The organism is Harryflintia acetispora (assembly GCA_004340125.1).
GTDB lineage: Bacteria > Bacillota > Clostridia > Oscillospirales > Ruminococcaceae > Harryflintia > Harryflintia acetispora.
In genome coordinates this window covers 1-57671 of record SLUK01000001.1, presented here as the reverse complement: position 1 = coordinate 57671, position 57671 = coordinate 1, and the positions used below count along the sequence as shown (strand labels likewise).

Sequence of the window (57671 nt, the reverse complement as noted above, 5' to 3'; positions counted from 1 at the left end):
GCTGTGGGCCAATTCTTCTAACGCACTTTTCATCATTCTACTCCTTTCGGCACACGCCCCTTGAAAGAAGAAACCGCGTATGGTAAAATATTTACGCAGTCTTCCTTTCGGGGGCTGTGTGCGGGGGAAGCGGTGCTGTCTTTGGTAGGGGAACGCCGCTTCCTTCATTTTTTGAGGTCGTCCTTTAACTTTTTAATCCCGCGCCTTGCCGCTTCTGCTTTTTTCACTTGTTCCTGCTCACAGTAAGCCTCTAACACTTCGTAGCTTTCGTTGTCTAAACGAATAAAAAGTGCTTTGTCTTTGGGGTTATCAGTGGGACGGCCCATTTTGGGACATGCCAAATATTCACCTCCTTTTGATATACAAAACTACAGCACAATTGTATATCAAAAGTCAATGTTTTTTCGACAAAATTTTCCTTAAACTTTGCAAGTAGCGGCTTGCCGATTTGGGGAACCCCCTCTTGGGGGTTCCCCGGCCGAGCTTCCACTGGAAGCTCGGCCTCCCCTCCCCGCGCTTAGAAGTCTTGCAGGACGCGGGCTGGACGCTTCCGGCCCCATACGTGGTCTCTTTCGCGAATCGGGGGCGGCACCCTGCCGCCGCGAATCGGGAGCGGTAGATTGCCGCCGCTCGCTGGCGCTGAGGATTTCGCTCCCTGTGGGGAGCGCCCAGCAGGCTCTGCCCGCTGGACACCTGCCAAGGGGGCGCCGCCCCCTTGGAACCCTGTTTTTGCACACACCAAAAAAGCGCTGTGGAAATTTCCACAGCGCTTTTTATTCCTTAGACCAGGTGCTTGATGTGCTCCTCCCGCTCGCCGGGGAGCAGATCCACCGGCGGGATCTCGATGAGGGTGTAGCAGCCCGGCTGCTGGCGCACGGCCGCCCGGGCGCTGGAAACCATCACCTGCGCGGTGAGGGCCGGGTTGTTGATGGACATCCGAAACTCGAAGCGCTGGTTGGGGGTCACGCCGGACACGCCCTTGCGCTCGAGCAGCACGCCGTGGCCGGAATCCCGGATGTCGTCCACACTGCGCACGAATTTGACGTGGGTCTCATCCTTCTTGAAGTAGTCGTCCTCCTTGATCCGGCGCTTGATGTGCTCGGGGTCATAGCCGTCCTCGAGCTCGACGTAGCACATGCGCCGGTGCATGCCGCTGCCCACCGGCACGGTGACCGACAGCGCATCCCGTACCCCCTCGATCGCCTTGATGGCGACGGTGTGGCCCATGCTCATGCCGGGGCCGAAGTTGGTATAGGTCAGCCCCTTGGGCGCGCAGGCGAGCAGGATGGCGCGGATCACCGAGTCGGTGCCCGGGTCCCAGCCGGCCGACATGACGGCCACCCTGCCGTGCTCCTTGGCGGCGGCCTCGAGCGACTGGTGCAGCGCCGGGATTTTCGAGTGGATGTCGAAGCTGTCCACGGTGGAAATCCCCAAGGAGAGGTAGTCTTTCGCGATGGCCTCGACCGAACGGGTGGGCACGCAGAGGATGGCCACATCCGGCTTCTCTTTGAGCTTCCGGATGTCGTCCACCACCTCGAGCCCCTCGAGCGCGGGCGGGGGGTTGAGCGCCGAGCGGCGCACGATGCCGCAGAGCTCGAAGTCCTTCGCCTGGCTGACGGCCTCCAAAACGGCCTTTCCGATGTTGCCGTATCCGACAATGGCTGCCTTGATCATAAAATCTCCCTCTTTCTATAAGGCTTTGGCGGTGTAAGGGAACCTTCTGATCAAATTATAGCATCCTGCCGGGCTGTTAGCAACCGCTGACCGTGACTTAGGCGCTGCGATGCCGGGCGGTATCCGAAACGATATGCCCGTCGCGCAGGCGGATGACCCGTCCGGTGCGTCCGGCCAGGCCCGGGTCGTGGGTGATCAGCACGATGGTGCGCCCTTCCTCGTGCAGGGCGCGCAGGATGTCGATCACCTGCTCGCCCGACTGGGTATCGAGGTTGCCGGTCGGCTCGTCGGCTAAAATCAGCGCCGGGGCCGCGGCGACCGCCCGGGCGATGGCCACCCGCTGCTGCTGCCCGCCGCTCATCTGGCCGGGACGGTGGTGCATGCGGTGGGAAAGCCCCACCCTTTGGAGCGCCTCGCGGGCCAGGCGCTCGCGGGCCGCGCGGGGCAGGCGGCGGTAGATCAGCGGCAGCTCGACGTTTTCCAGAGCGCTCAGCGAGTCGATCAGGTTGAAGCCCTGGAAGATAAAGCCGATCTGCCGGTTTCGGATGTCCGAGAGCCGCTCATCCGTCGAGTGGGCGATATCCACCCCGCCGAGCAGGTAGCTCCCGCTCGAGGGCAGGTCCAGGCAGCCCATAATGTTCATTAAGGTGCTCTTGCCCGAGCCGGACTGCCCCACGATCGAGACGAATTCCCCCTCGCCAATCGACAGATCCACATCGTGCAGCGCCTCCACCTCGGCCTCGCCGCTGTCGTAGGTTTTGCACAGCCGGCGCAGCTCGATCAGGTTTTCCATGGTAAACCATCACTCCGTTTCCCTTATTTGTTCTAGTTTTCCGCTCCTGCGGGGAAATATCCACCGCTTTGGCAAAGCCGCTGAACGTGCGGGTTTTTCACCTTTTCCACCTTCCTTTCCACACAAATCATGCGGTTTTCCCGATTCATTGTGGAAAACCCGGTGGAAAGGGTTAAAAACCTGATATTTTATTCGAATAATACTATTCGTAAATCTTGGCCCCGACTTGTGGACGGGTGCCGCAGGAATTTTTGGGGAAAATAGTTTGGGTTATCGTTGCGCGGCATGCGGGGCATCTGATATAATAGATTTTAGACCCTGACTGGACTCACACGAAGGAGGAAGCGAGGATGGATGTGCGGGTGGGGGACACCCTGGTCATGAAGAAAAACCACCCTTGCGGGGAGAACCGCTTCGAGGTTCTGCGCAGCGGGATGGATTTCAAGCTGCGCTGCGTGGGGTGCGGCCGGCAGGTGATGGTCGCGCGCAGCAAATGCGAAAAAAACATCAAGAAGATCATCCATCAGGACGAGGGGTAGCGCCGCCCCCGTTTTTTGATTTCATTAAGTTTACAGAGTAACGGAGGAAACAGCATGTTTGATCAGTTGGAAGGCGTGGTCGAGCGGTATGAAGAAGTGGGCCGCCAGCTCATGGACCCCTATGTGGTCAGCGACAACCTGCGCTACCGCGACCTGATGAAGGAGCACAAGCGCCTGACCCCGATTGTGGAGAAGTATCTGGAATACAAAAAAGCGAAAGCCGACGCCGAGGAGGCGCGCGCCCTGCTCGAGGAGGGCGGGCTGGACAAGGACTTTCGCGAGATGGTGGAGGCGGAGTACGCCGAAAACCGCGAAAAGACCGAACGCTTTGCCGAGGAGCTCAAAATCCTGCTGCTGCCCAGCGACCCGAACGACGACAAGAGCGTCATCATCGAGATCCGCGGCGGCGCGGGCGGCGAGGAAAGCGCCCTGTTCGCCAATTCCCTCATGCGCATGTACACCATGTACGCCGAGAGCCAGGGCTGGAAGTGGGAGATTTTGTCCGCAAACCCGACCGAGCTGGGCGGCTTCAAGGAGGTCAGTTTCTCGATCGAGGGGGAGGGCGCCTATTCCCGGCTGAAGTTTGAGAGCGGGGTGCACCGGGTGCAGCGCGTCCCCGAAACCGAGAGCGCCGGGCGGATCCACACCTCCACCGTGACGGTGGCGGTGCTGCCCGAGGTGGAGGACGTCGAGGTGGACATCAATCCCGGGGATTTGCAGATCGACACCTACCGCGCCTCGGGCGCGGGCGGGCAGCACGTCAACAAGACCGAGAGCGCGATCCGCATCACCCATCTGCCCACCGGGCTGGTGGTGGAATGCCAGGACGAGCGCAGCCAGCACAAGAACAAGGACAAGGCGATGAAAATCCTGCGCTCCCGCCTCTACGAGCAGGAGCAGCAAAAGCAAAACGACGCCATCGCCTCGCAGCGCAAGCTGCAAGTCGGCACCGGGGACCGCAGCGAGCGGATCCGCACCTACAACTACCCGCAGGGGCGGGTGACCGACCACCGCATCGGGCTGACGCTCTACAAGCTCGAGCAGGTGCTAAACGGCGATCTGCCCGAGCTGATCGACGCGCTGATCACCTTCGACCAGGCCGAAAAGCTCAAGGAGCAGACCGAGGCGCAGTAGACCTTTTTTGGAAAAGAGGATTTTGCTTGGATACCCGTATGTTTGACTGGAAGGCGGACAGGATAGAATCCGGGGAGCTCTGCGCCGTCTGCGAGATATTGCGCCGCGGCGGGATCGTGGCCCTTCCCACCGAGACGGTCTACGGCCTGGCGGCCAACGCCCTGGATGAGCGCGCCGTCGCCAAAATATTTGCGGCCAAGGGCCGCCCGCAGGACAATCCCCTGATTGTGCACATCAGTGATCTTGCGATGCTCGGGGAGCTGGTCACCGCCTTTCCGGAAGGGGCCCGGCGGCTGGCCGGGCGCTTTTGGCCGGGCCCGCTGACCATGGTGCTCCCGAAAAGCGATAAAATCCCCGCCGCCACCAGCGCGGGGCTGGATACCGTCGGGATCCGCATGCCGTCGGGGGAGATCATCCGCCGGGTGATCGAGGAGAGCGGGCTGCCGCTGGCGGCCCCGTCGGCCAACCGCTCGGGGCGGCCCAGCACCACCAGCGCGCGGCACTGTATCGAGGACCTCTGGGGCCGGGTGGACGCCATCGTGGACGGGGGCGAGTGCGAGGTCGGGGTGGAGTCCACCGTGGTCTCGCTGGCGGGGGAGACGCCCCGCCTGCTGCGCCCGGGGGCGGTCACCTACGAGCAGCTTTGCGCGGTGCTCGGCGAGGTGGAGATGGACCAGGCGGTGCGCGGGCAGGCCGACCCCGAAAGCCGGGTGAGCGCGCCGGGGATGAAGTACCGCCACTACGCGCCCAAGGCGAAGGTGCGCCTGCTGCTCGGCGGCGGGAAAGAATTTTCAGACTATGTCAACGCCCGCGCGGGCGAGGGGACTTACGCCCTCTGCTTTGCGGGGGAGGAGGGCGCGCTCTCGGTCCCGGCTATCGTGCTGGGGAAGGAGAGCGAGCCGCTGACCATCGCGCACCGCCTCTTTTCGGCGCTGCGCGAACTCGATGAGAAAGGAGCTGGAACGGTGTTTGCCCACTGTCCCGCGCCGCAGGGCGTGGGGCTGGCCGTCTACAACCGGATGGTGCGGGCTGCGGCGTTCGATGTGATCAAGCTATGAGCTATGTATTGGGGCTGACCGGCCAGACGGGCGCCGGCAAGACCACCGTCTGCGACGCGCTGCGCGCGCGGGGCGTGCCGGTGATCGACTGCGATCTGCTCGCGCGCGAGGTGATCGACAATTCGAAAAGCTGCCTGGGGGATTTGGTGCTGGAATTCGGGTGCGATGTGATCGACCACAACGGCGAGCTCAACCGCCGCAAGCTGGGCTCGGTGGTCTTTTCCGACAAGCGGCGGCTGCGCCGGCTCAATGAGATCACCTATCCGCACATCATGCGCCAGATCGAGGAGACGGTCGGAAGCTACCGCGAGGCGGCGGTGCCGCTCCTGGTGCTCGACGCGCCAACCCTCTACGAGGCGGGGGCGGATAAGCTTTGCGACGCCGTGATCGCGGTGCTCGCCCCCGAGGAGGCGCGCCTGCGCCGGATCATGGCGCGGGACGCGCTGCCCGAGCCGGATGCGAGGAACCGGATCAAGAGCCAGCACAGCGACAGCTTCTATAAAAAGCGGGCCGACTTCGTGGTCGAGAACAGCGGGACGCAGGCCGAGCTGCTCGGCTATGTCGACGAGATTCTCGCCCAGGTCTGCCCGGCGCAGGATGGAATCCATGAAACGGCAAACGTCTAAATACTTTTTTTATACCGTGATCGTGGTGGTGGTGATCGCCGCCTGCGGGCTGCTGCTCAGCTTCGGGCTGCAGAAATATTACAACGCGCGCTATCCGATGGAGTACCAGGGCGTGATCGAGTCGTACAGCAAGGAGTATTCGCTGCCGCCCTCCTTCGTCTTTGCGGTGGTCCATACCGAGAGCCGCTTCGATCCGCAGGCGGTCAGCGAGGACGATGCGCGCGGGCTCATGCAGATTACGAAGGATACCTTCGACTGGGTGCTCTACCGCATGGGCGAGGAGGAGATGGACTACGACGAGGTCATCTTCGACCCGGCGCTCAACGTGCGCTGCGGGACCTTTTTGCTGCGCTACCTCTACGACGAGTTCGGCTCGTATGACCTGGCGCTGTGCGCCTATCACGCGGGGCGGGGGAGCGTCAACGGGTGGCTCGCGGACGAGGAGTTTTCGGACGACGGGCAGACCCTCAAGGAAATCCCCTTCAGCGATACCCGCTGGTATGTCGAGCGGGTGAACGAGACCCGTAAGATTTATCAGGATTTATACGATTTGGAATAATATTATTAATTTATACTTTTGATAGAATGGGAGGTTCTATTATGCCGGAAAAAACCAAGGGTGAGCTTTTGCAGGAAAAGCTCTGCTATGAGGTCAAGAACGCGGGCGAGGAGATGAGCGAGCAGGAGCTCGCCAAGGCGGACGGCTTCTGCGAAGCCTATAAGGCGTTTCTGGACTACGCCAAGATGGAGCGCGAGGCGGTGGAGTTTGCCGTCTCGGTGCTGGAGGAGCGCGGATACCGCGCCTTCGAGCCGGGGAAGGAATACAAAACCGGGGATAAGGTTTACTACAACAACCGCGGCAAGGCGCTGATCGCCGCCGTGATCGGGAAGCGCCCGCTTTCGGACGGGGTCAAGATTCTGGCCTCCCACGTCGATTCCCCGCGGGTGGATTTAAAGCCCCGCCCGCTCTATGAGGACGGGAAGCTCGGGTACTTCAAGACCCACTACTACGGCGGGATCAAGAAATACCAGTGGGGCGCGATCCCCCTCTCGCTGCACGGGGCCGTCGTAAAGCGGGACGGCACCCTGCTGCCGGTGCGCATCGGCGAGGAGGAGGACGACCCGATCTTCTGCATCACCGACCTGCTGCCCCACCTTTCCCAGGAGCAGAACAAGCGCCCCCTCTCCCAGGGGCTCAAGGGGGAGGAGCTCAACATCCTGATCGGCTCGCGCCCCTTTAAGGATGACAAGGTGAGCGAGAAGGTCAAGCTCAACCTTTTAAACCTTCTGTTTCAAAAATACGGGCTGGTGGAGGAGGACTTCCTCTCGGCCGAGCTGTGCTGCGTGCCGGCCTTCCCGGCGCGCGACCTGGGGCTGGACCGCAGCATGATCGGCGCCTACGGCCACGATGACCGGGTCTGCGCCTACACCTCGCTGATGGCGCTGCTCGACTTGGAAGAGATCCCCGATTACACCGCGCTGGTGGTGTTCGCGGACAAGGAGGAGATCGGCAGCGACGGGAACACGGGGCTTAATTCCTCCTTCCTGCGCTATTTCATCGCCGACCTGGCGGCCCCGCACGGGGTGGAGGCACGCACCGTTCTGCACCATTCGATGTGCCTGTCGGCCGACGTGAACGCCTCGTTCGACCCGACCTTCCCGGATGTGAGCGACAAGCGCAACGCCTGTTTCCTGAACGGCGGCGTGGTGGTCACCAAGTATACCGGCAGCGGCGGCAAGGGCGGTACCAACGATGCCTCGGCCGAGTTCATGGGCAAGGTGCGCGGCATCTTCGACGACGCCAAAATCCATTGGCAGGTCGGTGAGATGGGCCGGGTGGACCTCGGCGGCGGCGGCACGGTGGCAAAATTCGTGTCGGCCCTGGATGTGGATACGGTAGACATCGGGATCCCGGTGCTCTCCATGCACTCCCCCTTCGAGGTGGTCTCCAAGACCGATATCTACGACGCCTACCTCGGCTTTGGCGCCTTCCTGCGCGCCGAATAGGCCGCAGCCTTGACAGCATGAGAGGAGGAGCGGCATGATCGAGACCGAACGGCTGCTGCTGCGGCCCCACACCCTGGACGACTATGGGGCCCTGTGCGAGATTTTGCAGGACCCGCAGGCGATGTACGCCTATGAGCACGCCCTGCCGGACTGGGAGGCGCGCGAGTGGCTGGAGCGCCAGATCGCGCGCCAGGAAAAATTCGGTTACAGCCCCTGGGCGGTGATTTTGAAGGAGAGCGGCAGGCTGATCGGCCAGTGCGGCCTCTCCTGGCAGGAGACCGACCGGGAGGATGAGCTGGAGATCGGGTATCTTTTAAACCGCGCCTACTGGCACAAGGGGTATGCCGCCGAGGCGGCCATCGCCTGCCGGGACTACGCCTTCGATGTGCTTGGGCAGGAACGGGTATGCTCGATCATCCGGGACAATAACCTCTCCTCCCAGGTGGTGGCCCGGCGGATGGGGATGAAACCGGAGCGCACCTTCGTCAAGCACTATTACGGGATGGAGATGCCGCATATCATTTTTACCGTGCACAGAAACGAGCGATAAAAGAAACCGGCGCCCGCGCGGGGAATTCCCCGCGTGGGCGCCCTTTGGGAGTTGACGAAGTTGGAGCTGCAGGAGCTGCTGGATCAAATCACACGGGAATACCGGGCGGTGCTGGGGAGGAAGCTCCGCGGGCTCTACCTGCACGGGTCGGCCGCGCTGGGAGGATTTCACCCCGGGCGCAGCGACCTGGATTTCCTGGCGGTGGTGGACCGGCCGCCACATATCTGCGAGAAGCTGCGGCTTCTGGGGTTCCTCTGTGCCCTCTCGCCGCAGGGACCGAAAAAGGGGATCGAGATGAGCGTCGTGCTGGCATCCGTCTGCCAAAGGCCGGTACTGGATATGCCCTTTGAGCTGCACTATTCCCCGATGTGGCGGGAGCTGAGCGAAAGCGATCCGTTGCGGCTCTGCATAACGGTCGGGCGGACCGACCTCGACCTGCCCGCCCATTTCAGGGTGGCGCGCGAGCGGGGCAAGGCCCTCTTCGGCCCGCCGCCGGACGAAATATTCGCCCCGGTGCCGGACGGGCTCTACCGGGAGAGCGTTTATTTGGACCTGCGCGCTTCGCGCGAAGAGCTCGGCGGCGACGCGGCCAGCGTGCTGCTCAACCTCTGCCGTACCCTCGCCTTCGAGCGGGAGGGATTGCTTCTCTCCAAGGCGGGCGGCGGCGAGTGGGCTCTGAACAATCTCGGGCTGCGCGACCCTGCTCCGCTTCGCCGGGCGCTCGACTGCTGCATTGGCGGCCTGCCGATGGAGGCGGATTTCGCCTGCGAGCAGCTTTGCGGTGAGCTGATGGGATTATTGGGGATCGAATAAGTGCCGCTTCAGGGCAGGGTGCCCCGCCTTCTCCTTTTGCCGCGGACGGCAATGCCGCTGCGGGGCTGTCCGCCCCGCGCCCCGAGTCCTCTTTTCCACGTGGAAAAGAAGAGGACGGAAAAGACGCAAAAGGAGGGGGATTCCCCCTCCTTTTGATGACCTCCCCGCGCGACCGCGCGCGGACTATACACGTTTTGTGCCCGCCGCATATGCGAAGCCCCGCTCCGTTTTTGGGAGCGGGGCTTTTGGCCCGCGCAGGCGACTGATGGCAACAACGATTGCACCCCCTTCGGGGGCCCTTTCCCGTGAGAACGCCGGCGGCGGTTTGTGCCTCTTTCGCGGGCTGAGCATGGCCGGCCTGCACTCTGGTCGTTCGCGTATAGGGTGTGGCGCCCCGCCACCGCGGGCTGAGCATGGCCGGCCTACACCCCAGTCGTTTCGCGAATTGGCCGCAGCGCCTCGCCACCGCGGGCTGAGCATGGCCGGCCTGCACCCTGGTCGTTCGCGTATAGGGCGTGGCGCCCCGCCACCGCGGGCTGAGCATGGCCGGCCTGCACCCTAGTCGTTCGCGTATAGGCCGCAGCGCCCCGCTGCCGCGAATCGGCTGCAGCGCCCCGCTGCCGTTAGCTGCAGAAGAGGTGGTTGCCGATGCGCAGGATGACCGGGCGGGTACGCATCCACTTGTTCGAGGTCTTGTCGGGGTTGAAGTAGTAGATCGCGCCGCCCGAGGGGTCCCAGCCGTTGAGGGCGTCCTTGGCCGCACGGTAGGCGGATTCGGAGATCGGCTCGTTGATCTGCCCGTCGGTGATGGCGGTGAAGGCGCCGGGCTGATAAACCACGCCCGCCACCGAATCGGGGAAGGAGGGATGCTCCACCCGGTTTAAGACCACCGCGCCCACCGCGACCTGGCCGGTGTAGGGCTCGCCGCGCGCCTCGGCCGAGATGATCCGCGCGAGGAGCTGGTAGTCGGCGTCGTTGGTGACCCCGCCGGAGGAGCCGCCCGAGGCGGAGCCGGAGGGCAGGCCGAGCGCCGCGAGGGTGGCGCTGCCCGCGATTCCGTCGACCGACAGGCCGTTCTGCCGCTGGAAGTAGCGTACCGCCTCCTCGGTCTTCGGGCCGTAGGTGCCGTTGACCTCGTCAAAGAAATAACCCCAGTCCTTGAGGCGCTGCTGAATTTTGCGCACCTCGTCCCCGGTCGAGCCGCGCTGGGAGTAGACCTGCGCGGCCTCCTGGGAGAAATCGTTTTCTGCGGCGCGCACGCGGCCCTGATTGATCGCCTGGGAAACCAGGCCCAGCATCACGATATTGAGTAGGATGATGATCGCAACCTTTAGGGTTTTGATTCTGCTCGATTCCATTTAGAAAAACCTCCATTACGAAAGAGCTAACAGAAGTTTTCCCAAAACCGCCACTTTTATGAATCAAAATCCGCCTGCCTTTGCTAGGCCTCCCAAAACGGGGAAAACGCGCGAAAAATATTTGTTTGGAACCGATCCGGCCCTATAAAAATATAATGGTAGTACGAAAGGCAAAAAAGGGGGCCCTGACAGTGGAACTGCTATGGATCATTTTTATCACGGCATTCGCCGCGGTGTTCGCGTATTATTGCGGGGGATACATCGACCGGCGGGCTTCGGCGCGGCAGCATGTCGAGGAGGAACGCGAGCGCACGCAATACATCTGCGACCTGGCGGGGTACAGCCTGGGCTTCGCCGAATTTTTGTGCGAGCGCGCCTGGCTGCCAGCCGCACAGCTCACCGCCGCGGCCAAGGACCTGGCGCGGTACACGGTGGAGTATAACGGGGAGGACTTCTCCCCCGAGGAATACGGCGCGCTCTTTGAAGAGATCGAGCGCGCGGGCGCGCGCGGCTGAGAAAAGCGGTCCGCACTCCGGGAGTTGGAGTGCGGGCCGCTTTTGCATCCCCGGGGCCTTCATGCTATAATAATTGCGTTATTATAAAGGACAGAAATTTCCGTTGGAGGCGCCCTCATGCTGATCGATTTCCATATCCATATGTTCCCCGACGCACTGGCCGAGAAGGCGATCGCCCGCCTGGCCGCGGCCAGCGGACTGGCCCCCGAGACCGACGGGACCAAGGACTTTACGCTCCAAAAGCTGCGCGAGTGGGAGGTGGACCGGGCGGTGGTCCTGAACATCGCCACCAATTCCCGGCAGCAGACGAATGTCAACAATTTTGCCATCTCCTGTAACCACGACCCGCTGATTCCCTTCGGCAGCGTCCACTTTGAGAGCGAGTGCGCCCTCGAGGAGCTGGAGAGGATCAAAGAGGCCGGACTGCGCGGTGTCAAGCTGCACCCGGACTACCAGGGCTTTGAGATCGACGAGCGGCGGCTCTACCCCATCTACGAGCGGATTGCCGAGCTCGGGCTGGTCTGCGTCTTCCACACCGGCTTCGACGCCATCTCGCCCGACCACATCCACGCCACCCCGCAAAAGATCGCCCGGGTGCTGCGCGACCTGCCGCAGCTCACCATGGTCTGCGCGCACATGGGCTCGATGGAGCGCTGGGACGAGGTGGAGCAGTACCTCTGCGGGAAGCGGGTCTACTTTGATACCGCCTTCACCGCCGGCTACCTTTCGCCCGCGCAGGCCGAGCGGATCATCTCCCGCCACGGGGCCCAGAATATCCTGTTCGGCAGCGACTGCCCCTGGCAGGCGAGCAGCGCCACCTACCGCTTTATTGATTCGCTGCACATAAGCAGCGCACAGAAGGATATGATATTTTATCAGAACGCCCAGCGCCTGCTGGGGCTGTAAAGCGGGGGAGGCCTTTGGAACTAGAACTCATTCGTCAGCTTCAGTCCATCGCAACGCCGGCGCTGGATCTTCTGTTCCAGCTGCTGACCATGCTCGGCGAGCCGGTCCCCAGCGTCCTGATCTTCCTGGGCCTCTATTGGACGGTGGACCGCGAGGCGGGGGAATTTCTCGGCTACTGCCTGTGCAGCTCCCTGCTGCTGGGCAACGCCGTCAAGGATATCGTGCAGGCCCCCCGCCCGATCGGGGAGGAGGGGGTGCGCTCGCTGCGGGTGCATACCGCCACCGGGCACTCCTTCCCAAGCGGGCATACCCAGTCGGCCGCTACCCTCTATACCGGCCTTGGGATGTATCTGAAAAGGCGGGGGCCGCAAATTGCTTTCGCCCTGCTGATCCTGCTGGTGGGACTCTCAAGGGTCTATCTCGGGGTGCACTATCCCAAGGACGTGCTGGCGGGGCTGGCGTTGGGCGTGCTGGTCCCCTTCCTGGCGCGCTGGCTTCTGGCGCGCGTGCCCCGGCAGCGGCTGTATCTCTTCACCGCGCTGGCTTTCCTGCCCATCCTGCTGATTTCGCCCGGGCACGACTTCTACGTCGCCACCGGTTGCATGCTGGGTTTTCTCATCGCCATGCCGCTGGTGCACCGCCGGTTGCCGTTTCGCACGGATGTGCCGAGGCACGCGAAGCTGCTGCGCCTCCTGCTCGGGTCCCTGATGGTGGGCGGTTGCCACCTGCTCCTAAAAATCCTGCTCCCATCGGGGGAGGGGATGACCGTTTTGCGCTATGCGGCCACCATCTTTTTTGCGCTGGCGGGCTGCCCCTGGCTCTTTTTGCAGTTCCCGCACGTTTTTGGCGGCGGGACAAAAACACAAAAATGACCGCAAGCAATCCTATCTTGCGGTCATCTTTTTGACTATTTTTCGCAGTCTGCGCGAATATTCTGCTGGATGTGCCATCATTATACCAGTTTCTGGGCGGCTTTTCAAGGGAAGCCGCCCTTTTTCCCGCCATCCCCCTGGAAGGAAGGCCGCAAGATAGGATTGCTTGCGGACAATTTAATAGGGGGATTTTTAAATGAAACAGGGTGTGATCGCGGCGTGTTTGCTGATTCTGTTGTCGCTGGGCGCGTGGGCGGCGGGGAGTACGGTCTCCCTCGCGCCGAGCGCGGGGGAGGCCGCCGCCTACGGAATCAACATCCCCTTCACGGCGAGCGCGCACACCGGGCGGTACCGGTTTGAAATCTACGATGGCGGGAGCGCGTCGGGCGCGCCGCTCGCCTCCTATGGGGAGGCGCGGCTCACCCCCGGAGCGCGGGTGAATCTATATCTCCCCTTTTCCTATGACCCGGTGGCGCCGCACACCTATACCTTGCGGGTGCAGGCGCTGCCCGAACCCGGGCGGGAGGGGCTGGACCGGCCCGGCGAGCAGGCCAAACCCTTCACCACCGGGACCATCCCGACCTGCGGCAGCGGCGCGCAGCACGCGGTCTCGGCGGGCGGCTTCCTCGCCGGGGACGGGACGGCGGCGAGCCCGTTTATCGTGGCGACTCCCGAACAACTGGATCATGTGCGGCTGCACCTGTCAGAGCATTTTTTGCAGGTGCGGGACATCGACCTGCAAGGGCAAGGCTTCACGCCCATCGGCGTGTTCTCCGGCGTTTACGACGGGGGAGGATACGTGGTGCGCAACCTGACGGTGAATACCGCACAGGAGTTTGCGGCGCTCTTCGGGCAGCTCTCCGGCGCGGCAATTCAAAACCTGGGGATCGAAAACTACGCCATCTATTCTTCCTATCTCTATGGGCGGGGCGCGCCGCTCGCCGGCAGCAGTGCCTCGGGCGGGCTTTCCACCATTTCCCGCTGCTATGCCGACACCGGAACCGTGACCGCCAATGACGACGCGGGCGGACTGGTCGCCTATACGAATATGGCAATCACCGACTGTTATGCGGTGGGCGGCACCCTGCGCTCCACCCGGAACGGCGGGCACCGCACCGGAGGGATCGCCACCAGCTCCAATTACGGGAGCTCGATGACCCGCTGCTTTGCCGTTCCCTCCAGTATGTCCTATCACGCGCCCAACCAATCGGACGGCACCGGAGGCCTGGTGGGGATGACGGCCAGTTCTTTTGAAAGCTGCTACTGGATGACCGGGCGCGGCGCAAATTACGCCGTCGGCCAGTCCTCGGCAAACCCGGCGGGCACCACGGCGTTCTCCAGCCTCTCGAGCTTCAACTCCTTTGACACCATGCAGGGCTTCGACCCGGCGGTCTGGCGGGTGGGGGAAGAGCACCTGGTACTGCGGGTTTTCGACCACTGAATTATTTTTTTAAAAACGGCAAAACTCTTGACAAACCGCCGGGCGATCCTTATAATGGTTCTGTGACGTCTGAAAGAGGGCGTTTTCTGCCGTTTTTTGATTTCTGACGAAGTCGTAAAAACGGCGGCGTATGCCTCTGAGCGGGGAAAAGAGGTGTCCTGATTGATCCTGGATTTAACGCATCTGTTCGAGGACGAGGGCGGGGAGGTCCCCTTCAGTCACCTTCTCGACCTTTCGCAGGTAGAGTTTTTTGGCCGGCACATCCTGCAAAAACCGGTGGAGGTCGAAGGGCGGGCGGTCAACACGGCGGGCGTCGTGTCGCTGCAGTACGAGGCGCGGTATCGGATCGACACGGTCTGCGACCGGTGCCTGGAGCCCGTTTCCCGGGAAATGGCCTTTCGGCGCGAGCAGGTGGTGGTCAAGGGGCTCTCCGGCGAGGAAAACGACGAATATCTCGTCGTCCCGGACGGGCTCGTCAACCTGGACGAGCTGGTGTATGCTGACGTCGTTCTTGAGCTACCAAGCAAGAACGTATGCAGCGAGGATTGCAGGGGGCTGTGCGAGTGCTGTGGCGCCAATCTCAACCACGGAGCCTGCGGCTGTAAGAAGCCGTCGGTCGACCCGAGGCTGAGCGCGCTGCAGGATCTGCTCGAGCAATGATACGGTCCCATCCCCAACCGGTAACACATACACAATTAATATAAGGAGGTGCTGACATGGCAGTACCAAAGAGAAAGGTATCGAGAGCCCGCAGAGACAAAAGACGTTCGAACGTTTGGAAACTCCCCATGCCCGCTTTTTCCAAGTGCACCCAGTGCGGCGAGCTGAAAGCTCCCCACAAGGTTTGCTTGAACTGCGGCTACTATAAAGGAAGAGAAGTCATTTCCAAAGAGGCGTAAGCGAACAGCTTTCGATGATCGATGGAATAGAGGGGGAACATGAAGCTTCCGCCTCTATTTTTTTTGCAACACCGGGGAAAGGTAATGTAAGAAGGGCAGAGAGGAGGGCGCGTATGGCGGTCACGGTGACCGGGGTGGACGAAGGCTCCATCGCCGAGCGGCACAGGATAGAAGCGGGGGATAAAATCGTTTCGATCAACGGCCATCTCATAGGCGACGTGCTCGACTACCGCTTTTATATGACCGACTCCCTGCTGCAGATCGGCCTTGCCTGCCAAAACGGGCGGGAGAGGAAGGTGCGGGTGCGTAAGGAGGAATATGAGGACCTGGGGCTCCAGTTCGAAACCTACCTCATGGACCGCAAGCACACCTGCAAAAACAAGTGCATCTTCTGCTTTGTCGACCAGACGCCGAAGGGGATGCGCGAAACGCTCTACTTCAAGGACGACGACGAGCGCCTCTCCTTCCTCTTCGGCAACTATGTGACGCTCACCAACATGTCCCTCGAGGAGATCGAGCGGATTATCCGCATGCGCATCAGTCCGATCAACGTTTCGGTCCACACCATGAACCCGTCGCTGCGCGTGAAGATGATGAAAAACCCCAATGCCGGGAACGTGCTGAGCTATCTGCCAAAGCTCGCGGCGGGCGGGATCAAGCTCAACACCCAGCTGGTGCTCTGTCCCGGGATCAACGACGGGGACGAGCTGCGCCGCTCGATCGAGGAGCTGGGCGCGCTTTTCCCGCAGCTCGAATCCATCGCGGTGGTCCCGGTCGGGCTGACGCGCTACCGCGAGGGGCTGCCCGAGCTGCGCCCCTACACCAGGGAGGGCGCGCGCGAGGTGATCGCCACCGTTCATGAATATGGCGAGCGGTGGCTGCGCGAGCGGGGCGAGCGGCTGGTCTATCCGGCGGACGAGTTCTTCCTCGCGGCGGGGTACGAGCTGCCGCCCTACGAATATTACGGCGAGTTCCCCCAGCTCGACAACGGAGTGGGGCTGCTGCCGCTGCTCGAGCACGAATTTTTCGAGGCGCTGGAAAACCCGCCGTCGCTCGCGCGGGAGCGCGCCGTCTCGATCGCCACCGGGGAGGCCGCCTATCCGCTGATCGCCGCCCTGGCCGCCGCCGCACAGGAGAAAGTCGCCGGGCTGCGGGTGCATGTGCATAAAGTGGTCAACGACTTTTTCGGGCACACGGTCACCGTGGCCGGGCTTTTGACCGGGCAGGACCTCATGCGCCAGCTCGGCGGCAAGGCGCTCGGCGAGGAGCTGCTGCTGCCGCAGGTCATGCTGCGCCACGAGCAGGACCGCTTCCTCGACGACGTGACGGTCGGGCAGCTGGAGGAGGCCCTCGGCTTGCCGGTGCGCACCGTGCCAAACGACGGATACGAGCTGCTCGACGCGCTCATACTAGCAAGGGAAGGATAGTTTGGAAGTAAACTTTCAAACAAGGAGTGATATTTATGTCCAAACCATTGATCGCAATCGTGGGGCGGCCGAACGTCGGCAAGAGCACCCTGTTCAATAAGCTGTGCGGCAAGCGGATGGCTATCGTGGACGACACCCCCGGCGTGACCAGGGACCGCCTCTACGCCGAGTGCGAGTGGCGGGGCAAGGAGGTCATGCTGGTGGACACCGGCGGGATCGAGCCGCGGGCCGACGACGTGATTTTAAAGCAGATGCGCTTCCAGGCGCAGCTGGCCATCGACAGCGCGGATGTGATCGTGCTGGTGTGCGACCTGCGCTCGGGCGTGACCGCCTCGGACGCGGATGTGGCCGCCATGCTGCAAAAGAGCGGCAAGCCGGTGGTGCTCTGCGTCAACAAATGCGACACCCTGGGCAACCCGCCGCCCGAGTTTTACGAGTTCTATAACCTCGGCCTGGGCGACCCGATCGGGGTGTCTTCCACCCACGGGCACGGCACCGGCGACCTGCTGGACGCCTGCTACGAGCACATCGACTTCGAGCACCGGGAGGATTACGACGAGGAGTACGTCAAGGTGGCGGTCATCGGCAAGCCCAACGTGGGCAAGAGCTCGCTGATCAACAAGATCGCGGGCAGCGAGCGGATGATCGTTTCGGACATCGCCGGGACCACCCGGGACGCCACCGACACGGTGGTGGAAAACGAGTTCGGGAAGTACGTCTTCATCGACACGGCGGGGATCCGCCGCAAGGCCAAGGTGGAGGAGGCGGTCGAGCGCTACAGCGTGCTGCGCGCCTATATGGCGGTGGACCGCTGCGACGTGGCAGTGATCGTCATCGACGGTACGGTGGGCTTCACCGAGCAGGACTCGAAGATCGCCGGCTACGCGCACGACCAGGGCAAGGGGTGCGTGGTGGCGGTCAACAAGTGGGACGCCGTCGAGAAGGACGACAAGACGATGCAAAACTTTACGAAGGATTTGCAGGAGGACTTTTCCTTCATGTCCTACGTGCCCTTCGTCTTCATCTCGGCGCTGACCGGGCAGCGCCTAAAAAGCATGTTCGAGCAGATCAACCACGTCAACGGGCAGAACGCCATGCGGATCACCACCGGCGCGCTCAACGACGTGCTGGCCGTGGCCACCGCGCGCATGCAGCCCCCCTCGGACAAGGGTAAGCGGCTGAAGATTTATTACATGACCCAGGCGTCCACCCGGCCGCCGACCTTCGTGTGCTTTGTCAACCGCGCCGATCTGTTCCACTTCTCCTACCAGCGGTATCTGGAAAACCAGATCCGGCAGACCTTCGGCCTGACCGGCACCCCGGTGCGCATGGTGGTGCGTGAGCGGGGGGAATAATCCTTCCGTTTCTTTCGTATGATGCAATACGGGCCCCGGGACAGGCTCCCGGGGTCCGTTTTTGTATATGGGCGCGGGGTTGCGTTTGGCGTCCAAGGCTGGTAAAATAAAAACAGTATTTTGTTAAGAAGAGAGACGCACAAGGGGGCGTGACGGTTGATCACGATTTTGGCTTCGGTAATCTGCCTGGTGGAAGGGTACCTTTTGGGGAGCCTCAATTTCTCCATCATGGTGAGCCGGCTTTTTAAGGGCGAGGACATCCGCAACTTTGGCAGCAAAAACGCCGGGATGACCAATATCCTGCGCACTTACGGGAAAAAATATGCGGTGATGGTCGGCGTGGGTGACTTCTGCAAGGGGGTCTGCGCCGTCTTCATCGGGCGGCTGATCTTCTCCCTGATGGGAGTGACCCTCTTCGATGCAGGCTACGCCGCGGGCGCAGCCGCCCTGCTGGGACATCTGTTCCCGCTTTATTTTGGCTTTAAGGGCGGAAAAGGGGTGCTGACAGGCCTCGGCGTGGTGCTGACGCTCAGTCCGCTTTCTTTCGCCATCATCGTGCTGCTTGAGCTGCCGCTGCTCTATTTTACCCGGATCGTCTCCCTCGCCTCGGTGACGGGCGCGATCCTTTATCCCATCGTAACCTGCGTGGTGCATATCCTGCAGCGGCGCCCCTTCATCCTGGACACCGTCTTCTCGGTGGCGCTGGCGGGGGTGGTGCTCTACATGCACCGGGCGAACATCAAGCGGCTTTTGAGCGGGACGGAATACCGGTTCGGTCAGGACAAAAAGAAACAATAGAAAGGGGTGGCGCTTTGGCGACGATTATGATTCTGGGCTCGGGCGGCTTTGGCTGTGCGCTGAGCATCATGTGTGAAAAGATGGGGCACAAGACGGTTCTCTACTCCCCCTTTGAGGAGGAGCTTTCGGACATCCGCCGTGACGGCGAGCACAAGAGGCTGCTGCCGGGGGCGAAGATCCCGCCCACGGTCGAGCTGACCAGCGACCTTAGCCGTGCGGGCGAGTGCGAGCTCGCCATCATTGCGACGCCCTCCTTCGCGGTGCGCTCCACCGCCGGGAAGCTCGGCGGGCACCTGCGCGAGGGCGCGGTGGTCGCCTGCGTCTCCAAGGGGCTGGAGGACGGCACGCTTAAAACCTTCTCCCAGGTGATGGACGAGGAGCTGCCGAAGAATCACAACGTCATCATTTCCGGGCCCTCCCACGCGGAGGAAATCGCGCGCTTCATGCCCACCACCGTGGTGGCGGCCTCGAAGGTGCGCGCGGCCGCGGAATTCGTGCAGGACACGCTGATGAACCCGAGCCTTCGCATCTACGTCAACGACGACGTGACGGGGGTGCAGCTCGGCGGCGCGCTCAAGAACATCATCGCCCTGGCGGCAGGCGCCAGCGATGGGCTGGGGCTGGGGGACAACCCCAAGGCCGCGCTGATGACGCGGGGGATCACCGAAATCGCCCGGCTCGGGGTGGCGATGGGGGCCAAGACCGAGACCTTTGCGGGTCTCTCGGGGATCGGCGATCTGATCGTCACCTGTACGAGCATGCACTCGCGCAACCGCCGTGCGGGCATTTTGATTGGGCAGGGGAAGAGTGCCGGGCAGGCGATCGAGGAGATCGGCATGACGGTCGAAGGCTACAAATGCGCCAAGACCGCCTACGATCTTGCGCAGCGCACCGGGGTGGAGATGCCCATCATCACCGAGGTGTACAAGGTGCTCTACGAAGGCAAGTCGCCCAAGGACGCGATCCGTGCGCTGATGGACCGGCCCAAGCGCCACGAGTCCGAAGTCATCTGGCTACTGAGCAAATAGCGGCGGCAGCGGGGCGCTGCGGCCTATACGCGAAAGGACTAGCGTGCAAGGCGACAATATTCAGCCCGCGGCGGCAGGCTGCCGCTCCCAATTCGCGAAAGGACTAGCATGCAAGGCGGCAATATTCAGCCCGCGTCCTGAATGAGAGGGTTCCAAGGGGGCGACGCCCTCTTGGCGGGTGCGGGCAGAGCCCGCGACCTTCAGCGCCAGCGAAGCGCGGGGAGGGTGAATCGAACCTCCAGTGGAGGTTCGAGAGGGAAACCCCAAGAGGGGGTTCCCTCAAAAACGATCTCTTCAAACAGCAGAAAAGTTCAGCCGCTGCGGGAGCTCCCGCAGCGGCTGACTGCTAATTGTCGAACATTCCTACTCCCATAATAGGGCTTTGCTCTTCGAACACCTCGATTGCCATACGCATACCGATCTTAAATCCACAAATGAAATCGTCGATGCCGTTGAGCCCATCTGTTTCATTGTGCTGGACGGCGTATTCCTCCAGGAGCCGGGACTGCTCCGGGGAAAGAAGGGCCTCCAGTTCGTCTCGTTTTTCGCCCAGGACGTGTATAGACTCGGCGTAGGGGGAGCCGGGGCTGAATTTCCCGGCCAAGGGGTTGAGGTCTCCGTTTGCAAAATGCTCCAATATACTTTTCATAATTCTACTCCTTTCGGCACACGCCCCTTGAAAGGAGAAACCGCGTATGGTAAAATATTTACGCAGTCTTCCTTTCGGGGGCTGTGTGCGGGGGAAGCGGTGTGTACTTTGATAGGTGCGCCGCTTCCTTCATTTTTTGAGGCTGTCGTGTATCGTATCGATTCCCCTGCGTACAATGTCCGATTTTGTTGTTTTTAATGCCTTGGCGCATTCTTCCAATTTGACGAGCGAATCATCACCAAGCCGAACACGAAACATTGTATGTTTGGAATCAGGCGACACAGGACGTCCTGTCTTCTTTTGCGACCTACTCACCTCCTTCCTGTCGCTACGACAATTATATTCTAGTGGCGACAGGAAGTCAAGAGCTTTTTTAAAAACTTCCAGCGCGTGCAAAAAAATTTGCGCCCTCCACGAAAGTAGAGAGCGCGAATAGGTAGCGGCGCCTCGCCGCCGCGAATAGGTAGCGGCGCCTCGCCGCCGCGAATAGGTAGCGGCGCCTCGCCGCCGCGAATAGGCAGCGGCGCCTCGCCGCCGCGAATAGGCAGCGGCGCCTCGCCGCCGCGAATAGGCAGCGACGCCCCGCCGCCGCGAATAGGCAAGCGGCGCCCCGCCGCCGCGAATCGGGAGCGGCAGCCCGCCGCTTTTGGGGGAACCCCTTGATAGGGTTCCCCCACGCAAAAACCTCCCACTGGGAGCTTTTTGCTCCCCTTCCTGATCTTTAAGAGGATTTGTAGCCGCAAGTGCCAGCGACCCAGGAAAGGTCGCGGGCTCCGCCCGCACCCGCCAAGGAGGCGTCGCCCCCTTGGAACTCTTTTTTACGCTGCTTACATATTTAATAATCCCGCCAATGGGAGCAGGCGCTCAGCGAGGAAAACCATCGCCACTGCGCCCAGTGCAACGGTCAGCAATCCCTTTCCCCGTTGGGCCAGGAGCACTGCGGTAATCAGACCCGCCAGCGCGGAGAGCATGGAGGCGGTGGAGTATAGGATGTCTGGTAAAGTCATCGCCGCAAGCACCGCGTAGGGCACGTAGGAGAGAAACGAGATGACAAATCGGTTGCGGATCTTTTTACGAAAAATCGCCAGCGGCAGCATGCGCACCAGATAGGTTACACCCGCCATGATGGCGACGCAGACCAGCACTCTTGTGAGATTCATGAGGCGCCCTCCTCTCCCTCGGCGTCGTCCACCGGGTAGCGCAACGCCGCGAAGCCCGCGGCGATCAGGGCACAGATGATGATCACCCAGCCGGCGGAAAGGTTTCGCAGCAGCGGGGTGTAGCGGAACACGCAGCTGACTGCCGCTGCCAGCGCGACGGTGACGGCCACCGGGCGCAGCTTTCGCGCCGGAGGCACGATGATGGCGAGAAACATCCCATAGATGGCGATCCCCAGCGCGCTGCGCACCGAAGCGGGCAGAAAGCCGGTGGCGGTCGCGCCCAGCAGGGTGCCCGCCGCCCAGCCGAAATAGGGGGTCAGGATCAACCCGGTGAGGTATTGGGCGTTTACCTCCCCTTGCTGCTGCATGGCCACCGCGAAAATTTCGTCGGTGTTGCCGAAGGCCAGCACGCAGCGCTTCCAGGTGCTCATCCTGGGGTCGAGCTTCTGCGAGAGGGAGAGGGACATGAGCATATAGCGGATGTTGATCACAAAGGTGGTCACGGCGACTTCCAGATATAGACCGCCCGAAACGATCAGCGCAAGGCCTGCAAACTGCCCGGCCGAGGTCAGGTTGGTCATGGAGATCAGCAGCGCGACCCAGGCGGGCAGTCCGTTCTCGGTCGCCATCATGCCGAAGGTGAAGGAGACGGACAGGTATCCCAGGCAGATGGGCAGCCCGTCGTAAAGCCCCTTGCGCAGGGTGAGGAGCGAATTGCTGTTGGACATGGGTGTCGGCACCTCGCAATGTTGATACAATTCCTCCCGGCGAGCGCCGGGAGGTCATTCAAATATTATAGCGTGATAATCCATACAAAGCAAGCGCCCGGGCCCCCTTACAATTGGTCAATCTACGGATTGAAAGAAGGCGGGCGGTGTCGTATAATAAAACACGGACTGAAATTTATCGAGGAAAGGGCTGGTACCAATGAGCAAGCTGCTCAAACCCTATTTGTACGCCGACATGGACGGAACCCTGCTGACCGACACCAAGGATATCTCGGATGAGAATGTCGCCGCCATCAAGCGGTATATCGACGCGGGAGGGAAGTTCGCCGTCGCCACCGGGAGAAGTGAGCTCATCGCCAAGCCCCTGCTGAAGGGCGCTCCGCTCAACATGCCCTCCATCCTCTACAACGGCGCCGCCGTTTACGACTTCGAGGGGAAGAAATTCCTGCACCAGAACTGCCTTGACTACGACCTGGTCGAACGGCTGGGGAGGCTGGCGATCCGCGTCTGCCCGACCGCCTGCGTCGAGGTTTACTGCGAAGGGCCGATTCAACTGCTCAACCGCGACTGCGTGATCGACCACTACATCACCAACGAGAAGCAGGAGCACGTCTACCGCTCCTTCGAGGAGCGCAGCCGGGACTGCATGAAGCTGCTGGTCTACGGCGAGAATGCCCAGCTCAAAGAGGTTGAACGGGCCATCGCCGAGGAAATCGGCAGCGACGGGTTCTCCTGCGTCTTTTCCGCGCCCTATTACCTCGAAATCCTGCCGGCGGACATCTCCAAGGGGGACACCCTTAAGTGGATCGCGGACAACCTCGGTTACAAGCTGGAGGATATGGCGGTCATCGGGGACTTCTACAACGACCTGAGCATGATCCTGGAATCCGGCTTCGGCGTGGCCCCGGCCAACGCCCCGGATGACATCAAGGCCCAGGCCCAGCTGGTGGTGGCAGACAACAACCACAGCGCGCTGGCCGACCTGATCAACAACCATATGATCATCGAGGACTAGATATTAAAAAGGGCGTTCCGGCAAGCCGGAACGCCCTTTTTTGCTTGCGTGTCGCTTTTTTACAATTCCGGGTTCCCAATTTGGGGTATCCTAATGATAAAGGGGAGGCTGATCGCTTCCGGGAAAGGAATGGTAGAGATATGCTGTATCAGGGTGCGTTGTTCGCGGTGGAGGACATTCGCCGCGCACGTAAGTTTTATGAAGAGGTGCTGGGCCAGAAGGTAATGTTCGACTTTGGCACCAATCTGTCCTTCGAGCGGGGACTCACGTTTCAGGAGGGCTTTTGCGAGCTGGTGGGGCTCGACCCGGCCAGCCGGGTGGTCCGCTCCCACAACACCGAGATCTACTTCGAGGAGGACGAGATCGAAAAGATTTTTGAGAAGGTGAAGGCTTATCCCGGGATCGAGCTGCTGCACGGGTTGCAGGAATGTCCCTGGGGCCAGAGGACCTTCCGGTTTTATGACCTGGACAAACACATCGTCGAGATCGGCGAGAGCATGGAATTCGTCGTCAAGCGCTTTCTCAGGATGGGACTGAGCGTGGAGGAGACCTGCGCGCGCTCCCAATTCCCGCCCGAAATAGTGCGCCAGCTTAGCCTGCAGCTGGAAAACGAAAAGGATTAAGCACTCATGAAAAGAAGCGCCGGAGTTTCCGGCGCTTCTTTTTGCACATTAGATTTCGATCAGCTCGTAGTCCTGGGTGCCCAGACCGATCTGCTCGGCGTAGTCCAGCCCCACCTGCCAGTTGGTCTCGGGATGGGTGCAGCAGAAGCGGTCGTGCTCGTGCGGGCGTTCCCCCAAGTAGCTCCCCTCGATCACCGGCTGCTGGTTGCACAGGTCCACGCAGGCGCGGTCGAGCGCCACCGGGTCGAAGGAGGCGAGTATCCCCACGTCCGGGATGATCGGCAGGTCGTTGAGCTCATAGCAGTCGCAGAAGGGGGAAACGTCGATGACCAGGCTGACATGGAAGTTCGGACGGCCCTTGAGCACCGCGAGGGTGTATTCGGCGATCTTCTTGTTGAGAATGTCGTTGGTCTCGTCGTTCATCGGCTGTACCGCGTCGGCCGGGCAGACACCGATACACCTTCCGCAGCCCACGCACCTGTCGTGGTCGATCTGGGCCTTCTTCTGCGGGAAGGAGATGGCATCGTGCGCGCAGCTCTTTTTGCAGGCGCCGCAGGAGATGCAGAGCTCCCGGTCCACGAAGGGCTTTTCGGAGGAGTGCATCTCCATCTTGCCCGCGCGGGAGCCGCAGCCCATCCCGATATTTTTGAGCGCGCCGCCGAAACCGGTCGCCTCGTGGCCCTTAAAGTGGTTCAGCGAGATGAACACATCCGCGTCCATGATCGCCCGGCCGATCTTGGCCTCCTTGACATATTCGCCACTGATTGGCACCAACTCCTCGTCGGTTCCCTTGAGCCCGTCGGCAATGATGACGTGACAGCCGGTGGCAAAGGGGTTATAGCCGTTTTGATAGGCGGTGTCCATGTGGTCCAGCGCGTTCTTGCGCTGGCCGACGTAGAGGGTGTTGCAATCGGTGAGGAAGGGCTTTCCGCCATGCGCCTTGACAAGGTCCACCAGAACCCGGGAATAGTTCGGGCGCAGATAGGCAAGGTTGCCGATCTCGCCAAAATGGATTTTGATAGCGGTAAATTTGTTTTCAAAGTCGATCTGCTCGATCCCCGCCTCCTTGACGAGTTGCTCCAGCTTCTGCAGGAGATTGTGCCCTTCGCGGGTGCGAAGGTTGGTAAAATAGACCTTGGACTTCTTCATGATGTCCTCCTTTTTGACACTGGGATAGCGTTCAGCTGCATAACACAATTATACTATAACGGGCCAAAAAAAGGAAGAAGAATCTGTTTGTATCCTTATTGAAGATAGCGTGTGATTCTGCCAGATGGCCTTGAGAAGAACAAGCCGATATGATAGTATATAGTAAGGTTGCAAGTCACCTTAGGCGAAAATGAGATTATTGATACAATCTCCTCAAAAAGGTGGTGAAGGAAATGAAAAAAAGGGGTTCCATTGGCCTGATGATAGTGCTTATTTTTATGGGTCTTTTTGTTGGTGCAATCGGCGGAATTTTTCTGATGTATGAGGTGCAATTGCGCAAAAATGGTGTGGATATAGAGGGCCTTATTGTAGATTGGGAAGAATCTTATACTACCGCTGAAGATTCTATGGGACATCAGCAGCGGGAAACCAGCTATTATCCAGTGTTTTCTTTCAAATTTGATAACAGAGAAATGAGAAAGACATCCAATGTTGGAATGGATTACGAAACCTACAAACAATATGACATAGGTGATACAATGATGGTGCGCTGGTCTGCTGAGGCCGACTATTTGAGCTGGTCTTCCAGCATAGCTGGCATCATAATCCCATCTATTACATTAGGGGTTGGCATTTTGTGCATGGTTCTTGGCATCATATTTTGCCGGCCCCGGTTGTGACCCTTTAGAGCAGTATGCCTTCTTGGCACAATGCAATTCAAGCCGGAGAATCCCTACACTGAAAAAGTGTAGGGGTTCTTTCGCTTACGCCCGCTTGGGAAATCTCCGGCGAAAACGGCCCGTGAGCGCTTGTTCCCGGACAGGGATGCTGGTATAATACTGGTAACACGGTTGCGCCAGGCGCAGGGGAGGCTTTTCTATTGGACGATATGATGGGTACGGCATTGCCCAAATCCCTTTTTGTCAACCGGGAGCTCAGCTGGCTGGAATTCAACAAGCGGGTGCTGCTCGAGTCGCTCGACGACGCGGTCCCCCTCTTCGAGCGGCTGAAGTTCGAGGCGATCTATTTTTCCAACCTCGACGAATTTTTCATGGTGCGGGTCGGGTCGCTGACCGACCAGAGCCTGCTCGACGCGCAGAAGACGGACGACAAGACCGGGATGAACGCCGACGAGCAGATTGCAGCCATCATCGAGAAGGTGGCCTCCTTCGCGCCGCTGTGCGAGAGCGCCTATGGGGTGATCCGCCAGCAGCTCAAGGAGCTGGGGGTGGACCTGGTTGACGTGCACAGGATCAACCAGGTCGAGGAGCTGATCGCCCAGAAGTATTTTTTGGAGGACATCCTGCCCCTGCTCTCCCCGCAGATCATCGACCGGCACCACCCCTTCCCCTTTTTGAAGAGCAAGGAGCAATACGTCATCTCCCTGTTCGCCGCCAAGGATGAGGTGATCAAGCTGGGGATCGTCCCGGTCTCCCACCTGCCGCAGTATTTTGTGTTCAGCGTGGACAACCGCCAGAAGGTGGTCTTCACCGCCGACATCGTCTGCCACTTCGCGCAGAAGCTCTACTCGAAGTATGAGATCGTGGAGAAGAACATCCTGCGGGTCACCCGCAACGCCGACATCTCGGTCAACGAGGGGCTGTTCGACTACGACGTGGACTTCCGCGGGATCATGCAGGAGCTCTTAAAAAAGCGCCGGCGCCTCTCGATCGTGCGCGCCCAGCTGGCGCAGGCCCCCAGCGAGCGGCTGCGCCGGCATCTGTGCAAGCGGCTGGGGATCGCGTCCGACCACATCATGGTCAGCGGGATTCCGCTGGACTTCTCCTTCGGCTTCTCGCTGCCGGGGAACCTCAATCTCTCCCGCAAGGACCTGAGCTTTCGCGAGCTGCGCCCCTCGCTGCCGATCGATTTTTCCAAGCGGGACGCCATCAAATACTGTACCGAGCACGACGTGCTGCTCTCTTACCCCTTCCAGAGCATGAAGCCCTTCATCGACCTGCTCTACGCCGCGGCGGAGGACCCGACGGTGGTTTCGATCAAGATTTCCCTCTACCGCCTGGCTAACCGCAGCCGGATCGCCTCGGCGCTCTGCGCGGCGGCCGAGCGGGGCAAGGAGGTGCTCTGTGTGCTTGAGCTGCGCGCGCGCTTCGACGAGCAGAGCAACATCGACTACGCCAAGCTCCTCGAGGACGCCGGGTGCACCGTGATCTATGGGCTCAGCGACTACAAGGTGCACGCCAAGCTCTGTCTCATCACCCGCAAGGTGCACGGCAAGATCGTCCACCTGACCCAGATTGGCACCGGAAACTACAACGAAAAGACCGCCGAGCTGTACACCGACCTGTGCCTGATCACCTCGGACGAGACGGTCGGGCAGGACGCAAACGACATCTTCGGCGCCCTGTGCATGGGCGAGACGGTCGAGCGCACCCGCACCCTCTGGGCCGCGCCGAACTGCTACCTCGACAAGGTGCTCTGCGCCATCGACGAGGAGATCGCCATCCAGAAGGCGGGGGGCGAGGGCTACGTCGGGATCAAGGTCAATTCCCTCAACTGCATGGAGGTCATGGAGAAGCTCGTCGAGGCCTCAAGAGCCGGGGTGCAGATCGAGCTGTTCATCCGCGGGATCTGCTGCATCCGCCCGGGGGTGGAGGGCTACACCGACCTCCTGACAGTTCGCAGCGTGGTGGGCCGGTATCTCGAGCACTCGCGCATCTTCGTCTTCGGCAGGGGGTCCCGGCAGCAGATCTATATCGGGTCGGGCGACCTACTCAACCGCAACACCCACCGGCGGGTGGAGGTTTTTGCCGGGGTGCGCTCCCCCGACCTGCGCGCGCGGGTACTGGAAATCCTCGACGCGTTCCGGCGGGACAACGTCAAGGCCTGGGATATGCTCCCGGACGGGAGCTACGTCAAGCCCCCGCGCACAGGGGACGAGGCGGCGCTGGAGAGCCAGATATACCTGCAGGAGTACTTCGCCGCCCCCTTTGAGGAGGAGGGCCAGCCGCAGGCCTTCGGCGGCCGGCTGCGCGGCCTGCTCGACCGGCTGGGCGGCAGGGCGCGCAAGCGGTAGCGCTCCCGGTCTATTCAAAATAAAAGGGCTGGAACCCCGGGGGGGTTCCAGCCCTTATTTCTTATATAGCGGTTTACAGCCGGTTTTCCGCCGCGGCGATCACGGTATCCAGGGTCTTGAGCCGGGCGAGCTTCTTGTCCTGGGACTCCACGATGGTCCAGGGGGCGAAGTCGGTGGAGGTGTAGCGCAGCATGTCGTCCACCGCGATCTCGTACTGGTCCCACTTTTCGCGGTTGCGCCAGTCCTCGTCGGTGATCTTCCAGCGCTTCTCGGGGGTGTTCTCCCGGTCGTTGAAGCGGCGCAGCTGCTCGTCCTTGTCGATGTGGATCCAGAATTTTAAGAGGATCGCGCCCCGGTCGAAGAGCTCCTTTTCAAATTCGTTGATCTCCCGGTAAGCCCGGTGCCACTCTTCCGGCGTGCAGAAGCCCTCGATCCGCTCGACCATCAGCCGGCCGTACCAGCTGCGGTCGAAGATGGCGACGTGCCCGTCCTTGGGCACCCCCTCCCAGAACCGCCAGAGGTAGTGGTGACTGAGCTCGGTCGGGGTGGGCGCGGCGATGGGGACCACCTCGTAGCCGCGCGGGTCGAGCGCCGCGGCCAGGCGCTTGATGTTCCCGCCCTTGCCGGCGGCGTCCCAGCCTTCGTAGACGATGACCACCGGGACTTTCTGTAAGTAGAGGCGGTTGTGGATGGCGCGCAGGTGCTCCTGCTTTTCCTTCAGCAGCTCCTTGTAGTTTTCCGGCGCCGTCTTGTCGAGGCTGACCTCGCGCAGACTGGGGATTTTCACCAGCGAGAAGGGGCCGGGGTCGATCTTTCCGTCCTGCTTGGGCGCGGCCGCCTTCCTCTCCTCCCCCTCGGCCAGCGCCTGGCGGATCGAGTCCACCATGATGTGGTAGACCTCGCTCAGCGCGCTGCGCCGGTCGGTGCAGCCGATGAGGTGCCAGGGGGCGCACTCGGTGTCGGTGGCCTCGAGCATCTCGTCGAAAACCTTATAATATTCCTCGTATTTTTCGTTGCGCTCCCAGTCCTGCCTGGTGGCGCGCCACTGGGTCTCCTTGGACTCGGAGAGCTTTTTGAGCCGCTTTTTCTGCTCCTTCTGCGAGATGTGCAGAAAGAACTTGATCACCAGGTATCCGTCGTCGGTCAGCTGCCGCTCAAAGCGGTTGACGCTCTCCAGCCGCCGCTTGGCCTGCGCCTCGCTGAGGTTCCCCTCGATCCTCTCGATCGAGGTTTCGGGATACCAGCTGCGGTCGAACACCGCGATCCGCCCGCGCTCGGGGATCCTGCACCAGTGCCGCCACAGCCAGGGGCGGCGCCGCTCCTCGGCGGTGGGGGAGACGGTGGAAAACACCTTATAGCTGCGCGGGTCCAGCGTGAGAATCATGTCCGATATGAGGCTGCCCTTCCCCGCGGCGCCCCATCCCTCGAACAGGACGATCACCGGGAGGCCCTTGTCCTTGAGGGTGTGCTGCAGCAGGGCGAGCTCCCGTTTGAGCACGTCGGTGTCCATGCGGTATTCCACCTTCGTCATCTTTCGTTGCAGGTCCACATGTTCGAGCATTGTTATGACCATTCCTTTCCTGGGAGCCGCGCCGGCTTCGGCTTTGCCGAAATGGCGGTTGTCAGACCGCCAAGGTGCAAAACTCCTCCTGATCGGGGGCAAAGGCCCTTTTCCTTTATTTTACACCTTTCGCCCCGGTTTGAACAGCTACCGGGTTCCACAATTATTGTTGGGATTTCCCGTCACTTTGTCCCGCTGCCCGGAGGGGACTCCCATTCCCCGGGCGGGACCTCCTTCTTTTGCAGCCGCTCATAGACCGTCCTGCGCAGCAGCGCGTAGAGCACCGAGCACAGCGGGATGAAGAGCAACATCCCCGCGATCCCCATGGTGCTGCCGCCGATGGTCACCGCCACCAGCACCCAGATCGAGGGCAGCCCGACCGAGCCGCCCACCACCTTGGGATAGATGAGGTTCCCCTCGATCTGCTGGAGTACCAAGAAGAGAATGACGAACCAGAGCGCGCGCATGGGGTCGATGATCAAAATCATGAACGCGCCCACCGCGCAGCCGATGAAGGCCCCGAAGAGGGGGATCAGCGCGGTAAAGCCCACCAGCACGCTGATCATCAGCGCATAGGGGAAGCGCAGCACGCTCATTGCGATGAAGAAGAGGCAGCCCAAAATCACCGCCTCAAGGCACTGCCCCGAGAGGAAGCTGGCGAAGGTGCGGCTCGAGAGCGCCGCGATCGAAAGGGCCTGGCCGGCGCGCTCCTGCGGCAGGAAGGCGTAGAGCAGCTTTTTGCACTGCGCGCCCAGCTTTTCCTTTTGCAGCAGGATATAGACCGAGAAGACGGCCGCCAATACGGCGGTGAGCAGCCCGCCCAGGATGGACATCGCCGCGCCCATCACCGAGCCGAGCAGGGTGCCCGCCCCGTTTTGCAGGAAATCCCAGGTGCTTTTGACGATTCCCGACCAGTCCAGCTCGAGCGACGAGAGCCAGGAGGAAATCAGGGGGACCTGGTCGGAATACTGCTGCAGGAGCTGTGTCGCCCGCTCGATGAAGGGTGGGATATTCGCCGCGAGCATGCCGAGGCTGCGCCCCACCTCGGGCAGGATGAGGAAGAGCACCACCGCGATGACGCCCAGCACCAGCAGGATGGTGAGTACCAGGCTCAGCGGCCGGCGCAGCTTGTAGGCGATCCGGCCGGGGCGCGATTTGGATTTTTCATACCGCGCAAAGAGCGCCCGTTCGAGGGCGCGCATCGGCACGTTGAGGATGAAGGCCACGCATCCGCCGATGAGGAAGGGCATGACCAGCCCCAGCAGCACCCCGAGAAAGGCGCCGAGGTCGTCGAGGTTTTGCAGCCCCCAGTAGAGCCCCACTCCGAAGGCCACCAACAGCAGCAGCCGCTGAAAGGTCTGTTTGTCCAGTTGCATATCGTCTCCTTATTGGTCCAGCCAGTCGAGGAAGCGCTGGATCTGCGCCTCCCATACGTCCCAGTCGTGCCGCCCGCCCGGCACCTTGCACCAGGTGAGGGGGTAGGAGCGCTCCAGCAAAAAGGAGCGCATCTTGAGGTTCATCGAGTAGCAGGCCTCGTCCGCGTCCCCGCAGGACAGGTAGGCGCGCGGGAGTTTATTCCCGGACGCCATCGCCCGCCCGGTCAGCGCGAAGAGGTCGTTTTCGCTCCCGGCGATGGGCTTCCCGCCAAAGACGTCCTGTGCCTGGCGCTCGAGCCCCTGCCCCTTTGCGGCGGCGGCCACCGCCTCGATGTCGAGCGCTCCCGAGAAGGAGCCGAAGGCGGCGTAGCGCTGCGGATAGGTCATCGCCGCCTTGAAGGCGCCGTAGCCGCCCATCGAAAGCCCGGCGATGTAGGTGTCCTCCCGCCGGGAGGACACCGGGAAGGAGGCGCCGATAAAGCGGGGGAGCTCCTCGGTGAGATAAGTAAACCACTGCGCGCCGTGCGCCATGTCAATGTAAAAGCCGTTCTCCCCGTGCGGCATGATGAGCGCGAGATTGTGGCGCTGGGCGTAGCGCTCGACGTTGGTCTTGCGCAGCCAGGCGCTTTCGTCCCCGTTCATCCCGTGCAGCAGGTAGAGCGCCCGGAGGGGCTCCCTTTTGGCGTAGAGCATATCGAGGCTTTGCGTCAGCGTTTCGCTGCTGCCCGGCGAGGGCAGGCAGACGTTGACCCGGGTGGGGGTCATCAGGATTTTGCTGAAAAAGTTGCATGTAAACAGTGACATAACGTCTCCTCATTTATCTTTGATCTCTCATGCCTATACTATACCAGCTTGGGCGGGCACTTGTAAACTCGCCCCAAAGAAATTGTGTCCCCACTGTGAAAAAGGGCGGCAGGCTGCCGCTCCCAATTCGCGCGGGAAACCGGTATGCGAGGCGGCAATTTCCAGCCCGCATTTGGTCGATCAGCATTTACAATACGGCACTTTACGCTGCGCACAAAAAAGCGCGGTGGAATTTCCACCGCGCTTTTCCGCAATCCGGACTTTGGAGTCCAAAGAGGGCAGTTGGGCGCATGCCCGCTCTGCGAGCGGCGCGCCTCTCGGACCTGAAAAAAATTTTCATTCCGAAAAGCTCTGCCGCTTCCCCGGACGTCTTTTAAGACGTCGGGCCCCTCTCTTCAAAAAAGATTGGGATTCTCAAGGGTTTACAACCCTTGAGCGGGTGCGGGCGGAGCCCGCGGTCTTTTCCGGGGTACTGACACCCGCGGCCGCAAATCCTCCCAAAGATCAGGAAGGGGAGCAAAAAGCTCCCTGTGGGAGGTTTTTGCGTGGGGAAACCCTATCAAGGGGTTTCCCCGGCCTGCCGTCAGAGCGCGGCGAGGATTTCTTTGGTAGCCTGTAAAAAGTGCTCCATCTGCTCCCGGCTGCCGATCGAGATGCGCACGTAGCCATCGATCCTCGGCTGGGGGTAGTAGCGGATGAGGATCCCCCGCTCGCGCAATTTTTTGGCGTACTCCGGCGCGCTGATCCCCTTGGGGGAGGCGAGCAGGAAGCTGGTGTGCGAGTCGGTCAGGGTGAACCCGAGCGCACGCAGCTCCTCTTTGAGCCAGTCGCGGGTCTCCATCACAGCGCCCACGCACCGGCGCATATACGCCTGGTCCCGCAGCGCGGCGGCCCCCGCCGCATGAGAGAGGGTGGAAATGCTGTCTGGGTTGAAGGAATCCTTGAGCGCGTTAAGGTCTTTGATCACCGCTTCGCTGCCCACCGCGAAGCCGACGCGCGCGCCCGCCAGGGAATATGCCTTGGAGAGGGTGTGCACCACCAGAAGGTTGTCATATTGCACGGTGAGGGGGATGCAGCTCTCGTTGCCGTAATCGACGTAGGCCTCGTCGATCAGCACCAGGCGGTCGCGATCCTGCGCGAGCAGCCGCTCAATCTGCTCCAGGGTCAGCGTCAGGCCGGTGGGGGCGTTGGGATTGGGGATAAAGACGCAGCCCCTGCGCCCCCGGTAGTCTTCGACCGCGAGCTGAAAGTCCTCGCGTAGCGGCACCTCGTGAAAGGGAACGCCGAAGGTGCGGCAGCAAACCTTATAAAAGTTGTAGGTCACGTCCGGGAAGCAGACGGGGCACCCCCTGCCGCCGAAGGCCTGGATGGCGTAACCGAGGATCACATCCGACCCCGCGTCGCAAAAGATCTTTTCCATCGGCAGACCGTAGAGCCTTGCGACCTCCCGGCGGATTTCGGTGCAGGCCGGATCGGGGTAGAGGCGCTGGGCGCGCTGGAGCTCCCCGGTGACCGAGGCGAGCACCAGGGGCGAGGGCGGGAAAGGGGATTCGTTGGCGTTGAGCTTGATGTACTCCCGGTTCTTGGGCTGCTCGCCGAGCTGGTAGCCCTCCATCCCCTGAAAGCGGTCGATTAAAAATCTGCTCACGGTTCATCAATCCTTTCTATCGGCTGTTTTGCGGGCGGCCAGGTTAGCGGAGGAGCCTTCATAGTCGAAAGTTTGCCCCTCTCCCGCGTTATCATACACGGCGCGTTTGCGATCCATCCCGCCCCTTCAAAAAAATAAAGGAGCACGCCGGAAAGCCTGCGCTTTCCCTGCGTGCCCCTTTGCACTTCCTTCATTTTAATCATGCGCCGCCCTTTTGTCAAGGCGGCGCTCCGGCATTGTGCGAAGCTCTCCGGTGTGCTAAGATGGAAGATAGGAAAATCATAATAAGGGGGAGGGCAACTGTGAGCACGGAGGAGTATTTAAACAAGGTCACCATCGGCGGCGCCACGGTGCACAACGGGCAGATCAGCCTGTGCGAGTACGACAAGAGCTGGCCCGCCGGGTTCGGGCGCGAGGAGGAGAAAATTCGCGGCGCGCTGGGCCCGCGTGCGCTTGCTGTCGAACATGTGGGGTCCACGTCGGTGCCGGGACTGTGCGCGAAGCCGATCCTGGATATCCTGCTGCTGGTCGAAAACGCGGCCAGGGAGGAGGACTATGCCGGCTTGCTCGAGCGCGCGGGCTACATCTTCCGGATCCGGGAGCCGGACTGGTACGGGCATAGGATGTTTAAGGGCACAAATCCTCCGGTCAACCTGCATGTGTTTTCGCTCGGCTGCGAGGAGGCGGAGCGTATGCTCGCCTTTCGCGACTGGCTGCGAAGCCACCCTGCCGACCGGGACCTCTACGCGCGCACCAAGCGGGAGCTTGCCCAAAAAACCTGGAAATACGTACAGGACTATGCCGACGCCAAGACAAAAGTGGTGGCAGAAATCATCGCCCGCATGAACGCCCGGAAGGCTTAAGGGGCCGCCGGGAGGACGGTAAGCCCATGGGCCCCGACTCCGGGAAGAAAGGAGCCAGACAATGCTGATCGCAGATTTACATATCCACTCCCACTACGCGCGGGCCACCAGCCGGGACTGTGCGCCCGAGGCGCTGGATCGCCACGCGCGGCGCAAGGGGATCCACCTTTTGGGCACCGGGGACTTCACCCACCCGGGCTGGCGGGCGGAGCTTTACGAAAAACTGCGCCCCGCCGAGGAGGGGCTCTATACCCTGAGGGAGGAATACCGCCTGCCGGCCGGGGTCGCGGGCGAGGGGGAGGAGCCGCGCTTCGTCGTCAGCGGGGAGATCAGCTCGATCTATAAGCAGGGCGGGCGGGTGCGCAAGGTCCATAACCTCATCCTGCTCCCCTCGCTGGAAGCAGCCGCGTCCCTCTCGCACAGGCTGGAGGCGATCGGCAACCTGCATTCGGACGGGCGGCCGATCCTGGGGCTGAGCAGCCAGGACTTGTTGGAAATCACGCTGGACGTCTGCCCCGAGGCAGTCTTTATCCCGGCGCACATCTGGACGCCGCACTTCTCCCTCTTTGGGGCCTATTCGGGGTTTGACACCATCGAGGAATGCTTCGGGGACCTGACAGGAGAAATCCATGCGCTCGAGACGGGGCTCAGTTCCGACCCGCCGATGAACTGGAGGCTGAGTGCTTTGGACCGTTACCTGCTCGTCTCCAATTCGGACGCCCACTCTCCGCAAAAGCTCGGGCGGGAATGCAACCTCCTCACCTGCCCTATGAGCTACCCCGCGCTGCGGCAAGCGATCGGCGGCGAGCGGCACGAGGGCTTTTACGGCACCATCGAATTTTTCCCCGAGGAGGGGAAGTACCATTACGACGGGCACCGCAAATGCGGCGTCTGCCTGCGCCCGGCCGAGACCGGCGAGCAGGGCGGGCGCTGCCCGGTCTGCGGCAGCAGGATCACGGTGGGGGTGCTCCACCGGGTCGAGGAGCTGGCGGACCGGCCCGAGGGGTACCGTCCCGCCGCAGCCAAGCCCTTCGAGAGCCTGGTGCCGCTGCCCGAGGTGATCGCGGCCTCCACCGGCCTTGGCAGCGGCAGCGTGCGGGTGCAAAAGCAATATGACTACCTGCTGCGCCAGCTCGGGCCGGAGTTTCAGATCCTGAGGGAGACGCCGATCGGGGAGATCGAGCGGTGCGCGGGCGGCTATGTCGCCGAGGGGGTGCGCCGCCTGCGCGCGGGGCAAGTCGAGGTGCGGCCCGGCTACGACGGGGAGTACGGACGGGTACAGATCCTCAGCGAGCACGAGCGCGGCCTGCTCACCGGCCAGCTCTTCTTTTTCGGGGAGGAGGCCGCCGCGCCCCCAAAGAAACGGGAGCACACGCCGGAGCCGCGCCCGGCGGCAAAGGAAGCGGCAGCCAGGGAAGCGCCGGGGCCCGAGGGGCTCAGCGCCGAGCAGCATGAGGCGGCCGCGAGCGCCGCTCCCGCGGTGGCAGTGATCGCGGGGCCCGGAACCGGGAAGACGCGCACCCTCGTCGGGCGGGTGGCTGAGCTGATCGGGCAGCGGGGGGCGAAGCCCTCTGAGATCACCGCCGTCACCTTTACCAACAAGGCGGCCGGGGAGATGCGGCAGCGGCTGCAAAAGACGCTCGGGAAGCGGGCGGCGAATGCCTTGCAGATCGGCACCTTCCATTCCATCTCGCTCGGGCTGATCCCACAGACTGAGCGCCCGGCGGTGGTGGACGAATACGGCGCGCTCGGCCTCGTGGAGGACATTTTAAGGGTGCGTGGGATCAAGGGGAAGGCCCGCGACCTGCTCGACGCCATCTCGCGGCGCAAAAACGGCCTTCCGGAAAAGCATGCCCTGCCGGACGGAGTTTTTGAGGACTACTGTGCCGCGCTCGCGCAGTACGGCGCGATGGATTACGACGACATCCTGCTGCGCGCGCTGGCCCTCTTCGGGGACGAGCGGCAGGCGAAGAAGCTGCACAGCCGGTTTACCCATCTGCTGATCGACGAGTTCCAGGACATCAGCGACACCCAGTACCGGCTGATCGAGTGCTGGGGGCAGAAATCGAAGAGCATTTTTGCCATCGGGGACCCGGATCAGTCGATCTACGGCTTCCGCGGCTCCTCGGCGCGCTGCTTCGAGCGTTTTTTGCAGGAGCGCCCCGGCGCGCTCACCGTGCGGCTGCGCCAAAACTACCGCTCGACCCCTGAGATTCTCGGCGCGGCACTGCCGCTCATCGAGGCGGACGGCCCGCCCCGCGGGCTTTGGCCGCAGCGCCAGAGCGGGGAGCAAGTGCGCATTTTAAAGGCCGAGGATCCCTATTCCGAGGCGATCTTTATCGCCAAGGAGATCGGCCGGATGGTCGGCGGCGTGGACATGCTCGAGGCGCACGGCGCCAAGGAGGGACAGAGCCGGGAGAACCTCAGTTTTTCGGACATCGGGGTGCTCTACCGCACCCATCGCCAGGCCGCTTTGATCGAGGAATGCCTGCAAAAGGAGGGGATTCCCTATGTCGTCGCGGGGCGGGACGGACTGCTCGCCGAGCAGCCGGTGCGCCGGGTGCTGGACTTTTTGCGCTACCTTTGGGAACCGCACGACCTGCTGTCCCTGCGCGGCTGGCTGCGTGCCGAGAGCATGGGCGCCGACGGGATTATCGGGCGCTACCGCATGGGCGAGCAAACCCCCGAGCGCCTGGCGCTCCTGCTGCAGGGCGAGGAGGAGGGGGGCGCCCTGGCGGAGCTGATCGCCCGCTTCGCCCCCCTGATCGGAAAGGGCCGCCCGGACGCGCTGCTCGAGCTGTGGTGCCGCAGCCGGGAAATCTTTGATCCCGCGCTCGAGCGGCTGCAGAACACGGCGGTGCTCTACGAGACGCTGGAAGATTTCCTTTTAAACCTCGCGCTTGGGCGGGAGAGCGACGTGGTGCGCAGCGGCGGCCGGGCCTATGCCCCGGACGCGGTGCATCTTTCCACCCTGCACGGGGCCAAGGGCTTGGAATTCCCGGTGGTCTTCCTGTGCGGAGCGCAGAAGGACCTGCTGCCCTTAAAAGGGAAGGACTGCGATATGGCGGAGGAGCGCCGGCTCTTCTATGTGGGGCTGACCCGGGCGAAGGACGAGCTGCTCGTCCTCTACAGCGGCGAGCCGTCCGAATTTTTACCCCGCCTGCCCGACGGGCCCTGCGTGCGGGGGAAAGCCGAGGTGCGCCGCCGCGCGCTGGAGCTCGGGCGGCAGATGAGCCTGTTTTAGAGCATAATACCCCGCCGGCGGGCACAGGATAAAACGGGGAGGTGATCCGCATGCAGCTGCCAAAGGATCCGGTGATCCTGCTGGGGGTGATCAACACCAGGCTGCGGGATTATTATCCAAATCTCGGCGCGCTGTGCGAGGAGTGCGGCATTGACGAGGGCCGCCTGCGCGACACCCTGCGCGGGATCGGTTATGAATACGACGGGCGCACCAACCAGTTTAAATAGCCCGATAAAAGCCGTGGCCGCCCCTCCCAAAGGGAGGGGCGGCCACGGCTTTTCGCTGGGTCTGGCGGGCCCGGCGAAGGATCAGGCGCGCCCGCTCAATATTTTCTCGATCAGGGCGTCGTCGAGCGTTTGAATGGGGGCGAAGGGGGCGGGCTCATCCCCGTGTTCGCCGATGGATTTTTCAAACCAGGACACGTCGTGCCACCCGCCGCACTTGTAGCCGGCATTGTGATACGTCCCCAGCCTTGCAAAGCCGAGGGCTTCGTGCAGCCGTTCGCTCTTTTCGTTGGGGGAGGTGACCCCGCCGTAAACATTTTTCACATTTTGCAGCCGGAGGATTCCAATCAGGATTTCGTACAGCCGCCTGCCGATCCCGCGCCCGTGGAATCCCCGGTCGAGGTAGACGGACAGCTCCGCGTTCCACTGGTACGCCGCCCGCTCCATGTGCCGGTGGGCGTAGGCGTAGCCGATCACCCTCTGCCCGGACCGGCAGACGACGTAGGGATATTCGGCAAAAATATCCGCTACCCGCCTTTGAAACTCCGCCAGGGAGGGCGGCTCGTATTCAAAGGTGATCGCCGTGTCCCGCACATACGGCGCATAGATGGACAGGATTTCCGGGACGTCCTCGCTCCTTACCAGGCGGAAGGTGCAGTCGTTCATTACAGGAAGCCTCCTTCGGTGGTGATCCGGCGGGGAAAGCTACCGGCCGCCGATCATGACGCCCACGTTTCCATGCGCCGCTATGCGGATCAATCCGCAGACAATTAAATGAAGGGGATAATATGCGTAGAAAAACCATTTCATCCCCTTCCAGCTGCCGCGTTCTCCATGATACATGCCCAGCAGGGGGATCGTCAGCGCCGTGAACAGCTGAATCGCGCCATAGAGCGGGTTGATGAAAACGGCATAGACCACGGCATAGACCGCTACCCAGCTCATCATGCCCAGCATCTGCCTTTTAAAATTCCCACGGTTTGTTCCAATTTCCAGAATTGCCAGTACGGCGATACAGCTCCAGTCCGAGCAGAAGGTGATCACCGCGATGATCAGAATCAAAAGGGTTTTTTGCCACTTTTTCAGCTTGCCGCTGTCATTGATGATGAGGGCGATCAGGCCCCAGAACAAAGGCCAGATCACGCTTGTCTGATTGAATATGGAGGTTTGAAACGGGATGAACGGGATGCCGAAGGCGAAATTGTAGGCAAAATGCCCCACAACCGCGAAGGCGAGCAATCGCGCCGCGTATTTTCTTTGGTCGTGCGTGTAATGGTAGCCTTCGGCGACAAAAAACCAAAAGATGGGCGCCGCCATTCTGCCGATGATGTGCAGCAGGACGATCCACCAGTTTGCCGGATAGCCCGGATATAAGATGCTTATGACGTGATCGGCGGTCATGGCAATCATGGCGACGGCCTTGAGCTCGTTCCCGGTCAGCGTTTTCTTATTCATGCGCCGGCCCCTGCTTCGCTATGCGCCGGCGCAGCCAGCCCCCCTGCAGGTAGTAGGCGATGAAGAGCAGGGAGGTGATCGCCCAGGTGATGGGATAGCTGGCCACCACCGTGCTCAGCTCCCTTCTGAAGGGGAGCACGCAGAAGATCCAGACCACCCGCATGACGCAGATGCCCGTACAGGTCATCAGCATGGGGATCAGCGAGTCGCCGGTCCCGCGGATGGCGCCCGAAAGCACCTCGATGCACACGTAGGTGAAGTAGAAGGGCACCTGGATCCACATGATCTCCATCCCGATGCGTAGCACCTCGCTGTCGGCGGTGAACATCATCAGCAGGAAGCGGGAGAGCAGGCACATCAGCACGCTCATCAGCGCGGTGGTGCCGAACGACATCCCCAGGCACACCCGCACGCTGCGCTTGATTCTATCATACTTGCGCGCGCCGAAATTCTGCCCCACGAAGGTGGTGATCGAGATCCCGAAGGCGCCGCTGATCATCCAGTACAGGCTGTCCACCTTGCCGAAGGCGGCCCAGGCGGCGACGGTGCTGGTGCCGAAGGAGTTGATGCAAAACTGGATGAGGATGTTCGAAATGGCGTACATATCGGACTGGATCCCCGCGGGCAGCCCGACGCTCAGGACATGCCGCAGCACGGGGCCGGTAAAGCGGATCTGCTTGATAAACAGATGGAAGGACTGGGTGGAGGTGAGCAGCGCGAAGACCACCAGTACGGCGCTCACAATCTGCGAGATCAGGGTGGCGATCGCCACCCCCAGCACCCCCAGACGCAGGAAGACGACGAAGACGACGTCCAAAACGATGTTGCACAGGCAGGCCACGATCAAAAAGTAGAGCGGGCGCTTGGTGTCGCCCACCGCGCGCAGGATCCCCGAGCCGACGTTGTAGATGAACGAGGCGATGATCCCCAAAAAGTAGACCCGGATGTAGGTGAGCGACCCCTCCAGCGTGTCGGCGGGAGTGCCCATGGCGCCGAGCGCCGCCGGGGCGATCGCGATCCCGAGCACCGTCAGACCCGCGCCGCCCACGATGGCCAGCGCGAAGGAGGTATGTACCGCCTGCGAGACCGCCTCGTGGTTCTGCGCGCCGAAGTGCTGGGCCACCACCACCGTGGTGCCCGAGGAGATCCCGACGAAGAGGTTGACCAGGAGGTTGATCAGCACGCTGGTGCTGCCGCCGACCGCGGCCAGCGCCTCGGTGCCCACAAAGCGGCCGACAATGACGGCGTCCACCGTGTTGTAGAGCTGTTGGAAGAAGGTGCCGAACAGGATGGGGAAAAAGAAGATGAGCAGCTGTTTCCAGATGACGCCCTCGGTGATCCCATTCTCCTCCTGCACGAAGAAGCGGCGCATGGACGGGCCTCCTTTATAAGCGGATTTTTCAGTGCCAAAACAGGCCTGTAAATGTACATTGTACGCGGTTTTAAAGGGGATGTCAACCGGGGGTTTGGACGGCATTTTGCCCGGCTTTCCGGAGGGGGAATCCGCTCGCGGCACACGCCTGCACGCAGAGAACGGATTTTTTATATAAGAGGTCCGTTTTCTTGCTTGCCCCGTTTCGGCGACTTTCCTATAATTGAAACATCGGGGCGGATGGATTTGTGAATTTTGATGATCCGCCCCGCGAAGGACACCCCCGAACGGCCGGGGGTCAACGCAGCGACAGTTTTTTGAGGAGTGAAAAGCGGTATGAAAAAACGGATACTGGCATTTCTTCTGACGGCGGTCATGGCGGCGAGCGCTTTTGCGGGCTGCTCGAGCAAGGGCGAGAGCGCCCCCGAGGGCGGACAGGCGGGCTCCTCCGGGGCGGCGGGCGCCGGGGGCGAGGCGGCCGAGGAGCCGTATGATCTGACCTTCATGTACATCGTGGGCGGGGACTATCCCGACCAGGCCGAGGTCGAGCAGGCGATGAAGGACCTGGCGCTCGCCGAGGTGAACGTCAACCTGAACATCGTCACCGTGCCCTCGAGCTATGAAAACCAGCTGATGCTCATGCTCTCCTCCAACGAGGCGCTGGACGTCTGCCCGCTCGGCGTGCAGTCGAACGTCGTCTCCTACGTGGCCAACGGATATCTCGAGGACCTGGGCCCCCTGCTGGATAAGTATGCCAAAAACATCAAGGAGGTCTACGGGGACGAGATGAAGATCGCCAGCATGGGCGACTTCGTCTACGCCATCCCGATGAACAAGGAGCGCGACTACGCGGGCGGCATCATCATGCGCAAGGACATCCTCGACGGCGCCGGCGTGGACGTGGGGGAGAACGCCGAAAAGCTCAAAACCCTCTCCGACCTGACGCCGGTCTTCGCGGCGGTGCATGAAAAATATCCCGACATGACCGTCTTCGGCGGCGACTACGCCTACACCCCGGCGTCGATCCACTACGGGCGCTCGATCGACAACCTGGGCAGCGAGTTCGGCGTGCTGCTCGACCCGGTCAACGACTCCACCGTCTCCAACTGGTACGAGTCGGACAAATACCGTGAGCGCGTTGAGCTCATGCGCGAGTGGTACCTGGCCGGCTATGTGCAGAAGGACCTGGCCACCTCGACCGACAGCGGCACCACCCAGATGCGCGCGGGCAACCTGTTCTGCGACTTCGACCTGGTCAAACCCTACCGCGACGTCGAGGCCGAGCAGGCCACCGGCTTCGAGTGCGTGGTCTTCAACATCGACGAGCCGATCAAGAACATGGGCACCGTGCTCGACGGCTGGAGCATTGCCCACAACTCCAAGGACCCCGAGCGCGCCATGCAGTTCCTGGATTGGGTCTATGGCAGCGCCGAGTTCAACAACCTGATGAACTGGGGGATCGAGGGCAAGCATTTCGTCTACACCAATAAGGCGGAGAACAACCTCATCGCCTTCCCCGAGGGGATCAACATGGACACCGTCGGCTACCATCAGAACCGCGGTTGGGAAATCCCCAACCAGTTCCTGGCGGGAATCTGGGAGGGCAACCCGGCCGACCTGTGGGACGTGATGACCGAATACAACAGCACGATGAAGAAGTCCCTGGCCTATGGGTTCCTCTTCAACGGCGTCGAGTTCGAGACCGAGCTGGCCACCCTCAATTCGGTGCGTGAGAAGTATGTCTACGCGCTCGGCAGCGGGTCGGTCGACCCGGCAACCGAGCTGCCCAAGTTCAACGAGGAGCTCTATGCGGCAGGGCTTGAGAAGATCATGCAGGCCAAGCAGGAGCAGCTCGACGCGTGGCTGGCGAAAAAACAGGGCTAAAGCCTATACGTTTAAAAATGTGGAGCCCGATGCGCTCTCAAGGGAAAGCTGCAGGTAGTCTGCAGCTTTCTCCTTGAGAGCGCCGAAGAGGGCCGGTATCCGGGCCCCAGGGCCGGGAAAGGCGCCTTGCGGCGACGCGCGCGGGGCCCCGGAGTAAACCGCAAAGAAGGAGGGGACACGGGTGAAGCAAAGCAGCACCCTGCCGCCCGAGCGCAAGGCGCAGCGGCGGCGCAACAAACTGAAAAAATGGGCGCCCGCCTACCTGCTCATGCTGCCGGGCGTGGTATACTTTTTCATCAACAACTATATCCCCATCACCGGGCTGGTGGTGGCTTTCAAGAAGTACCGGGTGGATACCGGGATCTATCTCAGCCCCTGGGTGGGGCTCAAAAACTTTGAATTCCTCTTCGCCACCAACGACGCCTTTGTCATCACCCGCAACACCCTGCTCTACAACCTCGCCTTTATCCTGGTGAACATGGTGCTGGGGATCGCCTTTGCCATCTTTATCTGCGAGGTAAGCAACAAATGGCTCAAGAAGATTTACCAGAGCGCCATCCTCTTCCCGTTTTTGATCTCGATCATCATCGTCAGCTACATCGTCTTCGCCTTCCTCAGCGTGGACAACGGGCTGATCAACAAGTCCCTGCTCGAGCCGCTGGGGATGGATTCGGTGGCGTGGTACACCGAGCAGAAGTACTGGCCGGCGATTTTGATTATCGTCAACACCTGGAAGACGGTGGGCTACTCGTGTATCCTCTATATCGCGGGGATCGCCGGGATCGATCGGGCGCTCTACGAGGCCGCCGAGATCGACGGCGCGGGCAAGCTGCGGCAGATATGCAGCATCACCATTCCCTGCCTCATGCCGACCATCATCACCATTGTGCTGCTCAACATCGGGCACGTCTTTTATGCGAACTTCGGCCTGTTTTACCAGGTGCCGATGAATTCGGGCGCGCTCTTTGACGTCACCAACGTCATCGACACCTACGTCTACCGCGCGCTGCTCAAGATCGGCAACATCGGCATGGCCTCGGCGGCGGGCTTCTACCAGTCGCTCGTCGGCTTTATCCTGGTGCTCGTCTCCAACGGAATCGTGCGCCGCTTCAGCCGCGAGAACGCGCTGTTTTAAGATAGGAGGAGAGAAATGATCCGTACCAGAGGGGACAAAACCTTCGAGGCCGTGTCCCACATCGTCATGATCCTGGTGACGCTCTGCGTCATCCTGCCGTTTATCCTGCTCGTCGTCTCCTCTTTCACCGACGAGAGCGAGCTGGTCGCCCACGGCTACTCCTTCTTCCCGAAGAAGCTGAGCCTGGAATCCTACCGCTACCTCTTCAAAAAGGGCGGTTCGATCATGCGCGCCTACGGCACCACCATCCTGGTCACCCTGGTGGGCACCGCACTGCACGTCACGATGGGCTCGATGCTCGCCTTCGCGCTCTCGATGAAGGGGCTGCCCGGCAAGCGCTTCTGGAGCTTCTACGTCTTTTTCACCATGCTCTTTAACGGGGGGCTCGTGCCCACCTACCTGACCTACACCAACATGCTGCACGTCAAGAACACCTTCTTCGGGCTGCTGGTGCCCAACCTCATGCTCTGCGCCATCCATGTGCTGCTCATGCGCAGTTACTTTTCCACCAGCATCCCGGATGCCATCTACGAGGCGGCCGAGATCGACGGGGCGGGGATTTTCACCATCTACTCGCGGATCGTGCTGCCGCTGGGCAAGCCGATCATCGTCACCATCTCGCTCTTCGCGGGGCTGGACTACTGGAACGACTGGCTCAACGGCCTGTACTTCATCAGCGACCAGAAAAAGTACGGGATTCAGACCATGCTCTTTCGCATCCTGGAGGACATCCGGGTGCTGGCGAGCGCTTCCCTGGGCTCGGCGGGCATGAACATCAAGATTCCTTCCGTCTCGATCCGCATGGCGATCGCCTTTGTGGCCATTATCCCGATCATCATCATCTACCCCTTCCTCCAGAAATATTTCCAGGATGGTATTGCCCTGGGTGCGGTGAAGGGATAAACTGTACTCAAAAACGGGAGGGGTCAAAAGCCTATGAAGCGCAAGCGCTCCTTTGCCTATCTGCTGCGCCTTCTGCTGGCGGTCTACATACCGCTTTTGCTGCTCAATTTCACCATCAGCTTCATGATCATCCGCCACATCCGCGAGCAGACCATCAGCCTGCTGCGCGCCAACATGGACATCTACGCGGGCGAGATCGACAACCGGCTGGAGAGTGTAAACTACATGCTGCTCAACACTCTCTTTTCCGAGCAGGCGCTGCTGCTGCGCCGCCAGCCCGAGGACGTGATCGATGAGATCAACGCCACCAACCGGCTCAAGAAGCGGTTCGCCGAGGGGCGCATTTCCTTCGGCAACGAATATAACTACTTCCTCTGGGCGCAGGACTGGGACGGTTTTATCTCCTCGAGCAGCGATTCGGCGGCGTTTTTGCAGTTCCAGGCGGTGCTCGCGCACATCAAGGACCTGCTGCACTCCCCCGGGCTCGGGGCCCTGGCCGAGAAGAACACCTGGACCGTCTTCGAGGAGGGCGGCAGCTACTACCTGATCAAAATCTACCGCTACCAAAACCAGATCATCGGCGCCTGGGCGCCCGCCGAGCGGGTGCTCTCCCCGCTGTTTCGGAGCAGCCCCGAGGACGGCTTCCTCGTCATCCTCGACGAGGAGGGGAACATCCTGACCGGGGGCGAGCAGGCGGGCGACCTCCCGCTGCCCATCGAGAAGGGGAAGGGCGCTTCGATCATCAAGAACCGCCTGGTCATCCCCGAGGGCTTTAAAAAGGGCGACTTCTCGGTCAACTGCGTGATCACCAACTGGGGCGCTTATGAAAATGCCACCCGCATATTGCTGCTGCTCACCTTCGCGGCGGTGCTGACCTTGACGGTCGGGCTCTGGCTGCTGCTCTACGTCAAGCGGGCCATCGTCGACCCGGTGCGCCGTTTTTCGGAGCATCTGCGGGACTATAACGAGAGCGGGGCCATGCTCGGGGAGGAGAACATCCTCGAGCTGGAGAGCGCGGGGGACGTCTTCAACGGTCTGATGGAGCAGGTGGAGGACCTCAAGATCGAGGTGTATGAGGAGAGCCTGCGCCGCCAGCGCGCCGAGTTCGACTACATGCAGCTGCAGATCAAGCCGCATTTCTACCTCAACTGCATGAACATCATCTACAACATGGCCCAGACGAAAAACTACCGCGAGATCCAGCGCCTCTCGCTGACGGTCTGCAAGTACCTACGCTCGATGTTCCGAAACGGCATGGTGCCGGTGCCCATCGAGGAGGAGCTTTCGCTGGTGCAGAGCTATCTCGACATCCAGCGCATCCGCTACGACGCGCAGTTTTTCTATCTGATCGAGCAGGACCCGGCCACCGCCGGAGCGTTGATCGCCCCGCTGATCATCCATACCCTGGTGGAAAATTCGATCAAGCACAACATCACCCAGGAGGGCTCGCTCACCGTGCGCGTGCGGCTGCGCCGGGTGATGGAAGACGGCCTGGAGGCCCTCTCCATCCGGGTGGAGGACACCGGCGGCGGATTTGAAGAGGACATCCTCGCGCTGCTGCAGAGCGGGCGGCGCCCGGGGCTTGCCGACGGGCGGGGGATCGGGCTCTACAACACCCGCCAGCGGCTGGAAATCCTCTACGGCGGCCACGGGTCGATCCGCTTCGCCAACCGGGAGGAGGGCGGCGCCCGGGTCGATATCCTGATCCCGCTTCAAAAGCCGCCCGCGGCGGGAAGGGGGGCGCAGCCATGAACATCCTGCTGGTGGACGACGACCGGTACGTGCTCGAGGGGATCAAAGAGGGGATCGACTGGTCGGCGCTGCCGATCGAGGGGATTTACACCGCCCAGAACGCCCAGCAGGCCAAGCGCATCCTTTTGAGCACCCCGGTCCAGATCTTGGTCAGCGACATCGAGATGCCCCGCGAGAGCGGGCTGGACCTTTTGGAGTGGGTCAACGGGCAGGGGATGAAGCTGCAAAACATCTTCCTGACCAGCTACGCCCAGTTCGGCTACGCCCAGCGGGCGGTCTCGCTGGGCAGCTTCGAGTATTTCCTAAAGCCGATCGAATACGACAAGCTCCAGCAGATCATCGGCAAGGCCGCCGAGAAGGTGCGCCAGGAGGAGCGCGCGGGGGAGTACTGCGCCTACGGCGAATACTGGGTGGACAACCGGGACAACATCCGGGACTACTTCTGGCGCGGGCTGTGCGAGCTGCCCGAGCGGGGGAGCCGGGAGGTGATCCTGCGCCGCGTACAGGAATATAAGCTCCCCTATGACGGGCAGGAGCAGTTCCTGGCGCTCTACTTTAGGCTCTGGGGCCTTCTCTCCTGGGAGGACGGACGGTGGGAATACGCCTTCCAGAACATCGCCAAGGAGCTCTTCGCCCCCTTTTCGGTGGAGACGGTCCAAGCCATGGGCGAGGGGGGATTTCTGGTGGTGCTCTCGGACTTCCGGGGACGGCGGGAGGCGCTGCTCGCCGCGGGCAGGAAGCTGATCGCCAGCTACCGCCAACACTTTTCCTGCGAGGTCTGCGGATACCTCTGCGAGCCCTTCTTGCTGGTACAGTTCCCCGCCGCGCTGGGGCGGCTCGCGAGAGCGGACCGGGACAATCTGACGGTGCGCGGCAAGATGCTCCTGCTCAGCGAGTGCCGCCCGCCCGCGGGGGAATACCTGCCGCCCGACCAGGAACGCCTGGGGCTGCTCTTCGAGCGGCACGACGCGCAGGAGCTGCACAGGGCGGTGGAGGAGCACCTCGCCGAGATGGAGCGCCGGGGCGCGGTGAGCCGGGAAAACTTTAAAAAGCTGCGCTTCGATATGCTGCAGCTGCTCTTTTCCAAGCTCTATTCGCGCCAGATCGAGGCGCGCAGGCTCTTTTCGAGCGAGCAAAACGACCTGCTCTACGCGCGCTCGCTGCGCTCGGTGGCGGGGATGCAGGAGTATCTGGAGTATCTGATCGACACCTCGCTGGCCTACGGGGACCTCGCGGGGAACGCAAAGTCGGTCGCCGGGAAGATGTGCGACTACATCGAGGAGAACCTGGGGCACAACATCACCCGGCACAGCCTGTCCGAGGCGCTCTTCTTCAGCCCCGATTACCTCGCCCGGCTCTTCAAAAGGGAGATGGGGGTCTCGATCGCAAGCTACCTGCTCGAGCGGCGCATGGAGCGCGCGCGGGTACTGCTCTCCACCACCCGCAAGTCGATCCACCTCATCGCGCAGGAGCTGGGGTATGAGAGCAGCTCATATTTCTGCAAGCTCTTTAAAAAGCGCTTCGGGGTTACCCCGAACGAGTTCCGTTCACATGAAGCATAAGCACATCCGCAGGAGGGGATTCACCATGGTACAATATCCGCATGAGCTGTTAAACGGCCTGCGCCACCAAAAAAACACCATCGAGATGTACGGCACGCAGATAGAAATTAAGGCCATCCCGGACGAGCCCCGCCCCGGGCGGCTGGACCCGCGTGAGCGGGCGTCGGCCGAGGAATACCGCCGCCAGACCGAGGCGGGCAAAATCAAACCCGAGAGCGAAATGACCCTCGAGGAGCAGCGCCTGGAGATGGGCTTCCCCGGCTGGAACATGAACACCGTGGCCATCCACACCCGCTATGAGGAGATCGAGTGCTCGGGGCGCAAGGTGGGCATTTGGGTCTACTATCCGCGGCTGCCTGTCGGCAGGCAGGGCCGCGCGGGGCTCGTCTATCTGCACGGCGGCGGCTGGATCGGCGGCGCGCCCTTCGACCTGGAGGGCGGCTGCCGGCTGGTGGCGCAGCTCGCCGACTGCGTCGTCTTTAACATCGACTACGCCCTGGCGCCCGAGCACCCCTATCCGGCGGGGCTCGAGGACTGCTACGCCGCGATCCGGTACATCCATCAAAATGCCGCCCGCTTCGGGGTGGACCCCGAAAAGCTCGCCGTCGGCGGGGACAGCGCGGGGGGCAACCTCGCCGCGCTCTGCGCGCTGCGGGACCGGGACGAGGGGGGCCGCCTGCTCAAGAAACAGTTCCTGCTCTATCCGGTGGTCACTTTTAACGGCGAAGGGGTGGGGGACTACCGCTGGAGCGCGGAGGACTACGACGTCTGCGACGAGGACCGGGAGATCATCCTCGACTCGCTCGACCTCGGGCACCCGTCCGAGGAGGGCAAGCCCTCGATGGGCAGAATCGAGGGGTACTACCTGCAGCACGGCGAGGACCCGAAGGGCCCCGCCGTCAGCCCGATGTTCGCAGACCCACATGGGCTCTGCCCGGCGGTGATCGTGGACGCGGAGTTCGACGGGCTGCGCGTGCAGGACGAATACTACGGCCGCCTGCTGCGCGAGGCGGGGGTGCCGGTGCGGATCCTGCGCTACTGCGGCATGCGCCACGGCTTCTTTGAGAAGCTGGGGCTGGTGCCGCAGGCCGAGGACCTGGCGCATGAGATCGCGCAGGAGATGAAAGCGCTCTGACCGGCCGTCGTGCCGTCCCCGGCGCCCTTCCAAGAGAAGGGCGCCGGGGTTTTTGCACGTTCAGGTGTATCCCGTTTTACATCCCATAGAAATTCGCGGTTGACATCCGCCGCCCGGATTTTACAATGGAGATAGAATCTATCATCAGAAAGGCGGCGGGAGGATGTATCAATTTGACGAGAGGATCGACCGGTACGGCTGCAACCAGGTGAAATACGATTTTGTCGGCCGGGTGGCCGAGGGGGTGCGCGCCGATGCGCTGCCCATGTGGATCGCGGACATGGACTTTGCCGCCTACCCGCCGCTCATCGAGGCGCTGCAAAAGCGGGTGGAGCGGCGCACCTTCGGCTACAGCCTGCACAAGACCGATGAGTTCTTCGGCGCGATTCGGGGCTGGCTGCGCTACCGCTTCGGCTGGGAGGTGGCAAACGGGGACATCTGCTACACCCCCGGCATGATGACGGCCATCGCCTTTTTGATCCAGGGCCTCTCGGCCCCGGGGGAAGGGGTGGTTATCCAGCCGCCGGTCTACGACTCCTTCGCCGAGGTGATCGAGCGAAATGGCCGCCGGGTGGTGAACAACCCCCTGATCCCGCGGGAGGACGGCGGATACGAGATGAACCTTACCCAGCTCGAAGCGCAGCTGCGCCTGCCGGAAAATAAAATCCTGCTCCTTTGCAGCCCCCATAACCCGGTGGGCAGGATCTGGCGGGAGGACGAGCTGCGCCGCGTCGGCGAGCTCTGTAAAGAGAACGGGGTCTTCCTCATCAGCGACGAGAGCCATTGCGACCTGGTGCGCCGGGGGCTGCGCCACGTCCCGGTGCAGCAGCTCTTCCCGGGCAGCCCCCTGATCGCCACCTGCATGACCCCCTCCAAGACCTTCAGCGTGTCGGGATTCCAGATCGGGTATGTGCTGCTGCAGGACGAGGGGCTGCGCGGCATCTGGGAGCGGGAGTCGATGAAGGTACATATCTTCCACCCAAACGCTTTGGCCATCACCGCGCTGCAGGCGGTCTACAACGACTGCCGGGAATACTACGAGCGCTCGCTCGACTATCTGGATGAAAACCTGCGCCTGGTGGACGATTTTTTAAAGACGGAAATGCCCCGGGCGCGCTACCGGCTGCCCGAGGCGACCTATCTGTGCTGGATTGACCTGCGGGGCTATGGCTGTCCCCCACAGGAGATCATGGAGCGCTGCCTCTACCGCGGCAACGTCGTGCCGGACCCGGGCGCCGGCTTCGGGCAGGGGGGCGAAGGCTTTATCCGCCTTAACGCCGGCTGCCCGCGCGAAACGCTCATGGAGGGGCTGCAGAGGCTCAGGAAGGCCATGGAAGACTGAGAGAAAGGGAGGGACCGAGATGGAAGAAAAATTAGCCGCCCTGCTGGAGGAGGCCGTCGATGGGGTGATGGACGAGGTGATCGCCTTTCGCCGCCAGCTGCACCGCCGGCCCGAGCTGGGGTTTGAGACCTTTGAGACGATGGAGCTGATCTCGAAAATACTGACCGAAGCCGGGATCGGGCACAAGACCCATTGCGCCGAGAGCGGGGTGGTCGCGCGCATCCCGTCGAAGGGGAGCGGCCATAAGCTCGCGCTGCGCGGCGACATCGACGCGCTGCCGGTGACGGAACAGACCTCGCTGCCCTTCGCATCCGAGATCGAGGGGCGCATGCACGCCTGCGGGCACGACAACCACGCGGCCATCGCGCTGGGCAGCGCCCTGGTGCTCAACCGGCTGCAAGGGCGGCTCCCCGGCGAGACACTGGTGGTCTTCCAGCCCGCCGAGGAGGGGCCCACCCTGCCGACCGGCGCGCGCCGTATAATGGCCGAGGGACACCTGGACGGGGTGCGGGAAATCTACGGGCTGCATGTCTCCAACGAGCTGATGGTGGGCCAGATCGGCTGCCGCTGCGGCAATTTCATGGCCTCGGCCGATATGCTGAACGTCAAATTTACCGGCAAGGCCAGCCACGCCGCCTACCCGCACAAGGGGGTGGACGCGCTGCTGGTGGCCTGCCGCTTCGTGGACGCGGTGCAGACCGTCGTCAGCCGGATGAGCGACCCGCTCGAGCCGATTGTGATCAGCTTCGGCAGGATGATAGCGGGCGAGGCGGGGAACGTCCTGGCCGGCGAGGCGCAGCTGTGGGGGACCATGCGCACCTACAACAAGGAGCTGCAGCGCCGGGCCCTGGCCGCCATCGAGCAGATGGCAAACGAGACCGCCGCCATGTACGGCGCTACGGCCGAGGTGAAGATCACCCAGGCAATCGGCTCGGTGGTAAACGATAAGCGCACCACCCAGAAGCTCGAGCGGGTGGCGCGGGAGCTGCTCGGCGAGGAGCAGGTCGTCGCGCTGGAGAACCCTTCGATGGGCGGGGAGGACTTTTCGGGGTATCTCGACGCCATCCCCGGCACCTTTTATAACCTGGGCACCTCGGACGGGGTCAACCGCGAGCCGCTGCACAGCAGCACCTTCGACGTCGACGAGCGGGCTCTGCGCGTGGGGGTGCGCCTGATGTGCGCCCTCGCCCTGGATCCGGAGCGGTAAAGTTTATCAAGGGAGTTCCCGCCTGCTGCGAAGTGGGCGGGAACTTTTTCTAATTTTTCCATGATTTGTGTTGTTGACATAAGGACAATTGTATATAGTGTAATAAAAGTATGGGCGTAATTTGACGGGGTAAAGTATTCCGTTTAATACCCGCCTGAAAATGAACTTGTTATAATGAGGGTGAACGCACCTCAAAAGGAGGAGTTTCGGTGAGCGCAATGCCTCTTTCATCCCCCTGGATCATGCAGAACATCAACCTTTGGGACTGCGTGACCGGCGGGGCGTCGCTCGAGAGCTACGAGCGGGAGGAGATCATTTACGAGCAGGGCGAGCAGATGGACTGCGTCTACGTCGTCAAGTGCGGGCGGGTGCGCCTGAGCTCGGTCGGCTGCGGGGGCAACGAGCAGATTTTCATGTTTATGGAGCAGGGGTCGATGTTCGGGGAGACCGACTTTTATGAGCGGGGGCTGCGCATCTGCCGGGCCACGGCCATCTGCAAGACCACCCTCTACCGCGTGGAGCTCGACGACTTCCGCCGCCAGCTCGAGGAGAACCTCGACTTCTGCCACAACCTGATGGCGCTCTGGTCGCAAAAGCTCAACCTGCTCACCGGGCGGATCGAGTCGCTCGCCTTCACCGACACCTACAGCCGGTGCGCGCAGGTGCTCTTAAACCTCATGGAGATGTACGGCGAAAAGGTGGACGGCGGCTACCGGATCGGGGTGGAGGTCACCCACCAGAACATCGCCAACCTCGTCACCTCCACGCGGGTCACCATCAACAAGATCATCCGCCGGATGGTGCAGGAGGGGCTGATCGACCGGGACAGCCGGCACTACGTCATCCGCGACGTGGAGGGGCTGCGAAAAATCGTGGGCAGCCAGTATACAGGCAGCGGACTTTGATATTTTGCCGCGCGGCGGTGAGATAAGAATCGAAACGGGAGGGAATCAGTATGGTCATTACCAGCGTGGACGTCTATTTGCTGGACTGCGGCACCACATCCTGGCGGCCGATCGTCTGCCGGGTGAACACCGACGAGGGGATTTCGGGGTTCGGCGAGGCGTCGATCGGCTTTGACAGCGGCGCGCCCGCGGCCTACGCCATGATCAAGGACATCGCGCCGCTCATCATCGGCATGGACCCGATGGCGCACGAGGTCGTCTTCGACAAGCTCTTCTGCCAGACCTTCTGGGGCCAGACGGCCGGGGTGGTCGTGATGGGCGCGATCAGCGCCATCGACACCGCGCTCTGGGACATCAAGGGCAAGGCGCTGGGAGTGCCGCTCTATCGGCTCCTGGGCGGGAAGTTCCGCGAAGGGCTGCGCTGCTACGCCAGCCAGCTGCAGTTCGGCTGGGGCTATGGCATGGGCCGCGCCGCCAAAACCGAGGAACTCGTCGAGGCCAGCGTCAAGGCGGTCGAGGAGGGCTTCGACGCGATCAAGATCAATTTCATCACCTTTACTCCCGACGGGGGCCGGGTGGGCTTTTTGCGCGGCCCGATCCCGTATGACATCCAGAAGCTGATCGTCGAGAGGCTCGAGGCGGTGCGCAAGGCCGTGGGCGAGCGGGTGGACATCATCGTGGAAAACCATGCGCGCACCGACGCGGTCTCGGCGGTGGAGATGTGCCGGCTGATCGAGCCCTACCGGATCATGTACATCGAGGAGGTCGCCACCCCGCTCTGCCTGCAGACCTTTAAGACCATCCGCCAGAAGACGAACATCCCGCTGGCCGGGGGCGAGCGGATCTTCTCGCGGCAAAATTATATCAACTACTTTAAGGAGGACGCCATCCAGATCGTGCAGCCGGACATCGGCACCTGCGGCGGGATCAGCGAGGCGAAGAAGATCAGCGACATGGCGCACGGCTTCGACACCGGGGTGCAGATCCACGTCTGCGGCAGCCCGATTTCGATCGCCGCCTCGCTCCATCTGGAGGCGTCGATCCCGAATTTCGTCATCCATGAGCACCACGTCATCAACCGCAGCAAAATGAACATCGACCTGGGAACCCACGACTACCAGCCGGTGGACGGCTACTGCGCCGTGCCCGAGCTGCCCGGCCTTGGGCAGGAGCTCAGCGAGCAGGCGATGGCCGGGGCCTTGGCGCATGAGTGCGTCACCGCCTGAGCCGATAAGCGTATATAACCGGCGCCCCGCCCAGCGGCAGAGCGGGCGGCCCCAACACGTCCGCAAATCTGGGGCGGGGCGCCGGGAAATTTGATAGAGGAGGAACGATCATGTCCAACAAATCAAACAAAAAAATGGGCCTGTTCTCAGCCATGATGATCCTCGTTGGATCGGTCATCGGGTCGGGAATCTTTATGACCCCCGGCAAGGTGGCCGCCGCCGCGGGATCAATCGGCCCGACCATCATCGCCTGGGTCGCGGCGGGCGCGTGCGGCATACTCTGCGCCCTGGTTTACGCCGAGCTGGCGCCGATGATGCCGAAAGCCGGCGGCGCCTACGTCTTCATCCGTGAGGCGCTGGGCGACGGACCGGCCTTCGCCTACGGCTGGTCGATGACCTTCGGCTCCTTCCTGCCGGTCATCGCCATGCTGGCGACCGCCTTCTGCACCAACCTGGCGATCTTCTTCCCGGGGCTCACCGTGACCGGGCAGCGGATTGTCGGCACCGTCATCATCCTGGCGCTGATGGTCGCCAACCTGTGCGGGGTCAAGTTCGGCTCCCTGATTCAGAATATCTTCACCGTCGGCAAGCTGGGCGCGCTGGCGCTGGTGATCTTCGGCGGGCTGTTCGTGCTCAAGGGAGGGAATTTCCTCTCGATGACCACCGAGACGGTGGAGTGGGGCAACAGCCTGAACGCGGCCGTCCCGGCGCTGCTGGCCTTCGGCGGCTACTACACCCTGGCCTATATGAGCGAAGAGATCGACAACCCCAAGCGCAACCTGCCGCTGGCCACCATCTTCGGCATGGGGATCGTCATCCTGGTCAACGTCCTGCTCAACCTCTCGTGCATCGGCGCGGTCGGCTTTAAGGAGCTCGCCGGCGCGGACACCCCGGTGAGCATGGCCGCCATGACCATCTTTGGACCGATCGGCGCCGCCATCGTCACCCTGGGCGCGCTGATCTCGATCTTCGGCTCCCTCAACGGGGCCATCATGGGGCCGCCCCGGGTGGTCTACGCCATGAGCAAGGACAACATGCTCTTCGGTTTCTTCAGCAAGCTCCATCCGAAGTTCAATACCCCTTACATCACCCTGATCATCTTCGGCGTGGTCGCGATCTTCTTCCTGTGGACCGGCTCGTTCATGACCCTGCTCATGATGGGCACCTTCGTCTCCCGTCTGCTGGAGTGTATCGTCGCCCTCTCGCTGATCGTGCTGCGCAAAAAGAAGCCGGATGCCGAGCGCCCGTTCAAGATGTGGGGCTACCCGGTCACCGCGGTGCTCACCATCCTGATCACCGGCACCCTGGTCTGCATGGTCGATCCCACCCAGATCCTGCACGGCCTGCTGCTGATGGCCACCTCCATCCCCGCCTATCTGATCTTTAAGCATACCCTCAAGAAGAAGGCGCAGGAGCCCGCGGCCAAGTAGCGAATCGAAACCGGATGCGGCGCAGGGGGCGGCGCGGCTGATTACGCCGTGCCGCCCTGCGCTGACGAGTAAGGAGGAACGCATGTGAAGAGAATATCGCAAGAGCTCGTGCAATATGCCACCGAGATGCGGCACCTGCTGCACCAGAACGCCGAGCTCTCGTTTCACGAATACAAGACCACCGAAATCATCCTGAGCGAGCTGCGCAAGCTCCCGGTGGAGATCACCACCTGGGAGGATATCTGCGGCGCCGTGGCGCTGCTGCGCGGCGGGTCGCCCGGCCCGACGGTGGCGCTGCGCGCGGACATCGACGCGCTCCCGCTGCAGGAGGACAGCGGCTCGCCCTACGCCTCCAAGAACCCGGGCGCCATGCACGCCTGCGCCCACGACATGCACACCGCAATCCTGCTGGGGGTTGCGAAGTACTACAGTGAGCATAAGGACGAGCTGCGCGGCAACCTGAAATTCATCTTCCAGCCGGCCGAGGAGGTCCCGCCCGGCGGGGCCAAGACCCTGATCGAGAAGGGCGTGCTGCAAAACCCCAAGGTGGACGCCGTCTTCGGGCTGCACCACGCGACCGAGAACCGCACCGGCGAGATCGGGATCCACTACGGCCAGTTCCTGGCGAGCGCCGACTCCTTCACCCTGACGCTGCACGTCAAGGGCGGGGGCGGCTCGGCCCCGCACAAGGGGGTGGACGGGATCATGGTGGCCGCCGAGATCATCACCGCCATCGAGGTGGCGATGACCCGGCGGATCGACCCGGTCAAGGTCGCGCTCATTTCGTTCGGCACCATCCACGCCGGAACGGCCTTCAACATCCTGGCCAACACGGTGGAGATCAGCGGCACCGCGCGCACCCTCGACCCCGAGGCCATGCGCCAGATCCCGCAGATCATCGAGGAGACGGCCAGCGGGATCGCCGCCGTGTATGGGGGCACCGTCGAGCTGGACTATAAGGCGGGGTACCCCTGCGTGGTCAACGACATGCGTATGACCAAAATCCTGGAGACCGCCGCCGTCAAGGCCATCGGCAGCGAAAAGGTGTTTAACGCCGACGCCATCATGGCCGGGGACGACATGGCCTATTACCTGCAGGAGGTGCCGGGCTCCTACTTCTGGCTGGGGATCACCCCGCAAAGCGGGATCATCGCCCCGGCGCACACGCCAAAATTCGACATCGACGAGGGCGCCATCGAAACCGGGCTCGAGGTGATGGCCGCCGTCGCCGCCGAGGCGCTCGAGGAACTGGCATAAAGTAAAAAAGCGGTCCGCCGGATTGCCGGCGGGCCGCTTTGCTGCGTTATAAGAGGTGCTTGACCAGGAAGAGGCAGGGGTTGTCCTCGTCCCAGAAGAGCGGGAATACCTCTAGGGGGACGAACCCCATCTCGTAATAGAAGCTGCGCGTGCGCGCGTAGGGCTCATAGTCGGCCGAGCCGTCCAGCGTCTTGACGCTCAGGTACTCCTGGCCGTTGCCGCGGCAGTACCGTTCGGCGGCCTCCATCAGCGCCTTGCCGATCCCCTGCCGGTGGTAGCGGGGCAGAACGCCCATCACGCAGACCTCGGCCGTATAGCGGTTATGCACCTTGATTGCCAAAAAGCCAACCGGCTGGCTGCCGTCGAAGGCGGCGTAGAAGGGGAGGCCGCGCGCCTGGTTTACATAGTCGACGATCGACTGCTCGACCCCGAACCAGTCGGGCAGCGCCCGGAGGATGTCATTGCAGATCATGAAGCGCCGCTGCGGGTCCAAAATTTCTTTTATCTGCATAGGACCGTGCCCCTTTCATGAAAACAGTCCCGTGCAAACCATGGTTTGCACGGGACTTGGTGCGCCCGACAGAATTCGAATCTGCGGCCTTTGGAGTCGGAGTCCAACGCTCTATCCAGCTGAGCTACGGGCGCATAACAGCCCGCCTTTTCCCGGACGGGCTTTTATTATTATAGCACAGAATTTAGAAAAAGGAAGGGGGAAGTTTCAAAAATTTGCTTGGAGCATTTCCGGGAGTATATATAAATAGGAAAAAGAAAAGGGAATGTAAAAGAAGATAAAAATAAAGGTATAATTTCTCTTGACATCGCATAGTGCGTTGTGCTAATATAAATAAGCTGTCCGGCGGGAGGCCGTGATCTTGAGCCCGAAAGGGCGAGGGGAAAGGGTTGACAAGAAGGGCAGCGGGGTGATATAATAAAACTTACCTCCCTCGGGAGGCGGGGTTTGTTAAAAAGCCCGGGAAACGCGTCGGGCGCGGCCCGACACCAAAGAAAAGGCGTGTTGGCAAGCACGGAGTGCTTGACAGGAGGAGCAGAGCTCCGAGAACGGCTTTTCAAAATGCGAAGGAAATTGCTTGAAGCGGAAAAGAACGCGGAGCGTTTTTAGGATGCGTCGGGCAATGCCCAACGCTATAGGACCTTGAAAATTGAACAACATGAAAAAGCGAACCTTTGAAATTCTAATGAGTAATTCAAAGTAGTGCGTGGGACTTTTGGGACAT

The 57671-nt window shown here is 61.8% G+C and carries 55 protein-coding genes and 1 tRNA gene (1 of these 56 running past the window's edge); 37 read left to right on the top strand and 19 right to left on the bottom strand.

Translation table 11 applies throughout. The features are described from left to right. The 4 genes from EDD78_RS00275 to EDD78_RS00265 form a co-directional block, all read right to left on the bottom strand. Positions 1-33: the 5' end (the start) of a DUF6809 family protein gene (locus EDD78_RS00275; protein WP_132083381.1), read on the bottom strand. 270 nt of this gene lie to the left of the window's left edge; the window shows 33 of its 303 coding nt (coding positions 1-33); its start codon is at positions 31-33; its stop codon lies beyond the left edge, outside the window. Between the two features lie 131 nt (positions 34-164). Continuing rightward, on the bottom strand, positions 165-341 hold the full coding sequence (locus EDD78_RS13850; protein ID WP_165873042.1) for a hypothetical protein: 177 nt from the start codon (positions 339-341) through the stop codon (positions 165-167). A gap of 439 nt (positions 342-780) precedes the next feature. Beyond that, positions 781-1674, bottom strand: coding sequence for a diaminopimelate dehydrogenase (locus EDD78_RS00270; protein ID WP_132083379.1), 894 nt, complete (start codon positions 1672-1674; stop codon positions 781-783). A gap of 97 nt (positions 1675-1771) precedes the next feature. Beyond that, positions 1772-2467 carry an ABC transporter ATP-binding protein gene (locus EDD78_RS00265; protein WP_132083377.1) on the bottom strand — a complete coding sequence of 232 codons (696 nt, stop codon included), beginning with the start codon at positions 2465-2467 and terminating at the stop codon, positions 1772-1774. 350 nt (positions 2468-2817) lie between these two features. Between EDD78_RS00265 and EDD78_RS00260 the strand changes: the two genes are divergently transcribed. The 8 genes from EDD78_RS00260 to EDD78_RS00225 are packed head-to-tail and all read left to right on the top strand — an operon-like array spanning position 2818 to position 9194. Beyond that, positions 2818-3006 (top strand): DUF951 domain-containing protein, encoded by a 189-nt coding sequence (locus EDD78_RS00260; protein WP_079700185.1) that lies wholly within the window; start codon positions 2818-2820, stop codon positions 3004-3006. Positions 3007-3060: 54 nt separating this feature from the next. After that, on the top strand, positions 3061-4140 hold the full coding sequence (gene prfA / locus EDD78_RS00255) for a peptide chain release factor 1 (RefSeq protein ID WP_132083375.1): 1080 nt from the start codon (positions 3061-3063) through the stop codon (positions 4138-4140). Between the two features lie 26 nt (positions 4141-4166). Then, complete coding sequence (locus EDD78_RS00250; RefSeq protein WP_286170645.1) at positions 4167-5198, top strand: L-threonylcarbamoyladenylate synthase; 1032 nt, start codon at positions 4167-4169, stop codon at positions 5196-5198. After that, entirely contained in the window at positions 5195-5824 is a 630-nt protein-coding gene (coaE, locus tag EDD78_RS00245) for a dephospho-CoA kinase (protein WP_132083373.1), read from the top strand. The genes EDD78_RS00250 and coaE overlap by 4 nt, the downstream gene beginning before the upstream one ends. Further along, positions 5805-6383 (top strand): lytic transglycosylase domain-containing protein, encoded by a 579-nt coding sequence (locus tag EDD78_RS00240; RefSeq protein ID WP_165873041.1) that lies wholly within the window; start codon positions 5805-5807, stop codon positions 6381-6383. Before coaE ends, EDD78_RS00240 begins: the two co-directional genes overlap by 20 nt. Positions 6384-6424: 41 nt before the next feature. Continuing rightward, a complete protein-coding gene (locus tag EDD78_RS00235) occupies positions 6425-7831 on the top strand; it encodes an aminopeptidase (protein ID WP_132083369.1) in 1407 nt (468 codons plus the stop codon). 34 nt (positions 7832-7865) lie between these two features. Next, complete coding sequence (locus tag EDD78_RS00230; protein ID WP_132083367.1) at positions 7866-8381, top strand: GNAT family N-acetyltransferase; 516 nt, start codon at positions 7866-7868, stop codon at positions 8379-8381. A gap of 60 nt (positions 8382-8441) precedes the next feature. After that, positions 8442-9194 (top strand): aminoglycoside adenylyltransferase domain-containing protein, encoded by a 753-nt coding sequence (locus EDD78_RS00225; RefSeq protein ID WP_132083365.1) that lies wholly within the window; start codon positions 8442-8444, stop codon positions 9192-9194. Positions 9195-9817: 623 nt separating this feature from the next. Here the strand turns inward: EDD78_RS00225 and sleB are convergent. Then, the gene (sleB, locus tag EDD78_RS00220) at positions 9818-10552 is read right to left on the bottom strand and encodes a spore cortex-lytic enzyme (RefSeq protein ID WP_079700177.1); all 735 of its coding nucleotides are present in this window, start codon (positions 10550-10552) and stop codon (positions 9818-9820) included. Between the two features lie 191 nt (positions 10553-10743). On the opposite strand from sleB, the gene EDD78_RS00215 reads away from it, so the two are divergent. From EDD78_RS00215 to EDD78_RS00170, 10 genes are all read left to right on the top strand, one after another. Further along, positions 10744-11067, top strand: a complete 324-nt coding sequence (locus EDD78_RS00215) for a hypothetical protein (RefSeq protein ID WP_132083363.1) — start codon at positions 10744-10746, stop codon at positions 11065-11067. A 117-nt stretch (positions 11068-11184) separates the two neighbouring features. Further along, positions 11185-11973, top strand: a complete 789-nt coding sequence (locus EDD78_RS00210) for an amidohydrolase family protein (RefSeq protein WP_132083361.1) — start codon at positions 11185-11187, stop codon at positions 11971-11973. Between the two features lie 14 nt (positions 11974-11987). Then, positions 11988-12845: a phosphatase PAP2 family protein gene (locus tag EDD78_RS00205; protein WP_132083359.1), complete on the top strand. Its 858-nt coding sequence runs from the start codon at positions 11988-11990 to the stop codon at positions 12843-12845. A gap of 196 nt (positions 12846-13041) precedes the next feature. Continuing rightward, positions 13042-14286 (top strand): hypothetical protein, encoded by a 1245-nt coding sequence (locus EDD78_RS00200; protein ID WP_132083357.1) that lies wholly within the window; start codon positions 13042-13044, stop codon positions 14284-14286. Between the two features lie 162 nt (positions 14287-14448). Then, on the top strand, positions 14449-14946 hold the full coding sequence (locus EDD78_RS00195) for a YceD family protein (protein ID WP_079700172.1): 498 nt from the start codon (positions 14449-14451) through the stop codon (positions 14944-14946). Positions 14947-15002: 56 nt separating this feature from the next. Then, a complete protein-coding gene (gene rpmF, locus EDD78_RS00190) occupies positions 15003-15185 on the top strand; it encodes a 50S ribosomal protein L32 (RefSeq protein ID WP_079700171.1) in 183 nt (60 codons plus the stop codon). A 113-nt stretch (positions 15186-15298) separates the two neighbouring features. Continuing rightward, positions 15299-16612, top strand: a complete 1314-nt coding sequence (locus EDD78_RS00185; protein WP_132083355.1) for a DUF512 domain-containing protein — start codon at positions 15299-15301, stop codon at positions 16610-16612. Positions 16613-16647: 35 nt separating this feature from the next. After that, entirely contained in the window at positions 16648-17967 is a 1320-nt protein-coding gene (der, locus tag EDD78_RS00180; RefSeq protein WP_079700169.1) for a ribosome biogenesis GTPase Der, read from the top strand. A gap of 156 nt (positions 17968-18123) precedes the next feature. Next, positions 18124-18765, top strand: coding sequence for a glycerol-3-phosphate 1-O-acyltransferase PlsY (gene plsY, locus EDD78_RS00175; protein WP_132083353.1), 642 nt, complete (start codon positions 18124-18126; stop codon positions 18763-18765). A 14-nt stretch (positions 18766-18779) separates the two neighbouring features. After that, positions 18780-19793 (top strand): NAD(P)H-dependent glycerol-3-phosphate dehydrogenase, encoded by a 1014-nt coding sequence (locus EDD78_RS00170; protein ID WP_181966759.1) that lies wholly within the window; start codon positions 18780-18782, stop codon positions 19791-19793. A gap of 346 nt (positions 19794-20139) precedes the next feature. Here EDD78_RS00170 and EDD78_RS00165 read toward each other — a convergent pair whose 3' ends face one another. The 3 genes from EDD78_RS00165 to EDD78_RS00150 form a co-directional block, all read right to left on the bottom strand. Then, positions 20140-20442, bottom strand: coding sequence for a DUF6809 family protein (locus EDD78_RS00165; RefSeq protein WP_132083351.1), 303 nt, complete (start codon positions 20440-20442; stop codon positions 20140-20142). A gap of 827 nt (positions 20443-21269) precedes the next feature. Then, a complete protein-coding gene (locus EDD78_RS00155) occupies positions 21270-21602 on the bottom strand; it encodes an AzlD domain-containing protein (protein WP_079700166.1) in 333 nt (110 codons plus the stop codon). Continuing rightward, positions 21599-22330: an AzlC family ABC transporter permease gene (locus tag EDD78_RS00150; protein WP_079700165.1), complete on the bottom strand. Its 732-nt coding sequence runs from the start codon at positions 22328-22330 to the stop codon at positions 21599-21601. Before EDD78_RS00150 ends, EDD78_RS00155 begins: the two co-directional genes overlap by 4 nt. A gap of 199 nt (positions 22331-22529) precedes the next feature. Here EDD78_RS00150 and EDD78_RS00145 point away from each other — a divergent pair, with 199 nt between their 5' ends. Both EDD78_RS00145 and EDD78_RS00140 read left to right on the top strand, forming a co-directional pair. Beyond that, a complete protein-coding gene (locus EDD78_RS00145) occupies positions 22530-23345 on the top strand; it encodes a Cof-type HAD-IIB family hydrolase (protein ID WP_079700164.1) in 816 nt (271 codons plus the stop codon). A 140-nt stretch (positions 23346-23485) separates the two neighbouring features. Then, positions 23486-23968 (top strand): VOC family protein, encoded by a 483-nt coding sequence (locus EDD78_RS00140; protein ID WP_132083349.1) that lies wholly within the window; start codon positions 23486-23488, stop codon positions 23966-23968. A gap of 48 nt (positions 23969-24016) precedes the next feature. Here EDD78_RS00140 and EDD78_RS00135 read toward each other — a convergent pair whose 3' ends face one another. Continuing rightward, on the bottom strand, positions 24017-25117 hold the full coding sequence (locus EDD78_RS00135; protein ID WP_079700162.1) for a DUF362 domain-containing protein: 1101 nt from the start codon (positions 25115-25117) through the stop codon (positions 24017-24019). A gap of 233 nt (positions 25118-25350) precedes the next feature. Between EDD78_RS00135 and EDD78_RS00130 the strand changes: the two genes are divergently transcribed. Together EDD78_RS00130 and ppk1 are read left to right on the top strand one after the other, a co-directional pair. Continuing rightward, on the top strand, positions 25351-25797 hold the full coding sequence (locus EDD78_RS00130; RefSeq protein WP_132083347.1) for a DUF3592 domain-containing protein: 447 nt from the start codon (positions 25351-25353) through the stop codon (positions 25795-25797). A 209-nt stretch (positions 25798-26006) separates the two neighbouring features. Continuing rightward, positions 26007-28151 carry a polyphosphate kinase 1 gene (gene ppk1 / locus EDD78_RS00125; RefSeq protein ID WP_286170672.1) on the top strand — a complete coding sequence of 715 codons (2145 nt, stop codon included), beginning with the start codon at positions 26007-26009 and terminating at the stop codon, positions 28149-28151. Between the two features lie 73 nt (positions 28152-28224). Here ppk1 and pap read toward each other — a convergent pair whose 3' ends face one another. From pap to hisC, 4 genes are all read right to left on the bottom strand, one after another. Next, on the bottom strand, positions 28225-29712 hold the full coding sequence (pap, locus tag EDD78_RS00120; RefSeq protein ID WP_079700160.1) for a polyphosphate:AMP phosphotransferase: 1488 nt from the start codon (positions 29710-29712) through the stop codon (positions 28225-28227). A 182-nt stretch (positions 29713-29894) separates the two neighbouring features. Beyond that, a complete protein-coding gene (locus EDD78_RS00115; RefSeq protein WP_132083343.1) occupies positions 29895-31088 on the bottom strand; it encodes an AI-2E family transporter in 1194 nt (397 codons plus the stop codon). Positions 31089-31097: 9 nt separating this feature from the next. Next, positions 31098-31892, bottom strand: a complete 795-nt coding sequence (locus EDD78_RS00110) for an alpha/beta hydrolase (RefSeq protein ID WP_132083341.1) — start codon at positions 31890-31892, stop codon at positions 31098-31100. A gap of 583 nt (positions 31893-32475) precedes the next feature. After that, positions 32476-33540 (bottom strand): histidinol-phosphate transaminase, encoded by a 1065-nt coding sequence (hisC, locus tag EDD78_RS00105; RefSeq protein WP_286170644.1) that lies wholly within the window; start codon positions 33538-33540, stop codon positions 32476-32478. Between the two features lie 302 nt (positions 33541-33842). Here hisC and EDD78_RS00100 point away from each other — a divergent pair, with 302 nt between their 5' ends. The 3 genes from EDD78_RS00100 to EDD78_RS00090 all read left to right on the top strand — a co-directional run bounded on the left by EDD78_RS00100 (position 33843) and on the right by EDD78_RS00090 (position 37874). Beyond that, positions 33843-34403, top strand: a complete 561-nt coding sequence (locus tag EDD78_RS00100; protein ID WP_242942205.1) for a GrpB family protein — start codon at positions 33843-33845, stop codon at positions 34401-34403. Between the two features lie 61 nt (positions 34404-34464). Continuing rightward, complete coding sequence (locus EDD78_RS00095; RefSeq protein ID WP_132083337.1) at positions 34465-37647, top strand: UvrD-helicase domain-containing protein; 3183 nt, start codon at positions 34465-34467, stop codon at positions 37645-37647. A gap of 50 nt (positions 37648-37697) precedes the next feature. Then, complete coding sequence (locus tag EDD78_RS00090) at positions 37698-37874, top strand: DUF4250 domain-containing protein (RefSeq protein ID WP_079700153.1); 177 nt, start codon at positions 37698-37700, stop codon at positions 37872-37874. 81 nt (positions 37875-37955) lie between these two features. On the opposite strand, the gene EDD78_RS00085 is transcribed toward EDD78_RS00090, so the two are convergent. The 3 genes from EDD78_RS00085 to EDD78_RS00075 are packed head-to-tail and all read right to left on the bottom strand — an operon-like array spanning position 37956 to position 40698. Further along, positions 37956-38537, bottom strand: coding sequence for a GNAT family N-acetyltransferase (locus tag EDD78_RS00085; RefSeq protein WP_132083335.1), 582 nt, complete (start codon positions 38535-38537; stop codon positions 37956-37958). Positions 38538-38576: 39 nt separating this feature from the next. Then, positions 38577-39326, bottom strand: coding sequence for a TraX family protein (locus tag EDD78_RS00080; protein WP_132083333.1), 750 nt, complete (start codon positions 39324-39326; stop codon positions 38577-38579). Then, on the bottom strand, positions 39319-40698 hold the full coding sequence (locus EDD78_RS00075) for an MATE family efflux transporter (protein WP_079700150.1): 1380 nt from the start codon (positions 40696-40698) through the stop codon (positions 39319-39321). The genes EDD78_RS00080 and EDD78_RS00075 overlap by 8 nt, the downstream gene beginning before the upstream one ends. A gap of 336 nt (positions 40699-41034) precedes the next feature. Between EDD78_RS00075 and EDD78_RS00070 the strand changes: the two genes are divergently transcribed. The 12 genes from EDD78_RS00070 to EDD78_RS00015 all read left to right on the top strand — a co-directional run bounded on the left by EDD78_RS00070 (position 41035) and on the right by EDD78_RS00015 (position 56436). Further along, positions 41035-42582: an ABC transporter substrate-binding protein gene (locus EDD78_RS00070; protein WP_132083331.1), complete on the top strand. Its 1548-nt coding sequence runs from the start codon at positions 41035-41037 to the stop codon at positions 42580-42582. Positions 42583-42763: 181 nt separating this feature from the next. Next, positions 42764-43717, top strand: coding sequence for an ABC transporter permease (locus tag EDD78_RS00065; protein WP_341456002.1), 954 nt, complete (start codon positions 42764-42766; stop codon positions 43715-43717). Between the two features lie 15 nt (positions 43718-43732). Next, positions 43733-44620: a carbohydrate ABC transporter permease gene (locus EDD78_RS00060; protein WP_079700148.1), complete on the top strand. Its 888-nt coding sequence runs from the start codon at positions 43733-43735 to the stop codon at positions 44618-44620. Positions 44621-44653: 33 nt separating this feature from the next. Beyond that, positions 44654-46372 (top strand): sensor histidine kinase, encoded by a 1719-nt coding sequence (locus EDD78_RS00055; protein WP_132083329.1) that lies wholly within the window; start codon positions 44654-44656, stop codon positions 46370-46372. Then, a complete protein-coding gene (locus tag EDD78_RS00050; RefSeq protein WP_132083327.1) occupies positions 46369-47934 on the top strand; it encodes a helix-turn-helix domain-containing protein in 1566 nt (521 codons plus the stop codon). The genes EDD78_RS00055 and EDD78_RS00050 overlap by 4 nt, the downstream gene beginning before the upstream one ends. A gap of 25 nt (positions 47935-47959) precedes the next feature. Continuing rightward, the gene (locus EDD78_RS00045) at positions 47960-49069 is read left to right on the top strand and encodes an alpha/beta hydrolase (RefSeq protein WP_165873040.1); all 1110 of its coding nucleotides are present in this window, start codon (positions 47960-47962) and stop codon (positions 49067-49069) included. A 163-nt stretch (positions 49070-49232) separates the two neighbouring features. Further along, positions 49233-50411: a MalY/PatB family protein gene (locus EDD78_RS00040; protein ID WP_079700144.1), complete on the top strand. Its 1179-nt coding sequence runs from the start codon at positions 49233-49235 to the stop codon at positions 50409-50411. A gap of 19 nt (positions 50412-50430) precedes the next feature. Then, complete coding sequence (locus EDD78_RS00035) at positions 50431-51618, top strand: M20 metallopeptidase family protein (RefSeq protein ID WP_079700143.1); 1188 nt, start codon at positions 50431-50433, stop codon at positions 51616-51618. A gap of 218 nt (positions 51619-51836) precedes the next feature. After that, the gene (locus tag EDD78_RS00030) at positions 51837-52523 is read left to right on the top strand and encodes a Crp/Fnr family transcriptional regulator (protein ID WP_242942228.1); all 687 of its coding nucleotides are present in this window, start codon (positions 51837-51839) and stop codon (positions 52521-52523) included. Between the two features lie 50 nt (positions 52524-52573). Continuing rightward, positions 52574-53749: a mandelate racemase/muconate lactonizing enzyme family protein gene (locus EDD78_RS00025; RefSeq protein WP_132083321.1), complete on the top strand. Its 1176-nt coding sequence runs from the start codon at positions 52574-52576 to the stop codon at positions 53747-53749. Positions 53750-53859: 110 nt separating this feature from the next. Next, a complete protein-coding gene (locus tag EDD78_RS00020; protein ID WP_132083319.1) occupies positions 53860-55179 on the top strand; it encodes an APC family permease in 1320 nt (439 codons plus the stop codon). A gap of 84 nt (positions 55180-55263) precedes the next feature. Next, positions 55264-56436 carry a M20 metallopeptidase family protein gene (locus EDD78_RS00015; protein ID WP_132083317.1) on the top strand — a complete coding sequence of 391 codons (1173 nt, stop codon included), beginning with the start codon at positions 55264-55266 and terminating at the stop codon, positions 56434-56436. Positions 56437-56482: 46 nt separating this feature from the next. Here EDD78_RS00015 and EDD78_RS00010 read toward each other — a convergent pair whose 3' ends face one another. From EDD78_RS00010 to EDD78_RS14080, 3 genes are all read right to left on the bottom strand, one after another. Continuing rightward, the gene (locus EDD78_RS00010) at positions 56483-56947 is read right to left on the bottom strand and encodes a GNAT family N-acetyltransferase (RefSeq protein ID WP_132083315.1); all 465 of its coding nucleotides are present in this window, start codon (positions 56945-56947) and stop codon (positions 56483-56485) included. 57 nt (positions 56948-57004) lie between these two features. Next, positions 57005-57081, bottom strand: a tRNA-Arg gene (locus EDD78_RS00005). A 316-nt stretch (positions 57082-57397) separates the two neighbouring features. Then, positions 57398-57671 (bottom strand): hypothetical protein (locus EDD78_RS14080; RefSeq protein WP_207668632.1); only part of this gene is annotated, 274 nt, incomplete at its 5' end.

Excerpts from the sequence above, each read along its gene's own strand:
- EDD78_RS00270 (WP_132083379.1), bottom strand. The coding sequence starts at position 1,674 with ATGATCAAGGCAGCCATTGTCGGATACGGCAACATCGGAAAGGCCGTT.
- EDD78_RS00265 (WP_132083377.1), bottom strand. The coding sequence starts at position 2,467 with ATGGAAAACCTGATCGAGCTGCGCCGGCTGTGCAAAACCTACGACAGC.
- EDD78_RS00260 (WP_079700185.1), top strand. The coding sequence starts at position 2,818 with ATGGATGTGCGGGTGGGGGACACCCTGGTCATGAAGAAAAACCACCCT.
- prfA (WP_132083375.1), top strand. The coding sequence starts at position 3,061 with ATGTTTGATCAGTTGGAAGGCGTGGTCGAGCGGTATGAAGAAGTGGGC.
- coaE (WP_132083373.1), top strand. The coding sequence starts at position 5,195 with ATGAGCTATGTATTGGGGCTGACCGGCCAGACGGGCGCCGGCAAGACC.
- EDD78_RS00240 (WP_165873041.1), top strand. The coding sequence starts at position 5,805 with ATGAAACGGCAAACGTCTAAATACTTTTTTTATACCGTGATCGTGGTG.
- EDD78_RS00235 (WP_132083369.1), top strand. The coding sequence starts at position 6,425 with ATGCCGGAAAAAACCAAGGGTGAGCTTTTGCAGGAAAAGCTCTGCTAT.
- EDD78_RS00230 (WP_132083367.1), top strand. The coding sequence starts at position 7,866 with ATGATCGAGACCGAACGGCTGCTGCTGCGGCCCCACACCCTGGACGAC.
- sleB (WP_079700177.1), bottom strand. The coding sequence starts at position 10,552 with ATGGAATCGAGCAGAATCAAAACCCTAAAGGTTGCGATCATCATCCTA.
- EDD78_RS00210 (WP_132083361.1), top strand. The coding sequence starts at position 11,185 with ATGCTGATCGATTTCCATATCCATATGTTCCCCGACGCACTGGCCGAG.
- EDD78_RS00200 (WP_132083357.1), top strand. The coding sequence starts at position 13,042 with ATGAAACAGGGTGTGATCGCGGCGTGTTTGCTGATTCTGTTGTCGCTG.
- rpmF (WP_079700171.1), top strand. The coding sequence starts at position 15,003 with ATGGCAGTACCAAAGAGAAAGGTATCGAGAGCCCGCAGAGACAAAAGA.
- EDD78_RS00185 (WP_132083355.1), top strand. The coding sequence starts at position 15,299 with ATGGCGGTCACGGTGACCGGGGTGGACGAAGGCTCCATCGCCGAGCGG.
- der (WP_079700169.1), top strand. The coding sequence starts at position 16,648 with ATGTCCAAACCATTGATCGCAATCGTGGGGCGGCCGAACGTCGGCAAG.
- EDD78_RS00165 (WP_132083351.1), bottom strand. The coding sequence starts at position 20,442 with ATGAAAAGTATATTGGAGCATTTTGCAAACGGAGACCTCAACCCCTTG.
- EDD78_RS00155 (WP_079700166.1), bottom strand. The coding sequence starts at position 21,602 with ATGAATCTCACAAGAGTGCTGGTCTGCGTCGCCATCATGGCGGGTGTA.
- EDD78_RS00150 (WP_079700165.1), bottom strand. The coding sequence starts at position 22,330 with ATGTCCAACAGCAATTCGCTCCTCACCCTGCGCAAGGGGCTTTACGAC.
- EDD78_RS00145 (WP_079700164.1), top strand. The coding sequence starts at position 22,530 with ATGAGCAAGCTGCTCAAACCCTATTTGTACGCCGACATGGACGGAACC.
- EDD78_RS00140 (WP_132083349.1), top strand. The coding sequence starts at position 23,486 with ATGCTGTATCAGGGTGCGTTGTTCGCGGTGGAGGACATTCGCCGCGCA.
- EDD78_RS00135 (WP_079700162.1), bottom strand. The coding sequence starts at position 25,117 with ATGAAGAAGTCCAAGGTCTATTTTACCAACCTTCGCACCCGCGAAGGG.
- EDD78_RS00130 (WP_132083347.1), top strand. The coding sequence starts at position 25,351 with ATGAAAAAAAGGGGTTCCATTGGCCTGATGATAGTGCTTATTTTTATG.
- ppk1 (WP_286170672.1), top strand. The coding sequence starts at position 26,007 with ATGATGGGTACGGCATTGCCCAAATCCCTTTTTGTCAACCGGGAGCTC.
- pap (WP_079700160.1), bottom strand. The coding sequence starts at position 29,712 with ATGCTCGAACATGTGGACCTGCAACGAAAGATGACGAAGGTGGAATAC.
- EDD78_RS00115 (WP_132083343.1), bottom strand. The coding sequence starts at position 31,088 with ATGCAACTGGACAAACAGACCTTTCAGCGGCTGCTGCTGTTGGTGGCC.
- EDD78_RS00110 (WP_132083341.1), bottom strand. The coding sequence starts at position 31,892 with ATGTCACTGTTTACATGCAACTTTTTCAGCAAAATCCTGATGACCCCC.
- EDD78_RS00095 (WP_132083337.1), top strand. The coding sequence starts at position 34,465 with ATGCTGATCGCAGATTTACATATCCACTCCCACTACGCGCGGGCCACC.
- EDD78_RS00090 (WP_079700153.1), top strand. The coding sequence starts at position 37,698 with ATGCAGCTGCCAAAGGATCCGGTGATCCTGCTGGGGGTGATCAACACC.
- EDD78_RS00085 (WP_132083335.1), bottom strand. The coding sequence starts at position 38,537 with ATGAACGACTGCACCTTCCGCCTGGTAAGGAGCGAGGACGTCCCGGAA.
- EDD78_RS00080 (WP_132083333.1), bottom strand. The coding sequence starts at position 39,326 with ATGAATAAGAAAACGCTGACCGGGAACGAGCTCAAGGCCGTCGCCATG.
- EDD78_RS00075 (WP_079700150.1), bottom strand. The coding sequence starts at position 40,698 with ATGCGCCGCTTCTTCGTGCAGGAGGAGAATGGGATCACCGAGGGCGTC.
- EDD78_RS00070 (WP_132083331.1), top strand. The coding sequence starts at position 41,035 with ATGAAAAAACGGATACTGGCATTTCTTCTGACGGCGGTCATGGCGGCG.
- EDD78_RS00060 (WP_079700148.1), top strand. The coding sequence starts at position 43,733 with ATGATCCGTACCAGAGGGGACAAAACCTTCGAGGCCGTGTCCCACATC.
- EDD78_RS00055 (WP_132083329.1), top strand. The coding sequence starts at position 44,654 with ATGAAGCGCAAGCGCTCCTTTGCCTATCTGCTGCGCCTTCTGCTGGCG.
- EDD78_RS00050 (WP_132083327.1), top strand. The coding sequence starts at position 46,369 with ATGAACATCCTGCTGGTGGACGACGACCGGTACGTGCTCGAGGGGATC.
- EDD78_RS00045 (WP_165873040.1), top strand. The coding sequence starts at position 47,960 with ATGGTACAATATCCGCATGAGCTGTTAAACGGCCTGCGCCACCAAAAA.
- EDD78_RS00040 (WP_079700144.1), top strand. The coding sequence starts at position 49,233 with ATGTATCAATTTGACGAGAGGATCGACCGGTACGGCTGCAACCAGGTG.
- EDD78_RS00035 (WP_079700143.1), top strand. The coding sequence starts at position 50,431 with ATGGAAGAAAAATTAGCCGCCCTGCTGGAGGAGGCCGTCGATGGGGTG.
- EDD78_RS00030 (WP_242942228.1), top strand. The coding sequence starts at position 51,837 with ATGCCTCTTTCATCCCCCTGGATCATGCAGAACATCAACCTTTGGGAC.
- EDD78_RS00025 (WP_132083321.1), top strand. The coding sequence starts at position 52,574 with ATGGTCATTACCAGCGTGGACGTCTATTTGCTGGACTGCGGCACCACA.
- EDD78_RS00020 (WP_132083319.1), top strand. The coding sequence starts at position 53,860 with ATGTCCAACAAATCAAACAAAAAAATGGGCCTGTTCTCAGCCATGATG.
- EDD78_RS00010 (WP_132083315.1), bottom strand. The coding sequence starts at position 56,947 with ATGCAGATAAAAGAAATTTTGGACCCGCAGCGGCGCTTCATGATCTGC.